Annotated in this window: 49 protein-coding genes, 2 pseudogenes and 1 other annotated feature (1 of these 52 running past the window's edge); of the genes and pseudogenes, 29 read left to right on the forward strand and 22 right to left on the reverse strand. The window is 67.2% G+C overall.

Features of this window, described 5'->3' with window-relative positions:
* Positions 1–16 precede the first annotated feature (16 nt).
* Both HGB39_RS39230 and HGB39_RS33415 read right to left on the reverse strand, forming a co-directional pair.
* Positions 17–1,032, reverse strand: a pseudogene (locus HGB39_RS39230) (IS3 family transposase).
* Positions 668–799: a sequence feature (AL1L pseudoknot), on the reverse strand. Its footprint overlaps the pseudogene before it by 132 nt.
* Before the next feature lie 198 nt (positions 1,033–1,230).
* Positions 1,231–1,953, reverse strand: coding sequence for a TetR/AcrR family transcriptional regulator (locus HGB39_RS33415; RefSeq protein WP_005566125.1), 723 nt, complete (start codon positions 1,951–1,953; stop codon positions 1,231–1,233).
* A gap of 201 nt (positions 1,954–2,154) precedes the next feature.
* On the opposite strand from HGB39_RS33415, the gene HGB39_RS33420 reads away from it, so the two are divergent.
* The 3 genes from HGB39_RS33420 to HGB39_RS33430 all read left to right on the forward strand — a co-directional run bounded on the left by HGB39_RS33420 (position 2,155) and on the right by HGB39_RS33430 (position 7,349).
* Positions 2,155–5,370, forward strand: coding sequence for a bifunctional cytochrome P450/NADPH--P450 reductase (locus tag HGB39_RS33420; protein WP_005566123.1), 3,216 nt, complete (start codon positions 2,155–2,157; stop codon positions 5,368–5,370).
* Positions 5,371–5,504: 134 nt separating this feature from the next.
* Positions 5,505–6,551, forward strand: coding sequence for a zinc-binding dehydrogenase (locus tag HGB39_RS33425; RefSeq protein WP_005566122.1), 1,047 nt, complete (start codon positions 5,505–5,507; stop codon positions 6,549–6,551).
* Positions 6,552–6,731: 180 nt separating this feature from the next.
* Entirely contained in the window at positions 6,732–7,349 is a 618-nt protein-coding gene (locus HGB39_RS33430; protein ID WP_247607577.1) for a TetR/AcrR family transcriptional regulator, read from the forward strand.
* 482 nt (positions 7,350–7,831) lie between these two features.
* Here HGB39_RS33430 and HGB39_RS33435 read toward each other — a convergent pair whose 3' ends face one another.
* Positions 7,832–8,488, reverse strand: a complete 657-nt coding sequence (locus HGB39_RS33435; protein WP_043789512.1) for a TetR/AcrR family transcriptional regulator — start codon at positions 8,486–8,488, stop codon at positions 7,832–7,834.
* 430 nt (positions 8,489–8,918) lie between these two features.
* Here HGB39_RS33435 and HGB39_RS40395 point away from each other — a divergent pair.
* Positions 8,919–9,191, forward strand: a pseudogene (locus tag HGB39_RS40395) (nucleotidyl transferase AbiEii/AbiGii toxin family protein); the annotation flags it as partial.
* A gap of 178 nt (positions 9,192–9,369) precedes the next feature.
* On the opposite strand, the gene HGB39_RS40400 reads toward HGB39_RS40395, so the two are convergent.
* The gene (locus HGB39_RS40400; protein WP_005566117.1) at positions 9,370–9,543 is read right to left on the reverse strand and encodes a histidine phosphatase family protein; all 174 of its coding nucleotides are present in this window, start codon (positions 9,541–9,543) and stop codon (positions 9,370–9,372) included.
* A gap of 585 nt (positions 9,544–10,128) precedes the next feature.
* On the opposite strand from HGB39_RS40400, the gene HGB39_RS33445 reads away from it, so the two are divergent.
* The 5 genes from HGB39_RS33445 to HGB39_RS33465 all read left to right on the forward strand — a co-directional run bounded on the left by HGB39_RS33445 (position 10,129) and on the right by HGB39_RS33465 (position 17,735).
* Positions 10,129–10,608, forward strand: a complete 480-nt coding sequence (locus HGB39_RS33445; protein ID WP_005566116.1) for a nitroreductase/quinone reductase family protein — start codon at positions 10,129–10,131, stop codon at positions 10,606–10,608.
* Between the two features lie 553 nt (positions 10,609–11,161).
* Positions 11,162–12,868 carry a PHA/PHB synthase family protein gene (locus HGB39_RS33450; RefSeq protein ID WP_005566115.1) on the forward strand — a complete coding sequence of 569 codons (1,707 nt, stop codon included), beginning with the start codon at positions 11,162–11,164 and terminating at the stop codon, positions 12,866–12,868.
* A gap of 27 nt (positions 12,869–12,895) precedes the next feature.
* The gene (locus HGB39_RS33455; RefSeq protein ID WP_005566114.1) at positions 12,896–13,345 is read left to right on the forward strand and encodes a MaoC/PaaZ C-terminal domain-containing protein; all 450 of its coding nucleotides are present in this window, start codon (positions 12,896–12,898) and stop codon (positions 13,343–13,345) included.
* On the forward strand, positions 13,342–14,163 hold the full coding sequence (locus HGB39_RS33460) for an alpha/beta fold hydrolase (RefSeq protein ID WP_005566113.1): 822 nt from the start codon (positions 13,342–13,344) through the stop codon (positions 14,161–14,163). Before HGB39_RS33455 ends, HGB39_RS33460 begins: the two co-directional genes overlap by 4 nt.
* Before the next feature lie 305 nt (positions 14,164–14,468).
* Entirely contained in the window at positions 14,469–17,735 is a 3,267-nt protein-coding gene (locus tag HGB39_RS33465) for a protein kinase domain-containing protein (protein ID WP_005566112.1), read from the forward strand.
* Between the two features lie 35 nt (positions 17,736–17,770).
* Here the strand turns inward: HGB39_RS33465 and HGB39_RS33470 are convergent, their stop codons facing one another.
* From HGB39_RS33470 to HGB39_RS33505, 8 genes are all read right to left on the reverse strand, one after another.
* Positions 17,771–18,526 (reverse strand): MBL fold metallo-hydrolase, encoded by a 756-nt coding sequence (locus HGB39_RS33470; protein WP_064080059.1) that lies wholly within the window; start codon positions 18,524–18,526, stop codon positions 17,771–17,773.
* Positions 18,527–18,844: 318 nt separating this feature from the next.
* Positions 18,845–19,372: a hypothetical protein gene (locus HGB39_RS33475; RefSeq protein WP_043789540.1), complete on the reverse strand. Its 528-nt coding sequence runs from the start codon at positions 19,370–19,372 to the stop codon at positions 18,845–18,847.
* 233 nt (positions 19,373–19,605) lie between these two features.
* On the reverse strand, positions 19,606–20,769 hold the full coding sequence (locus HGB39_RS33480) for an acyl-CoA dehydrogenase family protein (RefSeq protein WP_005567280.1): 1,164 nt from the start codon (positions 20,767–20,769) through the stop codon (positions 19,606–19,608).
* Positions 20,766–22,574: an acyclic terpene utilization AtuA family protein gene (locus HGB39_RS33485; RefSeq protein ID WP_005567278.1), complete on the reverse strand. Its 1,809-nt coding sequence runs from the start codon at positions 22,572–22,574 to the stop codon at positions 20,766–20,768. The genes HGB39_RS33480 and HGB39_RS33485 overlap by 4 nt, the downstream gene beginning before the upstream one ends.
* Entirely contained in the window at positions 22,571–22,981 is a 411-nt protein-coding gene (locus tag HGB39_RS33490) for a MaoC/PaaZ C-terminal domain-containing protein (RefSeq protein ID WP_005567276.1), read from the reverse strand. The genes HGB39_RS33485 and HGB39_RS33490 overlap by 4 nt, the downstream gene beginning before the upstream one ends.
* The gene (locus HGB39_RS33495) at positions 22,982–23,530 is read right to left on the reverse strand and encodes an FAS1-like dehydratase domain-containing protein (RefSeq protein ID WP_043790113.1); all 549 of its coding nucleotides are present in this window, start codon (positions 23,528–23,530) and stop codon (positions 22,982–22,984) included.
* The gene (locus HGB39_RS33500; RefSeq protein WP_005567272.1) at positions 23,514–24,686 is read right to left on the reverse strand and encodes a CaiB/BaiF CoA transferase family protein; all 1,173 of its coding nucleotides are present in this window, start codon (positions 24,684–24,686) and stop codon (positions 23,514–23,516) included. The genes HGB39_RS33495 and HGB39_RS33500 overlap by 17 nt, the downstream gene beginning before the upstream one ends.
* Before the next feature lie 452 nt (positions 24,687–25,138).
* The gene (locus HGB39_RS33505) at positions 25,139–25,693 is read right to left on the reverse strand and encodes a 2,4'-dihydroxyacetophenone dioxygenase family protein (RefSeq protein ID WP_005567270.1); all 555 of its coding nucleotides are present in this window, start codon (positions 25,691–25,693) and stop codon (positions 25,139–25,141) included.
* Positions 25,694–25,829: 136 nt separating this feature from the next.
* On the opposite strand from HGB39_RS33505, the gene HGB39_RS33510 reads away from it, so the two are divergent.
* A complete protein-coding gene (locus HGB39_RS33510; RefSeq protein WP_043790112.1) occupies positions 25,830–26,570 on the forward strand; it encodes an IclR family transcriptional regulator in 741 nt (246 codons plus the stop codon).
* 176 nt (positions 26,571–26,746) lie between these two features.
* Here HGB39_RS33510 and HGB39_RS33515 read toward each other — a convergent pair whose 3' ends face one another.
* Positions 26,747–27,409 carry a TetR/AcrR family transcriptional regulator gene (locus HGB39_RS33515; protein WP_005567264.1) on the reverse strand — a complete coding sequence of 221 codons (663 nt, stop codon included), beginning with the start codon at positions 27,407–27,409 and terminating at the stop codon, positions 26,747–26,749.
* A gap of 126 nt (positions 27,410–27,535) precedes the next feature.
* Positions 27,536–28,123 carry a hypothetical protein gene (locus HGB39_RS33520; RefSeq protein ID WP_005567262.1) on the reverse strand — a complete coding sequence of 196 codons (588 nt, stop codon included), beginning with the start codon at positions 28,121–28,123 and terminating at the stop codon, positions 27,536–27,538.
* Positions 28,124–28,416: 293 nt separating this feature from the next.
* On the opposite strand from HGB39_RS33520, the gene HGB39_RS33525 reads away from it, so the two are divergent.
* The 7 genes from HGB39_RS33525 to HGB39_RS33555 all read left to right on the forward strand — a co-directional run bounded on the left by HGB39_RS33525 (position 28,417) and on the right by HGB39_RS33555 (position 36,244).
* Entirely contained in the window at positions 28,417–29,550 is a 1,134-nt protein-coding gene (locus HGB39_RS33525) for a VOC family protein (RefSeq protein ID WP_005567259.1), read from the forward strand.
* The gene (locus HGB39_RS33530) at positions 29,547–30,485 is read left to right on the forward strand and encodes a fumarylacetoacetate hydrolase family protein (RefSeq protein WP_005567257.1); all 939 of its coding nucleotides are present in this window, start codon (positions 29,547–29,549) and stop codon (positions 30,483–30,485) included. Before HGB39_RS33525 ends, HGB39_RS33530 begins: the two co-directional genes overlap by 4 nt.
* Complete coding sequence (locus HGB39_RS33535; RefSeq protein WP_005567255.1) at positions 30,482–32,371, forward strand: acyl-CoA synthetase; 1,890 nt, start codon at positions 30,482–30,484, stop codon at positions 32,369–32,371. The genes HGB39_RS33530 and HGB39_RS33535 overlap by 4 nt, the downstream gene beginning before the upstream one ends.
* Positions 32,368–32,724 (forward strand): DoxX family protein, encoded by a 357-nt coding sequence (locus tag HGB39_RS33540; protein ID WP_005567253.1) that lies wholly within the window; start codon positions 32,368–32,370, stop codon positions 32,722–32,724. Before HGB39_RS33535 ends, HGB39_RS33540 begins: the two co-directional genes overlap by 4 nt.
* The gene (gene mhpA, locus HGB39_RS33545) at positions 32,721–34,262 is read left to right on the forward strand and encodes a bifunctional 3-(3-hydroxy-phenyl)propionate/3-hydroxycinnamic acid hydroxylase MhpA (RefSeq protein WP_005567252.1); all 1,542 of its coding nucleotides are present in this window, start codon (positions 32,721–32,723) and stop codon (positions 34,260–34,262) included. Before HGB39_RS33540 ends, mhpA begins: the two co-directional genes overlap by 4 nt.
* Positions 34,263–34,409: 147 nt before the next feature.
* Complete coding sequence (locus HGB39_RS33550) at positions 34,410–35,645, forward strand: fatty acid desaturase family protein (protein WP_005567251.1); 1,236 nt, start codon at positions 34,410–34,412, stop codon at positions 35,643–35,645.
* 116 nt (positions 35,646–35,761) lie between these two features.
* Complete coding sequence (locus HGB39_RS33555; protein WP_005567250.1) at positions 35,762–36,244, forward strand: carboxymuconolactone decarboxylase family protein; 483 nt, start codon at positions 35,762–35,764, stop codon at positions 36,242–36,244.
* 12 nt (positions 36,245–36,256) lie between these two features.
* Here HGB39_RS33555 and HGB39_RS33560 read toward each other — a convergent pair whose 3' ends face one another.
* The 5 genes from HGB39_RS33560 to HGB39_RS33580 all read right to left on the reverse strand — a co-directional run bounded on the left by HGB39_RS33560 (position 36,257) and on the right by HGB39_RS33580 (position 42,480).
* Positions 36,257–37,150, reverse strand: a complete 894-nt coding sequence (locus HGB39_RS33560; RefSeq protein ID WP_005257699.1) for a LysR family transcriptional regulator — start codon at positions 37,148–37,150, stop codon at positions 36,257–36,259.
* 90 nt (positions 37,151–37,240) lie between these two features.
* Positions 37,241–38,512 (reverse strand): glucarate dehydratase family protein, encoded by a 1,272-nt coding sequence (locus HGB39_RS33565; protein ID WP_005567249.1) that lies wholly within the window; start codon positions 38,510–38,512, stop codon positions 37,241–37,243.
* Positions 38,512–39,447, reverse strand: coding sequence for a 5-dehydro-4-deoxyglucarate dehydratase (locus HGB39_RS33570; RefSeq protein WP_005567248.1), 936 nt, complete (start codon positions 39,445–39,447; stop codon positions 38,512–38,514). The genes HGB39_RS33565 and HGB39_RS33570 overlap by 1 nt, the downstream gene beginning before the upstream one ends.
* A 25-nt stretch (positions 39,448–39,472) precedes the next feature.
* A complete protein-coding gene (locus HGB39_RS33575) occupies positions 39,473–41,068 on the reverse strand; it encodes an aldehyde dehydrogenase (NADP(+)) (protein ID WP_005567247.1) in 1,596 nt (531 codons plus the stop codon).
* 50 nt (positions 41,069–41,118) lie between these two features.
* Positions 41,119–42,480, reverse strand: coding sequence for an MFS transporter (locus HGB39_RS33580; RefSeq protein ID WP_005567246.1), 1,362 nt, complete (start codon positions 42,478–42,480; stop codon positions 41,119–41,121).
* A gap of 188 nt (positions 42,481–42,668) precedes the next feature.
* Here HGB39_RS33580 and HGB39_RS33585 point away from each other — a divergent pair, with 188 nt between their 5' ends.
* A complete protein-coding gene (locus HGB39_RS33585) occupies positions 42,669–43,256 on the forward strand; it encodes a GNAT family N-acetyltransferase (protein ID WP_005567245.1) in 588 nt (195 codons plus the stop codon).
* Here the strand turns inward: HGB39_RS33585 and HGB39_RS33590 are convergent.
* Positions 43,232–44,242, reverse strand: a complete 1,011-nt coding sequence (locus tag HGB39_RS33590; protein ID WP_005567244.1) for an AraC family transcriptional regulator — start codon at positions 44,240–44,242, stop codon at positions 43,232–43,234. The two genes, HGB39_RS33585 and HGB39_RS33590, sit on opposite strands and share 25 nt — an antisense overlap.
* A gap of 204 nt (positions 44,243–44,446) precedes the next feature.
* Between HGB39_RS33590 and HGB39_RS33595 the strand changes: the two genes are divergently transcribed.
* From HGB39_RS33595 to HGB39_RS33645, 11 genes are all read left to right on the forward strand, one after another.
* Positions 44,447–45,421, forward strand: coding sequence for a quinone oxidoreductase family protein (locus HGB39_RS33595; RefSeq protein WP_005567242.1), 975 nt, complete (start codon positions 44,447–44,449; stop codon positions 45,419–45,421).
* Between the two features lie 38 nt (positions 45,422–45,459).
* Positions 45,460–46,374, forward strand: a complete 915-nt coding sequence (locus HGB39_RS33600; protein WP_005567241.1) for a TauD/TfdA dioxygenase family protein — start codon at positions 45,460–45,462, stop codon at positions 46,372–46,374.
* A gap of 49 nt (positions 46,375–46,423) precedes the next feature.
* A complete protein-coding gene (locus tag HGB39_RS33605; RefSeq protein ID WP_005567239.1) occupies positions 46,424–47,476 on the forward strand; it encodes a beta-keto acid cleavage family enzyme in 1,053 nt (350 codons plus the stop codon).
* 121 nt (positions 47,477–47,597) lie between these two features.
* Positions 47,598–48,929, forward strand: a complete 1,332-nt coding sequence (locus tag HGB39_RS33610) for an MFS transporter (protein WP_005567237.1) — start codon at positions 47,598–47,600, stop codon at positions 48,927–48,929.
* Between the two features lie 27 nt (positions 48,930–48,956).
* Positions 48,957–49,565: an RBBP9/YdeN family alpha/beta hydrolase gene (locus HGB39_RS33615; RefSeq protein WP_005567235.1), complete on the forward strand. Its 609-nt coding sequence runs from the start codon at positions 48,957–48,959 to the stop codon at positions 49,563–49,565.
* Positions 49,562–50,320, forward strand: a complete 759-nt coding sequence (locus HGB39_RS33620) for a CoA transferase subunit A (protein WP_054246615.1) — start codon at positions 49,562–49,564, stop codon at positions 50,318–50,320. Before HGB39_RS33615 ends, HGB39_RS33620 begins: the two co-directional genes overlap by 4 nt.
* A gap of 1 nt (position 50,321) precedes the next feature.
* Positions 50,322–50,969, forward strand: coding sequence for a CoA transferase subunit B (locus HGB39_RS33625; RefSeq protein ID WP_005563141.1), 648 nt, complete (start codon positions 50,322–50,324; stop codon positions 50,967–50,969).
* 36 nt (positions 50,970–51,005) lie between these two features.
* Positions 51,006–52,577: a long-chain-fatty-acid--CoA ligase gene (locus HGB39_RS33630; protein ID WP_005563140.1), complete on the forward strand. Its 1,572-nt coding sequence runs from the start codon at positions 51,006–51,008 to the stop codon at positions 52,575–52,577.
* Positions 52,578–52,593: 16 nt separating this feature from the next.
* Positions 52,594–54,291 (forward strand): PHA/PHB synthase family protein, encoded by a 1,698-nt coding sequence (locus tag HGB39_RS33635; protein ID WP_064080060.1) that lies wholly within the window; start codon positions 52,594–52,596, stop codon positions 54,289–54,291.
* Between the two features lie 33 nt (positions 54,292–54,324).
* Entirely contained in the window at positions 54,325–54,771 is a 447-nt protein-coding gene (locus tag HGB39_RS33640; protein ID WP_054246618.1) for a MaoC family dehydratase, read from the forward strand.
* Positions 54,768–55,598, forward strand: a complete 831-nt coding sequence (locus tag HGB39_RS33645; protein WP_054246619.1) for an alpha/beta fold hydrolase — start codon at positions 54,768–54,770, stop codon at positions 55,596–55,598. Before HGB39_RS33640 ends, HGB39_RS33645 begins: the two co-directional genes overlap by 4 nt.
* Positions 55,599–55,619: 21 nt before the next feature.
* Here the strand turns inward: HGB39_RS33645 and HGB39_RS33650 are convergent, their stop codons facing one another.
* Positions 55,620–57,335, reverse strand: coding sequence for an alpha/beta hydrolase (locus HGB39_RS33650; protein WP_054246620.1), 1,716 nt, complete (start codon positions 57,333–57,335; stop codon positions 55,620–55,622).
* Between the two features lie 129 nt (positions 57,336–57,464).
* Positions 57,465–57,671 carry the 3' portion of an SHOCT domain-containing protein gene (locus HGB39_RS33655; RefSeq protein ID WP_054246621.1) on the reverse strand. It continues 171 nt past the right edge of the window, so only the last 207 of its 378 coding nucleotides appear in the window; its start codon lies off the right edge, out of view; its stop codon occupies positions 57,465–57,467.

A 57,671-nucleotide genomic window follows, 5' to 3' on the forward strand; every position in this document is an offset into this window, starting at 1 on the left:
GCCGTCGTCCTGGCGATCAATAACCGGCCCCGCAAGATCCACGACTGGCGAACCCCCGCCGAGGTCTTCGCCGACCAGCTACGCTCACTGCAACAGCCAGGTGTTGCGACGACCGATTGAATCCGCCTTGCGAGCCCGCATCCGAGTGATGTACTAAATCTGTTGCGGTGAAACGGAAATCGGCTCTCTTGCGGGTGGACAACGCCTGTTCGAGCGTCGCGCTGACCAGCGGCGTGGCCTTGGTGGTCATCACCCGCCGGCCCAGGATCCGGCGGGAGTAGACATCGACGCAGAACGCGGGGTAGACGAACCCGGCCAGCGTCCACGCGTAGGCGAAGTCGGCGACCCACCTCTGGTCCGGACGCTGCGCCGCGTCCCATTTCCGCTCGATCAGATCCGGGTGCCGCGGCGCCCAATCATCGCGCTGGGTAGTGATCGTGCGGCGGCGGCCGCGGACGACCCCGGCGATGCCGGCGATCCGCATCAGGCGGACCACCTGATCACGCCCGATGTCTTGACCAGCGCGTTTCATCACCCGCCAGAGTTTGCGGGCACCGTAGACACGCTTGTTGGCGACGAACGCCGTGTGGACGGCGCTCGCGGCGTAGGCGTCGGCCAGCTCGGTGTCCGAGATGCGTCCGCGCTGCTCGGCCTTGTAGTAGGTGGACGAGGCGATGCTGATGCCGTGCTCGGTGAGCACGGCGCAGATCGGGTCGACCCCGAAACGGGAACGGTGAGTGTCGATATAGTCGATGATCACCGCAGTCGGCGGTCGACCTCCGCCGCCGCGAAAAACGCGCTCGCGGTCTTCAAAAACTCGTTGACTCTGCGTAATTCGGCTACTTCTCGGCGAAGGCGGGCAACCTCGTCCGACACGTCGGGTGTTGCAGACGATGCTCCGGGAGCGGGGTGGGTCTCCTCCCGTTCGATCCAGTTCCGCAGCGTCGCCGGCGCGATATCGAGCAGCTCGCCGACATGGCGACGGGCGGCGATCTTCGGGCCTCCGTGCTCGCGGATTCGGTCCCGATACATCCGTACTGCGCGCTCCTGGGTCTAAATGTCGTACTTCTTCGGTGCAGGCATGACCAACATTCTCCTTGCTAGATCAGCGGCCTCCACGTCGTCCAGGACGGTTCAGTAATGCCACACCCGCCCCCGCGCCGAGGTCATCCCGATCAGAGTCTGAATTTTTGGGCGGCCGCGTCGACAGGGCCTGCCCGGATGTGATGGTTACCTCCCTATGCATTGCAGTCCGAGCTCGCCCGTCCACGGGGCCGCCTCGGGCGCATCGCCTCGGCCGACGCCCTTGCCGTCACCATCGGCGGTGAGCCGGCTTTCCAGGCCGGTGATGATCGTGTCGAGCACCAGGCGGAACATGCGTTCCTGATCGGGGCCTGCGTCCGGGGGCTCTTCGCTGGCGGCGGGGGCGGGGGGCTTGAGGTTCGACCACTGGCAAAGCGCGCCATTGAGCTCGGCGATGAGGACGCCGATGACGACAGCGCACACAAGAGCGGCGACCCGCCGGATCGCTGAATGCGGCACCCCTGGGGCATCCAGTGTCGCGATGAGCGCAGCCCAGAACGGGTCTTCGGGCTGGATGAAGTCCGGTTGACTGAACGAGTAGGCCATGAGGTTGGGGTGGCGGTGCGCCAGCGTCCGGAAATCTGTGGCAAGCAGGCGGATGCGCTCCTGCCAGGGAGCGTCCTCCAGCATCACGGTGCGGAACTGGGCGCCGACCAACCTCGCCACGCCGCGCAGCAGGGCGTCCTTGTTCGGCACGTGGTGGTACAGCGACATCGGGTTCGCATCCAGCGCGGTCGCGAGTTTGCGCATGGTGAGCGCCTCGACCCCGTCCGCGTCGATGAGCCGCAGGGCGGCGGCATAGATCCCGGCCTCGGTCAGAGGTACCTCTCTCCTCCTCGTTCTCCGCGGCAGTCGCTTCTCTTTTTTCATACGTCGTACGGTATCGGTTCTTTGCGGCGTGTGGACATGGACTCGACCCCCACGGTGACGGAGCAGACACTCCCTCGACCCGGATCGCGCTTGAAGTTCCATACTACGTATGGTTCTGTTCCATACGACGTACGTTTCCGTGGTGCACCGCGGCACCGACCGGCGCCCTTGCCCATCCCTCTCCACACAAAGGAGCAAGCCATGACCACGTCGAACAACCTTCGCCCCATCCGGTCCCCACGCGGGATACCCCTCCTCGGCCACACGCCGCAGATCCCCAGTACCAACCCCGTGGAGTACTTCGGCGAGCTGTCCAAGCAGTTCCCCGAGGGCATCTACGGCATGGACATCGCTGGCATCGAGCAGGTCTTCGTCTACGACCCCGACCTGGTGGCCGAGATCTCTGACGAGACGCGGTTTTTCAAGCAGATCGAGAAGACGCCGCTGCATCACGTTCGGGACTTCGCGGGGGCGGGCCTGTTCACGGCCCACCAGCACGAAGAGGAATGGGGAATGGCGCACCGTGTCCTCATGCCGGCCTTCAGCCAGCGGGCCATGAAGGCCTACTACGGGCAGATGCTGGAGATCGCCCAGAACCTGGTGGGCAAGTGGGAGCGCAGGGAGGGTCAGCCGGTCCGCATCACCGACGACTACACCCGGCTGACCCTGGACACCATTGCCCTGTCGGGGTTCGGCTACCGGTTCCAGTCCTTCGACGAGGAGGAGCTACACCCCTTCCTCAACGCACTGCTGGGCGCGCTGGTGGAGTCGCTGCGGCGCTCGCAGGAGCTGCCGATGCTGACCAAGCTGCGCAAGGCGGATGACAAGAAGTACCGCGAGAACATCCGGCTGATGCAGAATCTGGTCGAGAGCGTGATCAAGGAGCGCCGTCAGGGGAAGGGCAGTGGTGAGCAGGACCTGCTGGGTCTGATGCTCGAGGCCACCGACCCGGAGACCGGTAAGCTGCTGGCCGACGACAACGTCCGCGACCAGGTGCTGACGTTCCTGATCGCCGGTCACGAGACAACCAGTGGTCTGCTGTCGTTCGCCATGTACTCGCTGATGCGCAACCCGCACGTGCTGGCCCAGGCCTACGCCGAGGTGGACCGGCTGATGCCCGGCGACACGGTCCCGGACTACGACACGATCATGAAGCTCGATGTCATCCCGCGGATCCTGGACGAGACCCTGCGCCTGTGGGCTCCCATCCCGGCATTCGGCAAGGCGCCGATAGCGGACACCGTCATCGGCGGCCGTTACGAACTGAAGAAGGGCACGCGGGTCAACATCCTCGAAGGCCCGCTGCACACCCACCCGAAGGCGTGGGAGCGGCCGGAGGAGTTCGACATCGACCGGTGGCTGCCGGAGAACCGTGCCCAGCACCACCCGCACGCCTACAAGCCGTTCGGTAACGGTGTGCGTGCCTGCATCGGCCGGCAATTCGCGCTCACCGAGGCCCGCCTGGCCCTGGCGCTGGTGCTGCAGAAGTTCAAGTTCTCCGACACCGGCGACTACAAGATGGACGTCAACGAGGCGCTGACGCGCAAGCCGAGCGACTTCGAGCTGGTCGTGCGGACTCGACAGGAGCACGAGCGGACCGTGTTCGGCGCCGTACAGCTGCAGTCGGATGACGTCTCGGCGCCGGCGGCAGTCAGCGGTGTCGGAGTGCACCTGACCGTCGCCTACGGCTCCAGCCTGGGATCGTGCGAAGACCTGGCGCGCACCATCGCCGACCGCACCGAGCGCTCCGGGTTCGGCACCACGCTGACGAGCCTGGACGAGCTGGGTGACAACCTGCCCACCGAGGGCCTGCTCGTCGTCGTCGCCGCCAGCTACAACGGCAAGGCGCCGGACAACGCCCAGCGCTTCGACGACCTGATCGCCGCCGGACTGCCCGAGGGCTCGTTGTCGAACGTACGGTTCGCCCTGCTGGGCGCCGGCAACACCCAGTGGGTGGCGACCTACCAGGCGTTCCCCACGCGGATCGAGGAGGCGCTGCTGGCGGCCGGCGCGACCCCGGTGGTCGAGCGGGGCATCGCGGACGCCGCGGGCGACTTCGACGGCATGGCCTCCCGCTGGATGGACACCCTGTGGGCCACGCTGGCCGAGGAGTACGCCGCCGACACCTCCGACGCGAGCGGACCGCGCTACCAGGTCCAGCTGCTCACCGAGGCGGACGTACGCCCCGCCATCGTCTCCGAGCAGGCCTACCCCCTGACGGTGGTCGCCAACGAGGAACTCGTGGCCGATGCGACCGGGCTGTGGGACTTCAGCATCGAACCGCCGCGCCCGTCGGCGAAGTCCATCACCATCGAACTCCCCGAGGGCGTCACTTACGACACCGGCAACCATCTGGCCGTCTTCGCCAAGAACGAGCCGGCCCTGGTCGACCGAACCCTCGCCCGCCTCGGCGTCGACCGCGACCAGGTCCTGCGCCTGGAACAGCCCGCAGGCGGCCGGACGCACCTGCCGGTCGGTACGCCCGTCACCGCAGGCCTGCTGCTCACCGAGTTCCTGGAATTGCAGGACGTGGCCACCCGCACCCAGGTACGCATCCTGGCCGAGCACACCGATTGCCCGTGGACTCGGCCTCAGCTGGAGGCGTACGCGGCGGACGCCGAGGAAGCCGAGCAGCGCTACCAGACGGAAATCCTCGCCAAGCGGGTCTCGGTGCTGGGCCTGCTGGAGCGCTTCACTGCGGTGGAGCTGCCGCTGGGGGTGTTCCTGGAGATGATGGGGCCGATCCGTCCCCGTTTCTACTCCATCTCCTCGGCCCCGCTGGCCGACCCGCGCCACGTGCGCCTGACCGTCGGTCTCCTCGAAGGGCCCGCCCTGTCCGGTGACGGCCAGTACCGCGGTACCTGCTCCTCCTACATCGCAGGCCAGGAGCCCGGCGACGTCTTCTACGGCTACGTTCGCGTGCCCTCCCCGACCTTCGCCCCGCCGGCCGACCCCGCCACGCCGCTGCTCCTCATCGGTCCCGGCACCGGCATCGCGCCGCTGCGCGGATTCCTGGAGGAGCGCGCCCGGCAGCACGAGAACGGCACGAAGGTGGGCCTGTCGCAGGTCTTCGTCGGCTGCCGCCACCCGGAGCACGACTACTTCTATCGGGACGAGATGCAGACCTGGGAGCAGGCCGGGATCGCCCAGGTCCACAGCGCCTTCTCCGCGGTGACCGGCCACCCTGCCCGTTTCGTGCAGAACGCCATCGCCAACGCCGCCGACACGGTGTGGCAGGCGCTCCAGGACGGCGCGTACATCTACGTCTGTGGTGACGGCCGCCGCATGGCGCCCGCCGTCCGTGAGGCCCTCGCCGCGATCTATCGCCAGCGGACCGGCGGCGACGACGAAGCCGCCCAGCAGTGGCTCGTCCAGCTCGAAGCCGACGAGCGCTACCAGCAGGACGTCTTCGCCTGACCCCCCCAAGACGCCGGGAGGCTTGCGGCCCCATCCGCTGCCCCGCACGCGTCCCGGCCCTCACAAGCCCGTCAGACACCAGCACCCCTAGGCCCGAACCGCCTGGGAGTGCCGCTCACAGAAAGCAGATCATCATGGACACCATGCTCGCCGGACGCTTCCACCTGGACAGCAAGAAGTTCGTCGTGGAAGAGGTCCCCGTCCCCGTGCCCGGACCGGGCGAGATACTCATCGAAGTCAGGGCCGCCGGCGTCTGTCTCTCGGACGTGCACCTGATCGACGGCTCCCTCGTTCCGCTGTTCGCCACCTCCGACGTGGTCACCGTCGGCCACGAGGTCTCCGGGGTGATCCACACCCTCGGCCCCGACCTCGAGAGAGGCCTGACCGTCGGCACCCGCGTCACCCTGGAGGCCGGCAAGACCTGCGGCCGGTGCGCCGGCTGTGTGCGCCGCCGCCCCTGCACCCAGATGCTCACCGCCGGCATCGACTACGACGGCGGCTGGGCCCAGTACACCCTCGCCCGCGAGGACACCCTCATTCCCATCCCCGACAGCCTCCCCTTCGACCAGGCCGCGATCATCCCCGACGCGGTCTCCACTCCCTACGCCGCCGTCGTCGCCACCGCCGGCGTACGCCCCGCCCAGTCCGTCGGCATCTGGGGCGTGGGCGGAGTCGGCGCACACAACGTACGCCTCGCCCGCCTGGTCGGCGCTGCACCGATCATCGCCATCGACCTGCTGCCCAGCGCCCGGGAACGCGCCCTGGAATTCGGCGCGGACCTCGCTCTGGACCCGGCCGCCCCCGACTTCGCCGACCAGGTCCGCACGGCCACCGCCGGGCAGGGCCTCGACTTCGCCTTCGACTGCGCCGGCGTGCCCGCCGTCCGCGAGCAGGCCGCCTCCGTACTCGGCCTCAATGGCTCCCTGATCCTGGTCGGCATCACGCCCAGGCCGCTCACCATCACCGAGGGTCTGACCTTCAACTACATGATGAAGCAGGTACGCGGCCACTACGGCGGCACGCCCGAGTCAGTCACCGAGCTGGTGCAGCTGGCCTCCAGCGGTCGCCTCGACCTGGCCCCCTCCATCACCGACCACATCCCGCTGGCGGACGCCGCCGACGCCGTCCACCGGCTGGAGAACAAGATCGGCGACCCGATCCGCCTCATCCTCGTCCCCTGACACCTCTCCAGTGGGACATCAAAGCCACCCCGGGCGGGGTGAGTGGGCGCCGGTGCCGAGGGACACCGGCGCCCATGGCCTTCCGGTATCTGCTGGCCTGGCACCCGCCGACTCGTAGCCGGGTGCCAGAGCCCGGCGTCCTCCGTGGCGGCGCACGATTCGGAAGTGGAGATGGGAGTCATGCCGGTGTCCGATGTCCTGGCCGCACTCCGCGGCGCCGTGTTGCTCGCTCGAACCGCACGTATTCTCGCGACCGCTCGGCAGAAACTGGGGGACCACCCCGACACGAGTCTCGACAGCATCGCTCAGGCGGCCGGCGTCGCACGGCGCACCCGGTACGGGCACTTCTCCAGCTGGCTAGTGCTGGTCGCCGCCTTGACGCGGGAAGCAGGCCAAGCGCTTCAACAGGCGCCCGCCGCGGCCCGTATTCCAGGTGCCGACCCGCTGGAGGCGATGGCGCGGACGGCCCTGGCGGCATGGGCGGTGCGCGACGAATACCGCATGCTCATCTCCTCGAGGCGCCGGGATCGGGGAGATGAGGCCATCCGAGCCATCCTGGCACCGGCGGCCGAAGAGGCCACCGTGCGACGTGGTCAGGAGGAAGGCGTGTTCGCGGACCATGTTCCCGCCCCAGTCCTCGCCCTGGCGCTGGAAGCGCTGATGCCGGCCCTCCTCGATGAGAACGCCGCGTCCACCTGGGCGGATCCCACGGGTGAGGCTGCGGCGACCGCGCTCCTCGTCGCCGCCGGGCGTAGCACCACAGGTGGCTGCGCTCCACGTGGGGAAGGTTCTGCATGAATCAGAGGGGCATGAACGGCGTTCCGACACTCCCTGACCCGTGCATGAACGTGTCCACAGCCTCCACCCCCGATGGCTGCCGCCAGCTCGGAAGGCGGGCCTGTGTCCCACCGCGGCCCTGGAGACGCGTGGCCGAGCCTTGCGGCTACCAACTTTTGCGCAGCGACAGTTGACGCTGTGTGAGGCCGATGAAGCCCCGGGTGCGCTCGCTCCACCCACCTACTCGACCTGGACGACACCGAACGGTTCGGCCTGGCTCCGGGTACTCGGTATGAACGCCTCTCAGCATCAGGCGAGGTAGGGCAGGAGGCGCCGGACCAGGCGGTGGTCTGCCCACCGACCGCTGTGCGGTCGAGCCTGGGCGGGTAACGGACCAGGGACGTAACGTCGCCGCGTGCGTCCGCCGCTTCGCCGCCTCAGTGCGCAGGGACTGGGGCAGCGGAGAAGTGTCCGTCAGTGCCCACGACAGCCGCTCCGCTCCGTCACGGCTCCTCGCGGGTTCGTGCGATATGGCTTTCCACGCCGGCGATCGTGGCGTCCAGCGCATAGCTGAACATCGCGTCGACCACGTCCTTCCGGGGTGGGGGGGCGTCTTCCCCGTCGGGGCCGGGTCGTGCCGGCGGCAAGGTGGTCCACCGCTGGAGTGCTCCGGTCAGTTCGCTGAGCAGCAGCCCCGTGAAGACCGCGCACAGGGAGGCAGCGACGCGCGGGATCTCCGAGGCCGGCAGTTTCGCGGCGGCTAGGACGTCGGTGAGTCCCCGCCAAAAGGGGTCTTCCGGCTGGACGTAGTCGGCGCGCGCGAAGGAGTACGCCATCAGCTTGGGATGGCGGTGCGCCAAGGCGCGGAAGTCGAGCGCCAGTTGGCGCAATCGCTCCTGCCATGGAATGTCCGTCTGCTCCCCCGTGCGGAACTGCGAGCCGACGCGCGCGGCCACGCTGTGCAGCAGCGCCTCCTTGTTCGGCACGTGGTGGTACAGCGACATCGGGTTGGCATCCAACGCGGTCGCGAGTTTGCGCATGGTGAGCGCCTCGACGTCGTCGGCGTCGATGAGCTGCAGCGCCATGGCGTAGATGCCGTCCTTGGTGAGCGGTACGTCCCTCTTCCTCGTCCCCCGTGGTGCCTTCCGCCGCATTTCCATACGACGTATGGTACCACTGAGTATTTCCGTGCGCCGTATGGAAAGTCGTGGTGACGCATCGGCCGCCTTCCCGCGTACCCCCGGCCGAGACCCCTCCTCGCCCTGCGCGGCGATCAACGACTTCCTGCGGTGGCCTTTGTCCAACATGCGGCGTTGAATGTCGCCACCGGGCAAGGTCATCGGCCTGCACCAGCGTCGCCACCGACACCAGGAGTCCTGCGGTTCCTCAAAACCATCGACACCAACACCCCTGCCGAGTTGGACTCCCACCTGGCATGCGACAGTACACAACGCACGAGACCCCAGCGATCAAGAAATGCCTGGCCGGCCACCCACGCGGTTCCAGCTGCATTTCACCCCACCCTCGAGTAGCTGACTCGACCTCACGGAGCGCTGGTCCGCCGAGTCGACCAACCGCACGTTCGCCGCCTCCAAAACCGCCACCTGGTGCGACCGCGCCGCCGCCCGCGACCTCTGGGACCTCTGGGCACTGACCAACCTCGGCGCCATCAACCCCGACACCGCGGCACTGTTCCGCAAACACGGGCCGACAGGGAAGAACCCCGGGAACTACGCCTTCACCAAACCGCCCAGCGACAACGAATGGCACACACAACTCGCCGGCCAAACCCGACTCACCATCACCGCACCCGACGCCCTCCACTGCGAGGGCCCAACTACCGTCGACCCTCAGCGCGCATGATGGCGTCGGAGGAACGCGACGATCTCCGCACGGCGTGGCTATGTGGCTGCGCGCCGTGCAGGAAGAGTGGAACGCCAATGTCTTTTCGTCGCTGCATGTTTGACGCATTACGTGTGGTCGCCGCGCACCGCGCTGGAAGGTGCTGGGCAGGAGGAGTTGCGGGGGAGTTCGGGAGGTGTCAGGGGTGGGGTGTGAGGTGCGCCCATACGGTGCGCCCCTCCGCCTCCCCGAAACTGATCTCACGCAACCTCGCATCCGCCCTCACCCCAATACCGAGCACGTCGGCAAGGATCCACGCAGTCTCCGCGGCGCGAGCGAGATCGGACGTCGCAATCCGCAGCGGCCGGCCCACCTCCGCGCGGCGACGCCGCAGCTCCCGCGCAACCCGGCCGGCATCACGACGCCCCCGGCGTCAGCCGCGAGTCGAACCAGCCGCCCATCAAATCACGCACGGTGTGCTCAGCATGCGGTGCGTCACCACAAACAGCTCATGCATGAGCGGCACAATGAACCCGACACAAGCGAGTACACGGGACATGTCATCTGCCAAGGCCAGAGCGCTCCCCAGGCCCCGGTCCTCCCCCGCCCATCCACGCGATCACATCGAACACCCCGTAATACCGAGTCCTCCGGCAGGCCGGCCTCCTCCCGAATCGACGGCAATCGACGGTGCAACGCCCCTCGTCCGCCCGGAGCGCCTTCCGCACTGGGCTCACGTGCACTCGCGCGGTGCGCAGAACCTGACTGACCACCGAATCCCAGATCGCAAACATGCGCTGCCGACCAGTTCGGGCATGTGTTGCAGCGAGGTACGCGTCGCAGTACAGTCCGGGTTATCCGTATATCTGTCTAGCAACCTGTAAATACGTACATCCGGGAGCTTTGGCATATGACCGCACCTAATGAGCCCCAGCCGCGATCGCGCGGAGGTCCGACCATGAGTGAGCTGTATCTCCGCGTGATACGGCGGGTCGGTCACTACCGCTGGTTCTCCCTGTTCATGAAGCACGTCGGCTCACAGGTAGACCGGGCACTGATCCGCGCGAGCCGAGGCCGACTCTCCATGAGCGGACCGCAGCTGACGACGATGCTGCTAACGACGACAGGCAGAAGAAGCGGCAAAGATCGAACGGTTCCGCTGCACTATGTGCGCGACGGCAAGAATCTCGTCGCTGCTTGCGAGAACTTCGGGCTAGAAGCAGCCTCCAGTTGGCCGAAGAACCTGCTCGCCGACCCAAAGGCACGTATCGAAATCGGTGGCACCGCTGCAAACTATCTGTCGCGACCCGCTACAGAGGATGAGGTCGCGCGCAACATGCCGAGGCTGATCGAGATGTGGCCCGCACATGACAGCCACATGAAGCGGAATGGCGTGCGCCACGTGATTGTCTTCGAGCCGATGGATGCGGGAACTTGAGTTTCCCAGCTCAGTTACGTTGTGCTGTAACAGTAAATGGCCACATCATGCCGAAGCATTTGCATCTTTCTGTGTTCCAAATGATGACGAATATGCGTACAGGCAACCGAACGTTCGCGTATGCGGGATGTAAGCGCTGCCATCGGACAAGGTCGCGATCACCAACCTCGCCCGGCAACGCCTGGGCGCCTGATCATCCGCCCGCACACCAACGAGACCTCACCGCCGGCGACCAGCCCCAAGCACCAGCGACCAGCCCCAAGCACCACCCGAACTCCGCGACGCACTCCACGTCCTCGACCAGCGAATCGATCAAGGTCCGGCTCGCGCCGGACTCCCTCTCTCATCCTCGTCGACCGCTCCCAGGGTTCATTCGGAACGGAGGTCGACGGCGCGTCATTCTCCGCCGTTGGAGGTCGCCGAGACGTCCACCAACGGTCACACCGGACGGATGTCGATGACATTAGTCGCACGCCGGATCCAGACCGTCCGCATCACGGCCCACCCATGTCTCGTCCGCACACCGTCTGATCGAACAACAAGGGGACCTACCATGACCGACACCATCGTCGCCGCCACCGAGGCCGAGGCCGAGGAGCTGGCCGCACCGCTGGACCTGCTGCTGACCGACTCGGTGTTCGGGATCGCCCGCCGGATGCTGCCCCACCGTTCCTGGTTGCGGCTCGGCGCCAGCCTGGCCGGAGCACCGCACTTTCTTCTCGGTCGTGGCCGCGGGCTGGCGGTGGAACTGGCGGACATCACGCGCGGCACCTCCACCCGGGCACCCGCCCGGGCGGACCAACGCTTCGCCGACCCCGCCTGGTCCGGAAACCCGTTACTGCGCCGCATCATCCAGACCTACCTCGCCGTTGCCGAGACCGCGGGCAAACTGCTCGTCGACGCCGACCTCGACTGGAGGGATCGCGAGCGCCTGCAGTTCGTCCTCGACAACGTCGTCGAAGCCGCCGCGCCGAGCAACAACCCGCTGCTCAACCCGCTCGGCTACAAGGCCGTGATCGACACCGGCGGCACCAGCGTCGTGCGCGGGATGAGCAACCTGGTCCGCGACCTGGCCACCGCACCGCGGGTGCCAACCATGGTGGACCCGGACGCGTTCATCGTCGGCGGCACCGTCGCGGCGACACCCGGGTCGGTGATCTTCCAGAACCGGGTAATCGAGATCATCCAATACGCTCCGCGGACCCCGAGGGTGCGCGAGGTGCCGCTGCTGATCGTCCCCCCGGTGATCAACAAGTTCTACATCACCGACATCTCCCCGGGGCGCAGCATGGTCGAGTACTTCCTCGGCCAGGGTCAGCAGGTGTTCACCATCTCCTGGCGCAACCCGAAGGCCCGCCACCGCATCTGGGGATTGGACACCTACGGGCAGGCCATCGTCGACGCCCTGGACGCGGTCGAGAAGATCACCGGCAGTACGCGCACGCACCTGCTGGGGAGCTGCTCGGGCGGGATGTTGGCCGCGATGACCGCCGCACATCTGACCGACATCGGTCAGCGTGACCGCCTCGCGGGCCTGACGTTGGCGGTCACCGTGCTCGACCAGAGCCGGGCCGGATTCGCGGCGGCCGCTCTCGACCCGACCACCGCCAAGGCCGCCATCCAGGTCTCGGCCGCGCGCGGATACCTCGACGGCCGGTCACTGGCCGAGGTGTTCGCCTGGTTGCGCCCGACCGACCTGGTGTGGCGATACTGGGTGAACAACTACATCCAGGGCCGCACGCCGGCACCGTTCGACGTGCTGTTCTGGAATGCCGACACCACCCGCATGACGGCTACCCTCCACAAGGACATGGTGCAGATGGGGCTGAACAACGCGCTGACCACGCCGGGCGCGGTGAGCATGCTCGGCACCCCCGTCGACCTGTCCAAGGTCACCGTGGACTCGTATGTGATCGCCGGCATCGCCGACCACATCAGCCCCTGGCAGGCGTGCTACCGCAGCGCCCGCCTGCTCGGCAGCGAGAGCATCCGGTTCGTCCTCTCCACCAGCGGACACATCGCCGCGATGGTCAACCCGCCCGGCAATCCTCGTGCCTCCTACCGATTGGCGTCACCGAGCACCGCGCACCCCGCCGAGTGGCTCGAGACCGCCGAGAAGAAGCCGGACTCCTGGTGGCCCGACTATGCGGACTGGCTGGGCGAGCGCAGTGGACCGGACAAGACCGCACCGACCATGCTGGGCGCCGTGGATCTCCCGCCGCTGATGCCCGCGCCCGGCTCTTACGTCCGCGAACAATGACCCACCACCTCGCCAGCGAAGGACACCATGACCACATACCTGACGCGCCCGGCCGAGCTGCTTGATCTCGTCGGCGAGCAGCTCGGTACCACCGACTGGTGCCAGATCACCGACGAGCGGGTGAACCTGTTCGCCGACGCCACCGGCGATTACCGGTCGATCCCGTTCCCCCCGCCGCGCACCGCCGCCGCATTCGAGAATGTGGTCGCCTCCGGCTATCTCACCCTCTCACTCCTCCCGCGGCCCCTTGGCGACCTGCTCACCATCGACAGTCCACCGGAGGCCGTCGAATACGGACTCAACGAGGTTCGCTTCCCCACACCCGCCCGCGTGGGGACGAAGGTCCGCTGCACCGGCCGGAAGCTCGCCGTGCAGCGATTCGAGGCCGGGCTCGAGGCCGTTTTCGGCGTCACCTTCGAGTCCGAGGACGCAGTGCGGCCCCTTTGCGTCGCCGAACCAGTGGTCATATACCGATGAACCGCGCGCCGGACCGGTCGGTCGAGTCCCGGATGGTGCGCACCGGTGGCCAGCACCTGCGTGTACGCATCCGGCACGGCACCGGCGTGCCGCTGGTGCTGTGCAACGGGATCGGCGCCAGCCTCGAGGTACTCGACCCGCTGGTCGCACATCTCGGCGCACGCCGTACCGTGATCCGGTTCGACGCCCCAGGCACCGGGGCGTCACCGACTTCTCCTGCGCCCTATGGGATCCCGTACCTTGCATGGGTGACCGGCCGAATGCTCGACACACTCGGCTACGGCCGGGTCGACCTGCTGGGGTACTCATGGGGCGGGGGCCTGGCCCAGCAGTTCGCCTTCCAGAACCCGCGCCGGTGTCGACGATTGGTCTTGGCCGCCACCGCAACCGGCGCCCTGATGGTACCCGCCCGGCCCGCTGTCCTCGCGAAGATGCTCACCCCGCGCCGATTCGTCGACCGCGACTACCTGGCCTCCATCGCCGCGACGATCTACGGCGGCAGCGCCGACTTCGGTAACGCCGCCGTCACCCAGCTCGTCAGCCACCAACTCGCCGCCGGATCCCGCCGCGGCTACCTGCACCAGCTGCTCGCCGGGGCGGTGTGGTCGAGCCTGTTCGCCCTCCCGGCAATCCGTCAACCCACCCTCATCGTCGCCGGCACCGACGACCCGATCATCCCGATCATCAATGCGCACATCATGGCTCGGCTGCTGCCGAACGCCACCCTCGTCTCCCACCCCGGCGGCCACGTCGACCTCCTCACCAACGCCGCCACGCTCGGCCCCGTCATCGAGGATTTCCTACGGAGGGCCCCCTAGGAGTGATGTGACGCCGGCCATGAGAGGGGCGCCACCTTGGACCGACCGCGCGAAAACGTAGCGACTCGCCTGGATCCTCTCTGCGTCAGCGAACTCTGAACCGTTGGACTGAATGGCGTCGACCAGGCCACACCGATGGTCGCCAGGCGATGGCGGCGAAGTGCAGCTATTCCGTGTGCCCGGAGTGTCGGCGATATCCTTGAGAGGACGCCATCGAGAGGTGAGTCCACGGTTGCATTTGCGCTGGTCGTGCCGTCGGGACCAGTGCGCGAAACCATGAGCCGACGGGGTGAGTAGACCGTCCGATGGGTGAAGCTGATCCGCTCGACACTCAGCGGTACCCGCCGCCCCCGGCAGCCGAACTCGGTGGAGCTGGTTTCGGCGATGTCCAGGAGATCGGACGCGGCGGGTTCGGCGTGGTCTACCGCTGCACCCAGGCGGAGCTGGATCGTACGGTCGCGGTGAAGGTGCTCACCGTCGAACTCGACGAGGAGAACCGGGCCCGGTTCTTCCGGGAGCAGCGGGCGATGGGCCGGCTGACCGGGCATCCGAACATCGTCAACATTCTGCAGGTCGGCGCCACCGACAGCGGCCGTCCCTACATCGTCATGCCGTACCACCCGCAGGATTCCCTCGACGTGCGGATCCGCCGCCACGGTCCGCTGCCGGTGGGCGAGGCGCTGCGGCTGGGGGTGAAGATGGCGGGCGCGGTGGAGACGGCACACCGGCTCGGCATCCTGCATCGCGACGTCAAACCGGCGAACATCCTGCTCACCGACTACGGCGAGCCGGAACTGACCGATTTCGGTATCGCGCATGTCACCGGCGGCTTCGAGACGGCGACCGGTGCGGTGACCGGCTCCCCGGCGTATACCGCGCCGGAGGTGCTGGGCGGTGAACCACCGAGTCCGGCCGCCGACATCTACGGCCTCGGTGCGACCCTGTTCAGTGCGCTGACCGGTCATGCCGCGTTCGAACGTCGCAGCGGTGAGCAGGTGGTTGCGCAGTTTTTGCGGATCACCACGCAGGCGGTGCCGGATCTGCGTGAGCACGGGATTCCCGAGGATGTGTCCGCGGTGATCGCCCGGGCGATGTCCCGCGAGCCCGGTCAGCGGCCGGCCACCGCCGCCGACTTCGGAGACGCGTTGCGAGGGCTGCAACGCGACCACGGCTTCCGGGTCGACGAGATGGCACTTCGTGCGGATGCCGATGCGCAGGGAAACCGACGGCAACCGACCTCGCGTGGCGGGCGATTGCCGCAGCCTTCCTCCACGCTGGGCGCGACGGGACGTCTTCCCCTGGAGCTGACGAGTTTCGTCGGCCGCCGGCACGAGTTGACCGAGGCGAAGAATCTGTTGGCCGGGTCGAGGCTGGTGACGTTGACGGGGATCGGGGGTGTCGGTAAGACGCGGCTGGCGATGCGGGTGGCGTCGGCTGTGCAGCGCGAGTATGCCGACGGGGTACGACTGGTCGAGTTGGGCGAACTGCGCGACGAGTCGTCACTGGTTGAGGTGGTGGCCGCCGCCGTCGGGGTGCGGAATCACTCGGCGCGGCCGGTGCGGGAGGTCCTGATCGAGTTCCTCGCACCGCGAGAGGTCCTGTTAGTCCTCGACAATTGCGAGCACATGGTGGATGCCGTGGCGGAACTGGCCGAGACCCTGCTACGGGTGTGCCCGGGCCTGCGGATGCTGGCCACCAGCCGTGAGCCCCTGGTCATCGGCGGTGAGGCGGTGCTGCGGGTCCCCCCGCTGACCGTCCCCGATCCCGAGCGGCGGCCCTCGCTGCGGGGGTTGCCCAAATACGATGCGGTGACGTTGTTCGCCGAACGCGCCGCTGCCGCGGTTCCCGGATTCGCGCTCACCGAGGAAAACGCGGCGACCGTGGCGGGAATCTGCCACCAACTCGACGGACTGCCGCTACCGATCGAACTGGCGGCGGCCCGGTTGCGGGCGATGTCACCCGAGCAGATCCTCGGGCGCCTGACCGACCGCTACACTCTGCTGACCCGCGGCAGCCGGGGTGCGCCGACACGGCAACAGACGCTGCGGTTGTGCATCGACTGGAGTTTCGAGTTGTGCACCGCTGAAGAGCAATTGGTGTGGTGTCGCGTGGCGGTCTTCGCGGGAAGCTTCGAACTCGATGCCGCCGAGCGGGTGTGCGGCGAGGGCCTTGGCCCGGACGAGTTGCTCGACACGCTGACGTCCTTGGTGGAGAAGTCGATCCTGATCCGCGAGGAGCACGGGTCGGTAGTGCGGTTCCGGATGCTCGAAACCCTCCGCGAATACGGCTACGAGAAACTCGAGCAGACCGGTGAAGCTGTGGCGTTGCGTCGACGGCACCGGGACTGGTACGAGGCGTTGGCGCTCGCCGCGGAGGCCGAGTGGATCAGTGCCCGCCAACTCGACTGGATCGCCCGGCTGAAACGGGAACACGCGAATCTGCGGGAGGCCCTCGAATTCGGCATCGACGACGATCCCGCCGCCGGCCTGCGCACCGCCGCCGCACTGTACTGGTTCTGGAGCTCCCAAGGCCTCTACAACGAGGGCCGGCGCTGGCTCGACCAACTCCTCGACCGCCACAGCGGCGCAACACCCCTCGACCGGGTCACGGCGCTCTGCTTCGACAGCGTGATGGCCAATAGCCAGGGAGACCTCGAGAAAGGGGCGGCGCTCGTCGCAAAGGCCCGGACTCTCACCGCGCACACGAGCGAACCCGTGCTGCGGGCGTACAGCGACTGCGCCGACGGCATGCTGGCCCTCTACAGCGGCGATCTCGCCCGAGCATGCTCCCACCTCGAATCCGCTCTCGCCGAGTTCAGTAAACAGAGAGATCGCACACTCGAAACCAGCCTCCTGTACCCGTTGGGAACGGCCTACGGACTGTCCGGCCAGACGGACCGGGCGATCGAATGCCACGAACGTGCCCTCGCGATAACGGAACGATACGGCGAGAAGATGTACCGGGCGCACTCTCTGTGGGCCATGGGCATCGACGTGTGGCGACAGGGCGATACCGATCGCGCGGTCCGACTCCTCGAACAATCGCTCGAACTGACCCGGCAAGTGCACACCCCCCGCGTCGCCACAGCCTGCCTCGAGGCGCTGGCCTGGATCACCTGCCAACAGGGCGACGCACTACGGGCCGCAACGCTGATGGGAGCCGCGGACGGGCTGGCGCGATCGGTGGGCAGTGCTGTGGTCATACATACCAATTTGCTTGTCTATCATCAGGACTGCGACCAGGAGGCCCGGAAGGAACTCGGAGACAGAGTTTTTGCGTCGGCCCACAGCAAGGGCCGAAGTCTCGGTTTCGATGCAGCGATCGCCTACGCCCTCCGTGAGCAGCCGGCCGGCTCCTCCACGCCCGACACAGATTCGTCGGTGCGACTGACCAAGAGGGAACACCAAGTCGCCGGCCTGATCGCCGAAGGCCTGACCAATCAGGCCATCGCCGACCGACTGGTGATCTCACCGCGCACCGCACAAGGACATGTGGAGCACATCCTGGCCAAACTGGGTTTCACCTCCCGGACCCAGGTCGCGGCCTGGGTCGTGGAGCGGAAACGTCAGTAGAGGCGGCACGCAGATCCACGTGTGAGCCCCGATCTTCACAGGGCGAGGCCGGCACGCTCACGCGCGGTCGCGGTCGCGGCCGCTTCGGCGACGGAGCCGCGATGGATCGGACCGTGGCCGGGCAGAAGGATGTCGGCGTCGAGCTCTCCGATGATGTCCAGTGACTCGGCGGCCGTGCCGTAGTAGTGGTTGAGCCACTGCGGCAGCAGCTGGGGACCGGAGATGGGTGAGGTCGGGTGCCCGGTGATCAGGGCGTCCCCGGAGATCACCACACCGTGATCGGGAAGGTGATAAACGGTGTGTCCGGAGGTATGACCGGGCACGAGAACAGGAACGGGGGCACCCGGGCAGGGCAGGGCACCGTTTACGGGCATCGGGGTTGGGGAGTCGATTCCGTACTTGGCGGTGCCACCCAGGCGCATCAGTGTGATCGCCCAGGTCAGGACTCCGGGGCGCCAGGTGTTGCTGAGCACGTCCCAGGGGGTCGCGACCTCGTGGCATTCACGCCGGGCGTGAGCTGCCTCGGCGGGGTGTACCAGTACCGGCGCCCCGTAGGTCTCGGCGAGATACTGTGCGCTTCCGATGTGGTCGACATGTGCGTGGGTGATGAGCACGGCCTCGATGCCGTGAGGGTCCCGTCCGATAGCCCGGATCGATTCCTCGACGTCGCCACGCTGTCCCGGGTAGCCGGTGTCGATCACGGTCACTGCGTCGCCTTCGGTGAGCAGCACCCAGTTGACCATCTCGGAGTGCACGAAGAACACGCCGTCGGCGATTTCGGCGGGCTTCATCGCGTGACCACTGTCGGGATGCCGAAGGCGTTTCGCGTGTTCGCTGTGACCTGCGGGCTCAACATCTCGCTGCAGCCCAGCGCGTTGTCGACGAGCGTCCTCTGATCCGATCCTCATGTATCTCCTCCGTTTGCGTTGTCCAGCGGGAAGTGTGCGTGCGTGGTTGACGTCGGCTTCGTCTTCGATCCGGTCGATGATCTGGTCAGTGGTGAGGCGTGTGGGTTGGCGATCTGCGCTGTTCTGCGTCGTACTTCTTCGGTGCAGGCATACCAGCATTCGCCCTTTTGGGTCAGCAGCCTCCACCTCATCCAGGACGGTTCAGGTTTCGTCCGCGGATTGTCGGCGCGTGTGGTCGATAGCTCGCGTGCGCACGCGTTCAGTGCCCGCAGAATCGTTCAAGCGGGCTTCGAGGAACCTGGCAACCACGCCGCACGAATGACTGCCAGGTGGCACCATCCGCAATCCGAGAAGGTCGGTGATCCGCACGGGGAGTGTGTCTGGCGTTCCCGCTGCCATCACAACGACATCGACTCGTTCGAAGCTTGTTTGGTGCCGCATCCCTGCCAGGACCGCGGCCGTAGTCCAGCTGGCAGGGTCCGCGCGAAGGAGAACCACGACCATTCCTGGCCCGCGATACAGTGAGAGGATTTCGTCGATGGATGCGATGATCGCGCGCCCCTCAGACGCGTCGACCAGGAAGACCTTGTTCTCCGGTGCGCAAGCGGAGAACGTATGTTTCATCGATTTGAGGTGATCCCGATCCTCGTCGATCACGAGCGCCAAATGACTGCTGAAGTGGCGATGATCGGGCATCAGCACCTCACCTTGCACTAGAGAATTCGACACTGCTTCCCTCCTATGTTGCTTCCACCACGAGTCATTCGACTCGAGCAGGCTGTCCTCTTCGTCATGCTTGTGTGTGTCCGAAAGGAGCGAATGGCGGCATTCATCGCATGCGGTTTGCGGGAGTAAGTAGGTGTTCGAATGCCTTCTCGCGGTCGTACAGGGTGTCGGGTCTGCAGACAAGACAGTGCTCGATGCGTATGCCCGTGTCGTTCTCGCCCGCGACGGTCGGCCAGTCAGTATGCGCGGGGAAGCTTCAGCGCCTGCGCGGAGATGTAGTTGAGGACCATCTCCTGAGAGAACGGTGCGTTGCGGAGCAGGCGCGCCTCCCGCCACAGCCGCTCCACGTGGTATTCCTTCGCGTAGGCGTAGCCGCCGTGCGTGGACATGGCCCGGTCGCAGACGTCGAAGCCGGCCTCGGCGCCCAGATACTTGGTCGCGGCGGCCTCCTTGCCGCAGTCCTGGTGGTTGTCGTAGAGCTCGGCGGCGTGCATCGCCATCAGCCGAGCCGATTCCAGCCGGATCCAGGAATCCGCGAGCGGGTGGGCGACCGCCTGGTTCTGGCCGATGGGCCGGTCGAAGACCACACGCTCGTTGGCGTATTTCGTCGCCAGCTCCAGTGCTGCCTGCCCGATACCGACCCCTTCCAGTCCCACCACGATGCGCTCGGAGTTCAGCCCGTCGATCAGGTAGCTGAAGCCCCTACCTGCCTCACCGACGACTTCGTCGTCGCGGACCTCGAGGTTCTCGATGAAGAGTTCGTTGGAGTCGATCGCCGACCGGCCCAGCTTCTCGATCTCGCGGACCGTGATCCGGTTCCGGTCGAGGTCGGTGAAGAAGAGCGTCATCCCGTCCAGCGGTCTTTCCTCGTTGCGGGCAGACGTGCGCGCCAGCAGCAGGATCTTGTGGGCGTTCTGTGCGTTGGTGATCCAGACCTTCTGGCCGTTGACCACCCAGCCGCCGGCGACCTTCTCGGCCTTGGTTGTGATGCGCGAGGTGTCCACGCCGGCGGTGGGCTCGGTGACGCCGAACGCCATGAGAATCTCGCCCCGGGCGAGCTTGGGCAGGAACTCCTGCTTCATCTCCTCCGAGCCGTGGCGGATGATCGGTGCGGGTGGGAACAGGTAGAAGTGGACCGCCGAGGCGCCACTCGCGCCGGCACCCGATGCGGCGATCTCCTGCATCATCACGCCGCACTCGGCGAGGCCCAACCCGAGGCCGCCGTACTCCTCGGGGATGAGCGCGCCGAGCCATCCGCCCTCGGCAAACGCTGTGAGGAACTCCCACGGGTACTGGGCCAGTTTGTCTTTCGCTCGCCAGTAGTCGTAGCCGAACTTGTGAGCCAGCTCTCGGGTTGCCTTGCGGACGACGTCGACGTTGCTCTCGTCAGGATCGCTCACCAGTGCGCTCCTGACGTGTTGAACAGAGATCGCGGCACCTTGGTGTTGCGGGCGCGCAGCCACTCGCCGAGTGCCTTTGCTTGGGAGTCGAGCCGCAGTGTCGAGGTGGCACCGCTCCCGAGCATCCCCCGGACGAGGAAGTTGACCGCACCGAGCTTGGGCAGTTCATAACGCGAGATGGCCAATTCGCGTGTTTCGGGGAGAAGGCGTCGGAGTTCGTCCACGGTGAGGGTCGACTCGAGCCACTCCCATGCGTCCCGGTCGCGTACCCAGACGCCGAGATTCGCGTCGCCGCCCTTGTCGCCGGAGCGGGCGTGCACGATGTCACCGAGTGAGGCGATGACGAGTGGTTCGTCGGTCGAGGGCGTTCGCACCGACGGCGCAGGGGTGAGCTCGACCGGCGGGTTCACCTCGACGCCCACCTCGTGTGGAGTGCCGGGTGCGATGATCTCGGTGGTGCCGTCATGGTGGTGGACCATATGGTCGAGCATTCGCTGGTCGAGCAGTGCGGGCCAGTAGACACCGAACGCGGACCCCGGTTGGGGAGGGCCGAGGGTGTACAACCCTGGGTAGCTGGACAGGGCCAGCTCCACCATCCGCGACGAAAAGGTGCGCCCGGCGGCCTCCTTGGTCCCCTGCACTGCGATCCGGAGCAGCGCGGTGCCCGCATTCTGACTGTCGGGATCGTGCCGAGCCTGACCGATCCGGGTGATCGCGACCGCGTCGAGCCCGTCCGTGGCCTCGATCTCGCGGTGAACGAATCGCTCGACGAGGGCCGCCTTCGCGTCGAGGTCGGTGCCGGTGAGCGCGAGGATCATGCTGTTCTCCCAGCCCCCCACCCCGGTGATCGCGACCTTGGTCGTCGCCGGTGGCGCCGAGCCCCGCACGCCGCGGATCCGGACGCGGTCGTCGCCGAGGCCGGTGAGATCGGCGGTGTCCAACTGGGCGATCACGTCGGGGTTGAGGTAGGCGGGTTCGCCGATCTCGTAAAGCAGTTGGGCTGTGACGGTGTCACGGGTGACGGCGCCGCCGGTGCCCGGGTTCTTGGTGATCACCGAGGAGCCGTCGGCGTCGATTTCGGCGATCGGGAATCCCGGTTGCACGAGGTCGGCGATGGTGCGAAATCCGGAGAAGTTGCCGCCGGTCGCCTGGGGCCCGCATTCGATGACGTGTCCGGCCGCGACGGCGCCGGCGAGCGCGTCGTAGTCGTCGGGGGCCCAATTCCACCACCAGGCGGCGGGACCGACGACCAACGCGGCGTCGGCGACGCGGCCGGTGATGACGATGTCGGCGCCGCGGGCCAGGGCGCGGGCAATGCCGAATCCGCCGAGATACGCGTTCGCCGTCAGTGGGCGGTGCGGCCAGGACGACAGCGGCTCGCCGGTGGTCAGGTGTGGCAGCGAATGGCCGGCCTGCTGCAGCTCGCCGACGCTGCCGAAGATGTCGTCGCCTGCGATGTGAGAGACCTGCAGGTCGTAACCGCGGCCGGCGATCAGGGCTCGGGTTGCGTCGGCCAGCCCGGCGGGGTTGAGGCCACCGGCGTTCACGACGAGCCGGATCCCGTTCGCGACGAGGTGATCCAGTGCTGCGTCCAAGTGTTGCAGGAAGGTGGTCGCATAGCCCTTGGTGCTGTCCTTGGCGCGCGCCTTGCCGAGGATCAGCATCGTGACCTCCGCGAGGTAGTCACCGGTGAGGACGTCGATGCCGCCGGCTCGGGCCATGTCGGCCATCGCCGACGCGCGGTCACCGTAGAAGCCGGAGCAATTCCCGACGTGGATCGGACGTTGTCCCGCTGCTGATGTCATGTTGTTGCTCCTGTTGTCTTGTTGACCCACGCCGTCCCCTCGAAGCCCACCTCACCGGAGGGGTGCTGCTCGATGAGCTCGAGGGTCAAGTTGTCGTTTTCGGCCGCCGTCACCCGGGCGGTGTAGGTCAGGTCCGCCGGTGCGTAGACGGGCCTGCGCAGGCGGTAGGCGACCTTCGCGACGTGCCACCCGTGGCCGAGGCCCTCGGTGACGCAACGCAGGGCGAGCGCCGCCCGGAGGTGGGAGTGCAGCACGACACCGTCATGGCCCTCCGCGCGTGCATAGGACTCGTCGAAGTGGATGCGGTGCGGGTTCCAGGTGACCGCGCTGTAGCGGAACAACTGAAAGGGCGTACCCGTGTGCTCGAGCGGGGGCAGCCTGTCTCCGGTCTGGAAGCTGATGGACATTCAGGACTCCTGCAGGGGGTTGCGCAGTACCACGGTGCGCCGGTTCCGGTTGAGGACGGCACCCTCGGCGGACATGAAGGTGTTGATGGTGGTGACGAACACGCAGCTGCCGGCCCGGGTCTGTTTGGGGGTGACCGCCTCGAGGGTGGTCTCGAGCACCAGCTCCGTGCCCGCGATCACGGGGTTGACCAACTCCATTTCTTCACCGGCGCCCATCACACGCAGCCCGAGGTCGCCGTCACCGAGGGGCATGTCCCCGTCGTGCGGGGTTCCGTCGGGCTGGAGCCGGGCCTCGGGGGTGCCGAGACCCCACTCCACGATCGCGGCGAGCATGTTCGGTGGGGCCACGACATCGGCGTACCCGGCCGCGCGTGCGTGCGCCGGGTCGTAGTGTTTCGGATCGGTTGCGCCGATGGTCATCGCGTACCGGCCGATGGTCACCGCGTCGAGCGTGCCGAGGCTTCGTCGCGCGAGAACTTCTCCTGTCCGCGACCGCGTCTGGGCGTAGTACGCCGCCAGAGGAGTGCCGGATTCAAGCAGTGGGGACATGTTGGGGCTCCTCACCGGACAGTTCCGCCAAGATCTCCTCTGTCGACTGCCCCAGCAGCGGGGCGGCGCGCAGTGGTCCTACCGGCGAGTCACTGAGCCTGAGTGGACATCCCGGTACCGGCACCCGACCCCTCGCCGGGTGCTCGACGTACCGGATCATGCCGCGCTCGATCAGGTGCTCGTCCGTGTCGATCTCCCGGATCGACTTGACCGGCGCGCACGGCACACCGGCGGCCTGCAGGTCCCGCACCAGTTCGGCGCGTGTGCGGGTCTTGGTGCACGACGACACCTCGTCGTCGACCGCCTCGATGTTCGCGGCCCTGTCGCTCTCCGCGGCGAACCGGGGGTCGTCGACCAGTTCGGGCCGGCCCAGTGCGGTGGCGACGCCGCGCCAGTGCCGTTCGGAGATGCAGATGATCGCCAGCCATCCGTCGCTCGTCTCGTAGATGTTGTACGGCGCGAGCGCCATGCCCGAGTGCCGATTCCCGTTGCGCTCGGGCAGCTTTCGGTCGGGATTGTTGTGCAGGCCACCGAGGCTGGACGCCAGCATGGGGTAGATGGTGTCGTGCATCGACACCTCGACGAGCTGCCCCCGCCCCGTGCGCTCGCGCTGGAACAGGGCCGCGCTGATCGCCCCGAACAGGTGGATGCCGCCGGAGAAGTCCACGAATGCGGCGCCCGCCTTGGTCGGTGGGCCGTCGGGCATTCCGGTGGCCGCGGCACTGCCGGACATCGCCTGCACGGTGATGTCCATGGCCGACATGTGTGCGTACGGGCCCGTGGACCCGTAGCCTTTGCCGCGGGCCACGATCAGACGCGGATTGTGCTCGAGGAGTTGTTCCGGGCCGAGCTGGAGCCGCTCGATGGTGCCCGGCGCGAAGTTCTCGATGAGCACGTCGGCGGTCTCGACCAGGTCGAGCAGCGCGCGGCGACCCGTGTCGGTCTTCAGGTCGAGCACCACACTGACCTTGTTGGAGTTGAGCATCACGAACTCGTGGGACTCGACCGGCTGGTGTGAGCGGAAGCGCAATTGCTCGCCGCCGGGTGGCTCGATCTTGATGACCTCGGCGCCCAGCTGTGCGAGCAGAAGTCCGCAGTACGGACCGTTGTAGATTTGGCCCAATTCGAGGACCCGGATGCCGTCAAACGCGGACATGATTGTTTGCCTCTCCGATCAGGAGTTGTTGACCGCGGCATCGCCGCAGTGGTGGTCTCGTCGCTGCGCGCGTCGTCACCAGAGCAGCACCTCCCTGTTTCCCTGTGGCGCCCAATAACTCTGGTGCGCAGAAGTTTCCGTGATTTCTGACGATGAAATGCGCTGTTGCGGTCCTACTCGGCACTGCACACAGGCCAGACATCTGGCGGCGAGCAGCACCCGCACGGCCATGTCCGAGGCCGCTGATCCCCCGGGCGCCGGCGGCAGCCAAGGTGAGCGCGGCCGGTGTCGCGACGTGTCGCCCGACAAGATCGTGGAGCTGCTCACCTGCACGACACCGTCTTTCGGCCTTCTCGAACTGCCGTGGGGGATGGCCCGGGTGGCCCGGGTGGCTCCGCCCTGCGCGGGGTGTGATGCCGCGCGCGGGCGGCAACCGTGGAGGTAGGGAGATGTCAGGATTTGATGACGCCGGCGGAGCCGCCGTGGATGTAGCCGACCGGTCCGGTGCCCTGAGCCACCGCGACCGTCTCGGTCACGTGCTGAATGGAGGTCGCGTCATTGATCGAATGCAACGTGCCGTCCTGGTTGAATCCGATTTGCGCGCCTTCCATCCACAGCAGCACGACGGTGTCCTCGGTGTTGTCCTCGGGGCAGTAGAACGTGTGGACCGAGCCGCCGGGCTCGTAGAGGTAGGAGCCGGCGACCTGCGGCTGATCCGGGTACTCGGCGTACTTCCAGCAGCCCGAGAACGTCCACACCTCGGCGGTACCGGTGTGGTAGTGGACGGGCAGGAGGCAACCGGGCGCCATGGTGGCCATCAGCACCACCTGCCCCTTCTCGGGGTCCAGGCGCAGTGGCTGAATATGGATCCCCGGGCCCATCGCGTCCTCGAGCAGCGGGATCTCATCGATGTTGACGGTCAGGAGGTCATCCTGCGGCTGAGCGACCAACGGCAGCGGGACGCCGGTCTTGGTGCGGATCATCCCGGGCGAGACTGGTGCGGTCATGGTTCGACTCCTTCATGCGTACGGATTTACGGATGTAGAACCGGGTTTCCGGATCGTGTGTGAAGACTACTGTGACGTACGCCTCGTCGCAAGAGGTGGAGCCCGACTGTGTGAGGTGTTTGCTAGGGTCACCCGCATGCCTGCTCGCCCGCATCGCACAGTCGACCGCGTGATCGAGATCCTCGAGACCGTGTCTTTGAGCCCGCGCGGGGTGACGTTGGCCGAACTGACAACCGCCCTGGACGCGGCGAAGAGCTCCGTACAGGAGCTGACCAACGGGCTGCTTGCCCGCGGCTATCTCCTCGAGGAGGAGCGCCGGTTCCATCTCGGACCGGGGCCGTTCGTCCTCGCCGCACGCGCGAACAAGCTGGCCGCGCTCTCACTCGATCACCAATTCGTCGCCGAGCTGGGCGAGGTCCTCGGTTGCACCGTCCTCGTCGCAGTACGCGTCGGGGACGCCATCGTCTTCACCGACCTCGCGGGTGAAGAATCACCGAGCCTCACTTTCGTCGCGCGCACCCACGCCCGTCGCCCGCTGTATACGACCGCCGCCGGAAAAACCGTGCTCGCCAACGTCACTGACGAGGAGATGTACCGCCTCCTCGACCTCGCCACCCCCGAGCAGGCAGGCGAAGTCCGACAATTCCTCGCCGAACTCCCCGAGATTCGGTCCCGCCGACTCGCCTTCAACCGGGGAGTCACGCTCACGGACGCGTTTGCCGTGGCCACACCTCTGCTGGCACCCGACGGCAGTCTGATTGCGGCGATCAGCGCGGCCGTCGACGCGTCAGCAGCGGAGGGCCTCGACGATATCGGCGAAAAGCTCAAGAAGGCCGTTGCCAGCCTCGGCCCTCGACACGGGCTCAAACTGCGCTGAAAGCCTCAACAGCCAGTCGAGCATCCCGCTTTGAAACTCGGAGCAGCGGATTCGAGCGCTTGTCGCCGGCACCGTCGGTTCATGGCGCCGGATCGGCGGCGAAAACCTGTGCCGGCGTGCGCCAGTCGAGGATCTCGAGACGTGTTCGGTCCGCATATCCTGACGAAGCGGACACGCTATGTGGCGGTTGCGCCTTGGGGTTGATCGTCGGCGTCGGGTAGGGGGCGTCGGCAGATTTCGTGGGCTTCGTCGGCCGAGAGGCCGAACATGCGCAAGAGGTCCTCGGTGACGTGGTCGGTGTCCTCAGCGTCGTCACGTTCGGGGTGGTCGTGCAGCAGTTGACCCAGACACAGTGCGGCCCCCGCTGTGATTGTCAGGGCCAGTTCGGGATCGCGCACGGTGAACCGGCCCGCACGGGCAGCTGCCTCGATGTCTCGGCGAGCTCTCGGCGCCAGACCTTTGTCCGAGCTGACCAGACTCGGCCCGTCGCGGAGCAGTACTTTGCTCAGTTCGGGATTCCTGCGATGCAGGCGTCCGGTCAGACGGAAGCTCTGCGCAAAGATCTGGGCAGGGTCGTCCAGATCTGCGGTCAGTTCGTCGAGCACCGCGCCGTGGCGGTCGAGGGCCTCCTCCACTGCCGCATGGAAGAGCTCCTCCTTGGTCTGAAAGTGGTTGTAGAACGACCCCATTCCGACATCTGCGGCCTGGGTGATCTCGAGAATCGGGGCGGTCAGCTTCCCTGCCGCCATGAAGGACTGGGCTGCGCGTACGAGTGCGGCGCGGGTACGCGCCTTGCGCCGTTCCAGGCGGTTCGGTGCATCGGCGATCTGCTCGGTCATGCCTGCGTGCCCTTCTCCTGATCCGTCTGACCCTCCCCCACACTACCCGCGTGTCATCACTATTGACGAATTCCTCAAACCCGGCAGTTACTCCACTCCGCGAGCAGCCGCCACAGACGGTCCAGCCTAATGGCCGAGGATCTTGATCCCGACCACAAGAACGCCCACACCGACCAAACCTGCGACGGTGAACAGCTGTTGCCACCAACGTAATTGGGCCATTCGCACGGCGAGTAGAGCAATTACGCCAAGTTCGACGACGAGGATCCACATCGCGATCCACATCGCTGTGGATGTGCTCAGTAGTCCGAAGGCGGCTGCGACCAATGCCAGCAGGGGCAAGACCGCGGCCTCCACGATCTGGCCGGAGGCCTGGAGCATCCGCAGCGCTGCCCGTCCGCGCGGAGCACGGTGGTGCGCGCCGAGGTGTGCTACCCAGTCGGCCAGCAGGCTCGCTGCCCAGAGCCCGCCGGTTGCCACCGCGACATCCATGACCCGCGCCCATGGGCTCGTCTCGGGAGCCGTATAGCGGACGAGGACGGCGAGCGTCGCCAAACACGTCATCGCGCCGTACACACGCTCCCGCAGGAGCGCGACGACATGCGCCACGGGAATCTCTTCCCGATTCGTCTCGCTGGCCCCGCCAGTCACTTCAGTCACCACGCGAATCGGTTGGAATCTGTCTTGTCCGAGCAACCGTTGCACCGATCCCATTCCAGCCATTCGTATCCCGTCGACAAACCGTCTGCCCGTAGCGGTCGAGGGCCTCCTCCACTACCGCGTGAAAGAGCTCCTCCTCGGCCCGGAAGTGGTTCGCGCCGTGCGCGGTTCCAGGCGCTTCGGTGGCTCGGCGACCTGCTCGATCATGCCTGCGCGCTCATCTCCTGATCCGCCTGACCTCGCCCCACCCTAGCGCCCGTCATCAATATTGACGAATTCCTCAAATACTCTTGACTGACGATATGGTCGTAAGTGACGATATCGTCATAAATCGAAGGGAGTGGTCAATGAGTGTCCACCATGACCCGCATACCGGTCTGCACAGTGAGCAGGGCGCCCTGGCGGGCGAACACCGGGGGCGGGCCGCCGAGCCGATCATCAAGGTGCATGACCTCGCGTGGCTGGAGTTCGAGAAGCCCGACCTCGAGCGGGCGGAGGCGTTCGCCCATGCCTTCGGTTTTACGACGGCGCTCCGCACCGCACACGAACTGCAGTTGCGCGGTACAGACCCCGGCTCGCCCTGCGTGCTCATCCGCCGAGGCCCGCGGTCGCGGTTCGTCGGTCCAGCCTTCCGGGCAGCCGACTCGACCGACGTGCTGCGATTGGCGGACGCGGTCGGAGGTGCGGTCGTGCCCCTCCCCGAGAGCCTGGGCGGGATCACGGTCGATCTCACAGATCCCAGCGCTTTGGGAGTCCGCGTCGTGTCCGACACGTTCGAGTTGCCGGCGCTGTCCGATCAGGCCCCGCTCCCACTGAATTTCGGACACGACCGCGAGCGGGTGAACGCCCCTCAGCGGCCACCCCGCACGCCGGCCACCGTGCAACGGCTCGGTCACGTCGTGCTCCAGACGACGACGTACCTCGAAACACTCAACTGGTACCTCGAGCACCTCGGACTGATCGTCAGCGACTTCCTGTACTACCCCGGTCAACGGGCCCGGGGCCCGATCATGAGCTTCATCCGCTGCGACCGGGGCGCCACGCCCACCGACCATCACACGCTCGCGATGGTTCTCGGCCCGGCCAACCGCTATGTGCATTCGGCATATCAGGTCGCCGACCTCGACTGCCTCGCCGCTGGTGGCGAATACCTGCTCGACCGGGGCTACCGCCGGTCCTGGGGCATCGGCCGGCACATTCAGGGCAGCCAAATCTTCGACTACTGGCGAGACCCTGACGGATTCATGGTCGAGCACTTCAGCGACGGCGATCTTTTCGACAGCACACTCGACGCGGGCTGGGCACCGATGACCGCGTCCGGACTGGCCCAGTGGGGGCCGCCCGCCACCAAAGACTTCCTCGGATTGAACCCCGGTCGGGAATCACTCCAGGAATTGCGCGCCATTGTCAACGCGCTGCGCGCCGACAACGAATTCGACCTCCACCGCCTCCGCGGCCTTCTGAAAGTTGCCAGCTCATGACCATCTCCGTCCTCCGCACCGTCGACGCCTGGTGGGTCGTCACACCCACGGGTGCCGCACGGGTAGACACCGAGGCCACCACCACCGCCCAACTGCTCGCCGACCGGCCGGCCGTCGAGGCAGCGGCGTCCAGCGAGGGCACCGTGGCCGTCGAGACTCTCTCGTTGCTCTCCCCGGTCACCGCCCCCTGCCGGGTGGTCGCACAGATGACGAACTTCGCATCGCACGTCGAGGACGCCGGGATGAACCCCGACACCATTCCGTTGACCTTCTTTCGAAAGTCCTCCGGGTCGATCAGCGGCCCCAATGACGACGTGATCCGTCCTGCCCATGTCCGACTGCTGGACTACGAGGTGGAGATCGGGCTCGTCCTCGCCCGCGACATCCCGGTCGGGACGGCGATCACGGCAGACACTCTCGCCGATTACGTTGCCGGGCTGGTCGTCACCAACGACATCTCCGCGCGCGACATTCAGCTTCCGAAAACGCAGTTCTACGAAGGCAAGTCATACCCGACGTTCACCCCGGTCGGCCCCGCCCTCGTCCTGCTGGACGGCGACGAGCTGAAGCGGTTCACCGACCTGCGCCTGCGGCTCTGGGTCAACGGTGAGCCGCGCCAGAACATGACTGTTGCCGACATGATCTACCAGCCGACCGAGACTCTGCAGGCGCTGACCCGGTTCCAACGCCTCGATGCCGGGGACTTACTGCTGACCGGAACACCGGTCGGGACGGCACTGAGCGCGCCACCGAAGCCGATCGCAATCCTCTCCGCCCTGCTGCCGCCGGCAGTCAAATGGAAGCTCTTCTTCGCGGGCCAGGCCAAGAACTCGAACTACCTGCAGGACGGCGACCTCATCGAAGCCACCGTCTTCACGGACGACGGGACCATCGACTTGGGGCGCCAGCGCACGGTGGTGAGGTACGCGCGATGACCACCGACCTGCTGTGGCCGCGTTACGCGGTTCCCACAGATCTGACGACGATCGAGGCCGTGCCGCTGCGCGATCGGGGGCTTCCGGAGTCCACCTATGCGTTGCTCACCCGAGCGGCCCGCATGTGGCCGGATCGCCTCGCGCTCACCGTCCTACCGGACGGTGCACGGTGGCGGGAGCCGGTGCAGCGTAGTTTCTCCGAACTACTCGACGATGTTCATCGTTACGCGAACCTGCTCCATCGTCTGGGCGTACGGCGCCGGGACGCGGTCGCCGTGATGGCGCCCAACTGCGCCGAGTTGATCCCCGCGACTCTCGCCGCACAGCTTGCCGGCATCGCTGCTCCCATCAACGCCGCGCAGTCGCAGCAGCACATCGCTGAATTGCTGCGCCGCTCAGGTGCCCGGGTACTCGTCGCGGCAGGACCGGAACTCGCGCCCGAGACATGGGAGGCCGCGCACCGGATTGCCGTGAGCGGGACGGTGGACGCCGTGCTGGTCTTGCGGCCCACCGGCGCAGCCGGCGCTCCTGCGGACCTGCCCGAGGTCGACGGAGTGCGGATCGGCTATCTCAGTGCGCTGGCGGCCGATATCGATTCCTCCGACTTCGTCGGTGATCCCCCCCGTGGGTTCGACGTGGCCGCACTGTTTCACACCGGTGGTACCACCGGTGTTCCGAAGCTGGCCGCCCACACCCACGACAACGAGGTCGCCGATGCCTGGATGCTGGCCGCGAACTCGTCGTGGGACTCGGACTCCGTCGTTTTCGCCGCCCTGCCGCTGTTCCATGTCAATGCCTTGATGGTCACGCTGCTGGCGCCGCTGTTCAAGGGCCAGGGTGTGGTGTGGGCCGGCCCGCTCGGCTATCGCGACCCGGACTTGTCCAGCGAATTCTGGAAGATCGTCGAGCACTACCGCATCGCGTCGATGAGCGCGGTGCCCACCGTATACGCGGCCCTCGCGCAGCGCCCGGTCGATGCCGACATCAGTAGTCTGCGATTCGCCATGGTGGGAGCATCGCCTCTACCGACCGCGCTCATCGAAAAGTTCCAGGACCACACGAGTGTGCCCCTCCTCGAAGGCTACGGACTGACGGAGGCAACCTGCGCGACTGCACGCAGCTTCACCGACGCGCCACGTCCTGGCTCGGTCGGGGTACGGATGCCCTATCAGCAGGTCAAAGTGGTACGCGTCCGCGAAGACGGCACCTGGGAAGACCTGCCCACCGGAGCGACCGGAGTGCTGGCGATCAGCGGTCCGACGGTGTTCGCCGGTTATGTTTCCGGCCACGACGAACACGGACCCGTTCTCGACGGCATGGGCAAACTGGTCGACGGCTGGCTCGACACCGGCGACCTGGCGCGCGTCGACAGCGACGGCTTCATCTACCTGGTCGGACGCGCGAAGGACGTTATCATCCGGGGCGGGCACAACATCGATCCAGCGGTCATCGAAGACGCTCTTCTGACCCATCCGCAGGTCACCGCAGTCAGCGCGGTGGGACGCCCCGATGCCCATGCCGGCGAAGTGCCCGTTGCCTACGTCACCGTTGTCGCTGACGCCGGTATCACCGCTCACGAGCTACAAGCCTGGGCGGGCGAGCGCGTCCCCGAACGGGCCGCGGCACCCAAGGCGGTCACCATCCTCCCCGCGTTGCCCGTCACGGCGGTAGGCAAGCTCTACAAGCTCGCACTGCGCGCCGACGCGACACGGCGCGAACTCGAGCATGCCCTCGCCGCCGTCGCAGGCATCGACAGCATCCATGCGTCCGTCGAGGACGGTTCGATTCTCGCCACTGTCGAGATCGATGGATCTGTCGGCGAACCGACGGTCAAGGCGATCCTGGACCGATACGCGATCAATTGGAAGGTCACGGTGCGCACATGACCACCGCATCACTAGTTCTGGCACTCTGCCTCGCAGTCTTCTACCTCCTGCTCGGCGTCGGCAAGATAGCGGCGACCTCGCCGATGCGGGAACGAGCAGCCCACGTCGGTATGCCCGTCAGCACGTATCGGGGTATCGGTGCGCTCGAGGTCGCCGGTGCCGTCGGTCTCGTGATCGGCGGACTCGTGCCGGCGCTCGGCGCCGCAGCCGGCATCGGGCTGCTGCTCCTGATGGTGGGCGCCGTCGTGACGCACGTACGGAACGGTGACGGATTGCGAGAGATGGCGCCCGCCATCGTCGTCGGCGTAGCTATCGTGGCCTACCTCGTAGTCTTGTTCGGATCGATCCGATGAGCGAACGGGTCGTCCCGGTCGTCATCGTCGGTGCCGGGCCCACCGGACTGACCGCCGCCACGCTGCTGGCCCAGTACGGTGTCGAGTGCCTGATACTCGAGCGCTGGGAGGGCGTCTATGCGCAGCCGCGGGCGGTCCACCTCGACGGTGAGATCCACCGGATCGTGGCGCACCTCGGGATCGCCGAAGAGTTCGCGACGATCTCCCGGCCGTGCCTCGGGTTGCGGCTTCTCGACCGGAACATGCGCGTTCTCACCGAGTTTCACCGAGACCCTGGCCCGGGCGTACACGGCTACCCCGAGGCCAACATGTTCGACCAGCCGCAGTTCGAGGAGATCCTGCGCGCCAACCTGAAACGGCACAACCGGGTCTCTCTCCGCGGCAACGTAGCGGTCACCGGGCTGGCCGACCACACGACGGGCAGCGTTCGCGTCGACTTCACCGACCGAAGCACCGGTATGCAGGAATCGGTGCAGGCCAGATATGTCCTCGGCTGCGACGGCGCCAACAGTCTGGTCAGAGACCAGATTCAGGCAACGATGCGGGACCTGAAGTTCGACCAACGCTGGCTGGTTGTCGACGTCGCGACCACCGCCGACCTCGGCGAGTGGGAGGGCGCCCACCAGGTGTGCGACCCCCTGCGCGCGGCAACATACATGCGGATCGGAAACACTCGCTACCGCTGGGAGTTCCGGCTCGAGCCCGGCGAGACCGCCGACGACTATCGCGACATGGCTCGACTGCAACCCCTCATCTCGCCGTGGACACGGAAAACACCGGTCGACGACCTGACGCTTGTCCGCGTGGCCGAGTACACCTTTCGAGCCCAGATCGCGGACCGATGGCGCGACCGGCGCGTGTTCCTTCTCGGCGACGCCGCCCATCTCACACCGCCGTTCATCGGACAGGGGATGGGGGCTGGGATCCGCGACGCGATGAACCTCGCATGGAAACTTGCCGGCGTCCTCATCGGGGATCTACCCGAAAGCGCACTCGACACCTACGAGATCGAACGCAAACCCCACGCGCTCGCACTGATCCGGCGCGCCAAGCTCGTCGGGATGGCCATGACCGAAGGCGGCGAACTCGGTAACCTCATCCGTCGCATCGTCGTACCGCTGCTGCACCGTATCCCGGGCCTCGGCGACAAGATCATGGACGGCGAGACCCCGGCCCTTCACCGCTCCACGCTGATAGAACGACCTCGACTACGCAGAAGCCGAGCGGGCCGCCTGATCCCGAATCCGGACCTCGGCCAGGGTCGCCGATTCGCCGAGGTCGTCGCAGGCCGGTTCGCGGTTGTCACCTCCCTCTCCCCGACCCCGACACAACGCACCGACATCGAACAACGCGGCGGCACAGTCCTGCTGGCTCGACCCGGCACCGATCTGCACCACTGGCTACACCGCGCCCGCGCCCGCGCCGCCGTCATCCGGCCCGACGGCACCGTCCTGAGTAGCGGCAACGACCTGTCTGCCGTCTGCACCACCCTCCCCCGCTTCCACACCGACCACGTGCCAACGTTCCTCACCCAGTGACCCACCCCCGCGGGCGCGAGCACGCGATATTCGCTCGTCCCGAGCACCATTCGACATCGAAAATCGCTGCGTACCAGTCGAAGTGATTCGCGTCATAAAATACTTGCCCGTAACCTACGGGATCGTAACTTACGGTACCGTAGGTGCATGGCGATATCGGACATCAAGGAGTACGCGCACCTGACGGACGCCGACGTCGAGGCCATCGGCCGCGACCTGGATGCGATCCGTCGGGACATCGAGGAATCCCGCGGGGCACGCGACGCCCGGTACCTCCGCAACACCATCCGGCTGCAACGCGGACTGGAACTCGGCGGCCGGGCGGTGCTCTTCGGCTCCCGCAAGCGTTCGCTGTGGGTGCTGGGCACCGGGATGCTCTCGTTGTCGAAGATCATCGAGAACATGGAGCTCGGGCACAACGTGATGCACGGGCAGTGGGACTGGATGAACGACCCCGAAGTGCACTCCGTGAACTGGGAATGGGACAACGCCGATCCGTCGGCGCACTGGAAGATCACCCACAACTACGCACACCACAAATACACCAACGTCCTCGGCATGGACGACGACGTGGGATTCGGCCTGCTCCGCGTCACCCGTGACCAGCGCTGGAAGCCGTTCTACCTCGGCAACCTCGCCTACAACGCGATCCTCGCGGCGCTGTTCCAGTACGGCCTCGCCATCCAACTGCTCGAGCTCGGCAAAGTGACCCGGGGCCGGGACGACCGTGAACTCACCAGGAAGCGCGGCAAGGAAGTGCTCGCCAAGCTCGGCAGGCAGACCCTCAAGGACTATCTCGTGTACCCGGCGCTGACCGGCAAGGCATGGAAGTCCACGGCCAAGGCGAATGCGACCGCCAACCTCGTCCGCAACCTGTGGACCAACGCCGTGATCTTCTGCGGTCACTTCCCGGACGGCGCCGAGAAATTCACCAAGACGGACGTCGACAACGAGACGCACGCCCAGTGGTACCTGCGGCAGATGCTCGGCTCCGCGAACATCTCGGGCGGCCCCGTCATGGACTTCATGACCGGCAACTTGAGCTATCAGATCGAGCACCACGTCTTCCCGGACCTGCCGTCCAACCGCTACCACGAGATCTCGATCCGCGTGAAGCAGCTGTGCGAGAAGTACGACCTGCCGTACACGACCGGCCCGCTCGCAGTGCAGTACTGGAAGTCGTGGCGCACCATCGCGAAGCTCTCGCTTCCCGACAAGTACCTCACGGACACCCGCGACGCAGCACCCGAAACCGCGTCCGAAGCCGGGTTCGGCGGTCCCCCCGCCACCGATCCACTCACCGGCCGCCGGATCGGCCTGGCGACGACGATCGAGAAGAAGCGCAAACGCGGTGTCGTCCGCCGAATCCTCGGAATGCGCTGACCAACTCCGGGGGCAATGTGCTGCATCCCGACTCATCGAACACCTGCCACTGAGTACTGACATAGAACACGTGTCAGATCTATCCCCCGCGACACCTCCCGCTGTAGCATTCGGGGATGAGTCGAGTAGGTAGCTACAGTGACGATGACGTGGCCGGTTGGCTGTCGATCTCACCCGAGCTGGGTGGTGCACTCGGGGCATTCACGGACGCCGTGTACAACCGGAACCGGTTACCGTTACGGGTCCGGGAGATCGCGCGAATGGCCGTCGCGGAGGCGAACGAGTGTGCCGTGTGCCTCGGCACCCGCGACAGGAGTGGCGCCGATGCGGGGATCGACGAGCACTTCTACGATCACGTTCTCGAGTGGGAGTCGTGGCCGGGGTACAGCGCCGAGGAGCGGACGGCGGCCGAGTTCGCCCACCGGTTCGCCACCGATCACACCGCGCTCCGCGACGACGAGGACTTCTGGGCGCGGTGTCACGAGCATTTCTCCGACGAGATCCTGACCGACCTGGCGCTGTCGTGCGCGTTGTGGCTGGGGACGGGCCGGGTGCTGCGGGTGCTCGACATCGGTCAGACGTGCAAGCTCACGCTCTGAGCGCTCCGATTCTCATTCCCACTCCCGTTGTGGGAGGACGTCCTCCATGAACCTGCGCAGCGCGGGGTTCCGGTTGTCCGAACGCCAGGCGGCGTTCATCTGGACGGGCCGGTCGCGGACGGCGGAGACGGGGCGGAACACGACCCCTTCCGGGTGCATCGTCTGCGCGGATTCGGGGACGAGGGCCATGCCCAGCCCGGACCGGACGAGCACCAGCATGGTGTGCACCTGCGTGACGTACTGGACGTAGCGCGGGGAGGCACCGACGATCGTGAACGTGCTGATGAGCAGTTCGTGGAAGTACCGGGCATCGACGGGCGAATACATGACGACGGGCTGATCGTCGAAATCCTCCACCGCCAGCTGCTCGGCGTCGGCGAGGGGGTGACCGGCCGGCAGCGCGGCGACGAGCCGCTCGTGATGGATGGGGCGCGTGTCGATGCCGGGGCGGGTGAGGATGGGGCGGATCAGCCCGAGGTCCAGTTCACCACTGATCAACGATTCGATCTGCACGGAGGTGACCATCTCCCGCAGAACGACTTTCACATCCGGCAGTCGGTCGCGGGCCGCCTCGAGCAACCTCGGCAGCACCGCGTGCGCGGACGCGCCGGTGAACCCGACGACGACGGTGCCGAGGTCGCCGGCCGGCACGCGCCGCACCGTCAGGGCGGCACTCTCCGACAGACTCAGGATGCGCCGGGCGTCGGGCAGGAACGCCGTACCGGCGGCGGTGAGGGTGACGGATCGGCTGGTGCGGTCGATCAACTGCACGCCGAGTTCGCTTTCGAGCTGCTGGATCTGACGGCTCAGCGGCGGCTGCGTCATGTGCAGGCGCTCCGCGGCGCGACCGAAATGCAGTTCCTCCGCGACGGCGATGAAACACGACAGCCGCGCGAGGGAGAACATTCGATCCACTCCTTTGCCTCGGGGTGGACTCAATGTATCCCACCCGGAAGGCGCCGACCGAGACCGCGGTCGGCGCCTTTCGTGAGACAGCTACCAGCGAGGACAGGTGTTCTCGAACGTCGGGTCCACCGACTTCATGTACCCGGTGTCGTCGCGGTCCCGCACCCCGCAGTCCAGGTACTGCTGGTGCAGGGCGGCGAGGGCGTCCTCGTCGATCTCGACACCGAGCCCCGGCGTCGTCGGCACCGGGACCGCGCCGTCGACGAACTTCAGCACACCGGGCTTGACGACGTCCTCGGTCTTCCACGGCCAGTGCGTGTCACACGCGTACGTGAGGTTCGGTGTGGCGCCGGCGAGATGCACCATCGCGGCCAGGCTGATGCCCAGGTGCGAGTTGGAGTGCATCGACAGGCCCAGGCCGAAGTTGTCGCAGATACCGGCGAGCAGCCGCGACCGCTGCAGGCCACCCCAGTAGTGGTGATCCGACAGCACCACCTGGACGGAATCCTTCCGCACGGCAGGCTCGAGCTGATCGAACGCGACGACGCACATGTTCGTGGCCAGCGGCATCTTCGCCTCACGTGCGACCTCGGCCATGCCGTCGAGGCCCGGCGTCGGGTCCTCGAGGTATTCGACGATGCCGTCGAGTTCCGACGCAACCCTGATCGCCGTGTCGACGGTCCACGCGGCGTTCGGGTCGAGACGCAGCGGCAGGTCGGGGAACGCGGCGCGCAGCGCCTTGATGCCGGCGATCTCCTCGTCCGGCGAGAACACGCCGCCCTTGACCTTGATGGCCTCGAAGCCGTACTCGCCGATCATCTTCTGCGCCTGACGGACCAGACCGTCGGGGTCGATCGCCTCGCCCCATTCGTCGGGTTGGGCGCCGGGGTGCCCGGCCCACTTGTAGAACAGGTAGGCGCTGAACGGGACGGCATCGCGTACCTTGCCGCCGAGCAGATCGGAGACCGGCCGGCCGAGGGCCTTGCCCTGCACGTCGAGGCACGCCACCTCGAACGGGGAGAACACGCGGTCGGTGGTACTGGCCGTGGTGATCATGCCCGCGACCCCGTCACCGCCCGTGACGGTCAGGGTGGCAATCTTCTCGTCGATCGCCGCGCGGATCGCGTTGAGCGCGAACACGTCCAGACCGACGATCGCTTCGGCGGCCGCCTCGAGCCGGATGAGGTGGGCGGTGTCGGCGTACGTTTCACCGAGGCCGACGAGCCCGCCGTCCGTGTCGAGCTGAATGATCGCACGCAGCGCATAGGGCTGGTGCACTCCGACGGTGTTGAGGAGCGGCGGGTCGACGAACGCGACGGGCGTGATCCGTGCGCCGGTGATCCGGATGGGTGCGGCAGTCATCAGACCGCCGCCTGCACGGCGAGTGCGTCGGCGAGAACGGCGCGCCCGGCTGCGGTGATCTGCGCGAGTTCCCGCAGGTGGGCCTCGCTCGTCGGGACGAGCGGCGGCCGCACCGACCCGGCGTCGATACCTTCCATCGCGACCCCCGACTTGATCAGCGACACCGCGTATCCGGGCACCTGGTCACGCAAGCGCACCAAGGGGTGGAAGAAGTCGCGGAGCAGCGCGTCGGTGAGTTCCTCGTTGCCGGATTCGAGCGCCTCGTAGAACCCGAGAGCGAGTTCGGGCGCGAACGCGAACGTCGCGGACGAGTACAGCGTGACACCGATCGCGCGGTACGCCTGCTGGGTGACCTCGGCGGTGGGCATGCCGTTGAAGAACAGGAACGGCTTGCCGGACGGGGCGAGCGCGTCCTTCACCGCACGGACGATGCGGCCCACCTTGTCGAGATCACCGGTGCCGTCCTTGAACCCGACCACGGTCGGGAACTGCGCCACCTCCACGGCGGCCGCCTCGTCGAACCGGGCGTTGCCGCGGTTGTAGACGACGAGCGGGAGGTCGGTGGTGTCGGCGACCGCGCGGGTGTACTCCACCAGCCCGGCCTGCGGCATCGTCACCAGGTACGGCGGGAGCAGCAGGATGCCGTCGGCTCCGTTGGCCTTCGCGCTGGCGGCGAACTCCTTGGCCTGCTGCACCGAGCCGCCGGCCCCGGCGAACACGGGGACGCGTCCGGCGACGACCTCGGTGGCCTTGGCGACGATCTTGCCGAACTCCTCCAGCCCGAGGGCGTGGAATTCGCCGGTGCCGCAGGCGATGAAGACACCTCCGGGGCCCGCGTCGACACCCTTGGCGACGTGCTCGGCGAGCCGGTCGTAGTCGACGTCGCCGGATGCGGTGAATGGTGTGACGGGGAAGAACAGGACGCCGTCGAGCATGGGGAACTCCTTCACGAAGGGAAAATCAGGCTTGGGTGAGTCGGCCGTCGATGCGACGCCACAACTGGTCGGGGTTGCCGTCGGCGATGGCGGCGGGGAGCAGCGAGCTCGGAACATCCTGGTAGGCAACGGGACGCAGGAACCGTTCGATCGCCAGCGAGCCGACGGACGTGGTGCGCGAGTCGGATGTCGCGGGGTGTGGGCCACCGTGCACCATCGCGTGGCCGACCTCGACCCCGGTGGGCCAGCCGTTGAACAGGATCCGGCCGGCCTTGAGCTCGAGGACGGGCAGCAGGCGTCCGGCCTCGTCGAGATCGGTGTCGTCGACGTGGACGGTCGCGGTCAGCTGGCCTTCCAGCTTCGCCGCCACGGCACGCACCTGCTCGGCGTCGCGGCACTTGACGATCAGGCTGGACGAGCCGAATACCTCCTGCTGCAACACCTCCGAGCTCAGGAAGGTGTCGGCGCCGGTGCTGAACAGCGCGGCACGGCACGAATTGGGTGCATCCGATTCGGTGCCGCGGGCCTCCACGGTGGCCTCGCCGGTGAGCGCTGCGACGCCGTCCGCGTAGCAGCCGGCGATGTTCGGGGTGAGCATCGGGGTGGGGGTGCTCCCGGCGACGGCGGCGCTCGCGGACTCGACGAACGAGGTGAGGCCGGGGCCGTCGACGGCGATGACGAGTCCGGGGTTGGTGCAGAACTGTCCGGATCCGAGCGTCAGGGATGCGACGAACGCCCGACCGAGGTCGGCGCCGCGGGTGGCGAGTGCGTTCTCGAGCACGAACACCGGGTTGATCGAACTCATCTCCGCGTACACCGGGATGGGTTCCGGACGTGCGGCGGCAGCGGCGACCAGAGCGGTTCCACCGGAACGTGATCCGGTGAATCCGACGGCCTTGATGCGCGGGTCGGTGACGAGTGCGGTGCCGAGCCCGCGGCCCGAGCCGAACAGCAGGGAGAACGTGCCCGCGGGCATGCCGGTGCTCGCGACGGCGTCGGCGATGGCACGGCCGACGAGTTCGGAGGTGCCGGGGTGCGCGTCGTGAGCCTTCACGACGACGGGGCAGCCCGCCGCCAGCGCGGACGCGGTGTCGCCGCCGGCGACGGAGAAGGCGAGGGGGAAGTTGCTCGCGCCGAACACCGCGACGGGTCCGAGCGGCACCTTCCGCTGCCGGATGTCGGCACGGGGCAGGGGCGTCCGGTCGGGCATCGCGGGATCGATGCGGGCGCCGTTCCAGCCGCCGTCACGCAGGACGCCGGCGAACAGCCGCAGCTGTCCGGACGTGCGGCCCACCTCACCGGTGATGCGGCCCTGGGGAAGTCCGGATTCGGCGCACGCCCGGGCGATGAGCGTCTCGCCGAGGGCCTCGATGTTGTCGGCGATCGCCTCGAGGAACTGGGCGCGCTTCTCGCTGCTCGTGGCGCGGAACGGCGCGAACGCGTCGGCGGCGGCGGCGCAGGCGGCGTCGACGTCCCGTTCGTCACCGTGCGCGAAGCCGGGTTCCAGCCGGCCGTCGGTGGTGGGGTCGATGCCGTGGATCGTCGTGCCGGAACCCTGAACGGGCTTCCCTGCGATGATCATCTGTCCGGTCACGTCGGTCCGGTTCACCGTTGCTGTCATGATTCAAGTCCTCGAGTTCTCGTCTGCGTTTCGTATGTGCCGGGGAGAGGTCACTTGGCTGCCACGGTGGGCTCGTCGGAGCCCACCTCTGCCAGGTCGGCGACGTCGTCGATGTCTTCCTTGTCTCGCCGGAAGTAGGTCACCGCCGCGGCGGCGGCCAGGGCGAAGAGCGACAACACGACCAGGCCCATCGTCACCGTGCCGGTCTGCTCCTTGATCACTCCGAAGCCGAACGGGGCGACGAAGCCACCCAGGTTGCCCAGCGAGTTGATGATCGCGATCGCCGGCGCCAGCACCATCGGGTGGAGCGTGCGCTGCGGAATCGACCAGAAGAGCGGGCTCGCGCTCTTGAATCCCATCGTCGCGACGCACAGCAGCGGAAGCGCCAGCCAGGGCGTGACGAACGCGGCGGCCATCGTGCCGATACCGCCGATGAGCAGCGCGGCGACGAGGTAGGGCTTGTGCCGTCCGGTGCGGTCGGCGGAGCGGTTGGAGAAGTACATCGCGAAGATCGCGCAGATCCACGGCAGCGAGGAGAGCAGTCCGACGGTGACGTCGGTGGTGCCCGGGATGCGGCGGATGATCGACGGCAACCAGAACGTGTTGGCGTAGATCGCCATGGTGATCGCGAAGAAGATGCCGCAGCACACCAGGATCCGCGGCTGCAGGAGCAGCTTCCAGCGCGAGCCCGACTCGCCACGCTTCGCGGACGCCTCACTGCGCAGCACGTCTTCCTCGGCGATGACAGCCTGCAGGTCGTGCTTTTCCGCGCCGGTGAGCCACTTCGCGTCGTCGATCTTCGAGTCGAGCAGGCGGTAGGCGAAGCAACCGACGACCACCGACAGCAGTCCCTCCAGCGCGAACATCCACTGCCAGCCGTGATGCCCGCCGAGTCCGTCGAGGGACAGCAGCGGTCCGGACAGCGGTCCCGAGATGGCGGCCGCGATGGAGGACCCGGCGATGAACAGTGCCGTGGCGCGGCTGCGGTGGTTGTTCGGCAGCCAGCGGGTGAAGTAGAAGATGATGGCCGGGAAGAAGCCGGCCTCCGCGACACCGAGGAGGAACCGCAGGGCGTAGAACATCTCCGGGCCGTTGACGAACGCCATCGCCGCGGACACCAGGCCCCACGAGATCATGATGCGGGTGAGCCACACCTTGGCGCCGAACTTCTCCATGAGCACGTTCGACGGGAGTTCGAAGATCGCGTAGGCGATGAAGAAGACACCCGCACCGAATCCGTACGCCGCAGCGCCGATGCCCACGTCCGCCTCGAGATGCGTCTGCGCGTAACCGATGTTGGATCTGTTGAGCTGGTTGCAGATGAGCATGACGATGAACAGCGGGACGACGCGACGGAAGATCTTGGAGACCGCGCTGTCGACTGCCGGGGAAACGGCGAGGGGGAGGGTCATCGGTGACTCCTCTCTGTGCTGGCGCTGGTGGTGCGGGGAACGTTGGAGGACTCCGATCACGCCCGGCTACCAGGCGTGACCTGAGTCATAGGAATCACGCTAGAGGCATGTTCGATACATGTCCAAGTCAAAGATTCTCGTTATCGATGCCGAAGTTGAATCGACGTGGTTCCTGCTAGTTTCCTACCGTGAGCGCCGACGCAGTCACCTTCGAGTTCGTCCGCACGACCCGCGAATTCTTCCCTCAACTGCAACGATGGCTCCGCGAACCACACGTCGCGCGGTTCTGGAACCACGACACCGCAGACGCCGACATCGAGCGCGACTTCGGCGGCAGCATCGACGGCACCGAGCCCTGCGAGGACTTCCTCGTCCGGCGAGACGGCCTGCCGTTCGGGTTCATCCAGCGGTACCGGATCGCCGACTATCCCGAGGACCTCGCGCTCCTCGCCGCCCTCGTCGAGATCCCACCGGGAAGCATCTCCATCGACTACTACGTCGGCGGCCCGCAGCACACCGGCCAGGGGCTGGGAACCGCGATGATCAGCGCGTTCGTCACCAAGTGCCGGGCCGACCTACCCGACGCCACCGCGATCGTCGTCCCCGTCGTCGTCCCCAACCGGGCGTCGTGGCGCGCGCTCGAGAAAGCCGGCTTCCGCCGCGTCGGCGAGGGCTACCTCCCACCCGACAACCCGATCGACGACGGCGCCCACTACATCAGCAGGCTCGACCTGGACGAGGGCCGGCCGATTCACCCGGTGTCGCCCGCACGCTGAGCGCGCCAGCGACTCGGGCTGCACCCGAACCGCCCACTGAACCAGCGGGAGAAGTTGCTCGGCGCCGAGAACGCCAGCACGTCCGCGATCTCGGTGAGACTCAGGCGGGGATTCGCGACCATCCGTTCGGCGAGTTCGACGCGGGTCGCGTCGAGGACGGTCGAGAACGTCTCCCCGCTCTCAGCGAGGCGGCGATGCACCGTTCGCCGGTCGACCCCCAGACTGCGAGCCACTTGCTCGACGGAACAGCGGCCCGTCGGCAACAGTAGTTCGATCAGCTCGCGGACCCGGCTCACGATCGTCACGTCGTCCGACGGCTCCCACGAGTCGAGGAGTTGCTGGGTGTAGCGACGGAGCAGTGGATCGGACATCTTGTTCGGCTCAGCCAGGTCGCCGGCGTCGATGACGATGCCCGCGAACTCGTGGTCGAAGTTCACCACCGGCCCGAACAGACGCCGGTGGGTAGCCGTGTCCGCGGGAGCCGGATGAGGGAAGCAGACGGCGAGCGGTTTCCAGCCGCCCCCGAGGAAGCCGCGCAGCAGCCGGTGCAGCACTCCGACCGCCAGTTCCACCGACTGCCGCGTCTCGGTTGCCTCTCCCACGTCCAGTTCGACGCGCAAGGTCGCGAGACCGTTCGACTCGGACATCCGCGTCTGCAACGCCTCGTTGTACGTGTGCGTGTACCGCGTGAGCACGCGCAGGGCGCTGCGGACGTCGGGTTCCTCGCGCACGACGAGGCTGAGAGGGCCGAGGTTGGAGAACTGCCGGCGCTCGGCGAGGCGCACCCCGAAGTCTTCGTGCCCGGACGCCTCCACCGACTGCTCGAGGAGGTGCGCGATCGCCGCGGCCGGGATCCATCGGTCCTGCAGTGCGAGGCCGGACGGATCGAGGCCGGCGGACCTCATCAACGGCACCGGATCGACACCGAGCGACCGGCACAGCTCGAGGTATCCGTTCAGCGACGCGTAGCGCGCAAGGGGTTTCATGCCACCTCCAATGCCCTGTCCCAAAATGATAGGCCGTCTGTCCCGTCAGGATAAGCAATCGACCGGATGCGCCCGTACTGTTAGGTGCATCACAGAAGCGGTCGGAGAGGTGATCCGCCACACCGGGTCACCCCCGCCCCGCCCGACCGCGACCGGTCCGGCGGCGGCACCGCACCGATCATCACATCGAAGAGGAGAAATACTGTGGCACAGGCTGTTCGGTTCTACGAGCACGGCGCTCCGGAAGTCATGAAGTGGGAGAACGTCGAGGTCGGGGAGCCCGGTCCCCACGGGGTCCGGATCCGGCACGAGGCCGTCGGACTGAACTTCGCCGACACCTACTTCCGCACCGGCCTGTACCCGGCCGAGTTGCCCGCGGGCATGGGAGTGGAGGCGGCCGGTGTCGTCGAGGAAGTCGGCTCCGGCGTGACCCACGTGCAGGTCGGTGACCGCGTCACCTACACGGGCAGCCCCCTCGGCGCCTACAGCACCGAACGCGTGATGCCGGCCGCACCGCTGATCCCGCTGCCCGAAGCGATCCGCTTCGACACCGCGGCCGCGATGACGATGCGCGGTCTGACCACGGCCTACCTGCTGCGGCGCATCCACCCGCTGAAGGCGGGCGACACCGTGCTCCTGCACGCGGCGGCCGGCGGCGTCGGCCTGATCTTCGCGCAGTGGGCAAAGTTGCTGGGCATCAACGTGATCGGCACCGTGTCCACCGACGAGAAGGCCGCGATCGCCCGCGCCCACGGGTGTGAGCACGTGATCGTCTACACCCGGGAGAACGTCACCGAGCGGGTTCGGGAAATCACCGACGGTGCCGGCGTCCCCGTCGTGTACGACAGCATCGGCGAGTCCACCTTCCAGATCTCGCTCGACTGCCTCGCCCGGCGCGGACTGCTGGTGTGCTTCGGAACCGCCTCCGGACCGATTCCTCCGATCAACGCGATGCAGTTGGCCGTCAAGGGTTCGCTGTTCGTCACCCGACCCGCGCTCGCCGACTACATCGCCGACCCGGCGGAGCGCGCCGAACTCGCTGGTGAACTCTTCCGGCACGTCGAGGCCGGCCGGATCCGGATCGAGATCAACCAGAGCTACGGGCTCGAGGACGCCGTCCAGGCGCACCACGATCTCGAATCCGGCCGCAGCATCGGCTCCTCCGTGTTCCGACTCTGACAGCGCGCCACCACATTCACCCCGACGGAGACACCACCATGACCGACACCGCGCAACTGACCTACTCGCCCGAACCGCACACGATCCTCTCCCCTTCCGGATCCTTCCGATTCGCACCGCTCACCTGCTCGATCGGCGCCGAACTGTTCGACGTGAACCTCGGTGACGCCGCCCGCGACGACGCCCTGTTCGCCGAACTGCGGGAACTGCTGCTCGAGTACAAGGTTTTGTTCCTCCGCGACCAGGACATGTCCCGCGCCGAGCACGTGGCGCTGGCCGAACGGTTCGGCCCGCTCGAGGACCACCCCGCCGTGGGGAGCGACCCCGACCACCCGGGGCTGGTGCAAATCTACAAGGACCTCGACAGCCCGGCCGAGCACTACGAGAACGCCTTTCACTGCGACGCCACCTGGCGGGAGAACCCGCCCATGGGCTGCGTGCTCCGCTGCGTGGAGACGCCCCCGATCGGCGGAGACACCATCTGGGTGAACATGGCCCTGGCGTACGAGAAGCTTCCCGAGCAGGTCAAGAAGCAGATCGACGGACTCCGCGCCCGGCACAGCATCGAGGCGTCGTTCGGTGCCGCGCAGCCGCCGGAACAGCGGCAGGCGCTGCACGAGAGGTTCCCCGACGCCGAGCACCCCGTGGTGCGCACGCACCCCGAGACCGGCGAAAAGATCCTGTTCGTCAACGCTTTCGCGACCCACTTCGTCAACTACCACACCCCCGAGCACATCCGGTACGGCATCGACTACGCGCCCGGCAGCAGCAACCTGCTCAACTACCTGATCAGCCAGGCGTCGATTCCCGAGTACCAGGTGCGGTGGCGCTGGACGAAGAACAGCGTCGCGATCTGGGACAACCGTTCCACCCAGCACTACGCGGTCCAGGACTACTGGCCCGCCGTCCGCAAGATGGAGCGCGCCGGCATCATCGGCGACCGGCCCTTCTGAATTACTCACTGCCCCTTTTCATCAGATCCGATTTCGAACGGAGAACACCATGCACTTCCACGACGACGCCCTCTTCCCCGAGGCCCAGGAGAAGCTGGTCATCACCTGTGCCCCGTACGGTCCCGAGTGGGAGCCGGACGACTTCCGCGAAGACCTGCCGCTGACGATGGACGAGCACGTCCAGAAGGCAGTGGACTGCTACGAGGCCGGCGCCACCGTCCTGCACATCCACGTCCGTGAGCTCGACGGCAAGGGCTCCAAGCGGCTCTCGAAGTTCAACGAGTTGCTCGCCGGACTGCGCCAGGCGGTGCCGGACATGATCCTGCAGGTCGGCGGATCGATCTCCTTCGCACCCGAAGGCGAAGGGGCGGATGCGAAGTGGCTCTCGGACGACACCCGGCACATGCTGGCCGACCTCGATCCCGCACCCGACCAGGTGACGATCGCGATCAACACCTCGCAGATGAACATCATGGAACTCATGACCGCCGACGACATCGCCGGCACCTCGATGGAGCGGCCCGAGCTCGCCGAGGCGTACCGGGAGATGACGGTCCCGGCAGGCCCGGCGTGGGTCGAGGAGCATCTGCGTCGCCTGCAGGCGGCCGGAATTCAGCCGCACTTCCAGCTGTCGAGCATCCCCCAGCTCGAGACCGTCGAGCGGCTCATCCGGCGCGGGATCTACACCGGTCCGCTCAACCTGACCTGGGTCGGCATCGGCGGCGGCTTCGACGGCCCCAACCCGTACAACATCATGAACTTCATCCAGCGAGTCCCGGACGGCGCCTGCCTGACCCTCGAGACCCTGATGCGCAGCGTGCTGCCGGTCAACGCGATGGCGATCGCGATGGGCCTGCACCCCCGTTGCGGTAACGAAGACACCATCTGGGGACGCAAGGGTGAGAAGATGACCTCCGTCCAGCAGGTCGAGCAGTTGGTCCGCGTCGCAGGTGAATTGGGTCGCGAGGTGGCCACCGGCAAGGAGGCCCGCGACATCTACCGGATCGGCCAGACCTACGCCGATGCCGACGAGACCCTCGCCAAGCTCGGCTACGCGCCCAACCGCCGTCCCGGACAGGTCGGCTTCACCCACCACGCCTGATTTTCGGCGCCGGGGGATTTTGCATCACGCCGGGGAGAGAGCCGGACAGACCGCCGCTCACACGAGCACGGCCGGCTCTCTCCCCACCCCTTTATCACTCCTGACGGCCATAGGAGGCCTCATGGGACTGCCTGCCACCACCGCCCTGAACACCACCACCCCGAATACCGCCACCGGGAGCACCGCTCCGGCCTCTCGGTCCCGGTTCTATCCGTGGATCGTCTTCGCACTCACCTTCGGTCTGCTGCTGTCGGACTACATGTCCCGGCAGGTACTCAGTGCCGTCTTCCCGCTCCTCAAAACCGAATGGACGCTGACAGATTCCCAGCTGGCGTCGCTCAGCAGCGTCGTCGCGCTGATGGTCGGACTGCTGACCCTCCCGCTGTCGCTGCTCGCCGACCGGTGGGGTCGCGTGAAGAGCCTCGTCCTGATGGCCGTGCTCTGGAGCATCGCCACCCTGCTCTGTGCCGTGGCGAGCAGCTACGAGCAGATGCTCGGGGCCCGCTTCCTGGTCGGCGTGGGTGAAGCCGCCTACGGCAGCGTCGGCATCGCGGTGGTTCTCAGCGTGTTCGCCCCGCGAGTGCACTCCACGCTCAGCGGCGCCTTCATGGGCGGCGGATCGTTCGGGTCCGTGATCGGCGTCGCCCTCGGCGGCGTGATCGCCGTCAACCTCGGCTGGCGCTGGTCGTTCGCCGCGATGGCCGTCTTCGGGCTCATGCTCGTCGCCCTGTTCCGGGCTCTGGTCTCCGAACGCAAACTTGCTCAGCATGCGGCCGACGACGACCCGGCCGACGCACCCGGCCCCGCCGGATTCCGGGCGCCGATCTCGAGCCTGTTCACCACCCCCGCCGTCGTGTTCGCCTACATTGGTGGTGGTCTCCAGATGTTCACCGCAGGTGTGCTTCTGGCGTGGCTGCCGAGCTTCTTCAACCGGTCTTACGGTCTCGCCCTCGACAAGGCCGGTGCGATGGCCTCGATCTTCGTCCTCCTCGTCGGCAGCGGCATGGTGGTGTGCGGCATCATCACAGACCGCGTGAGCCGCAACGATCCCGCTCGGAAATGGACCACCGCGGTGGTCTTCGGAGTGATCTCCCTCGTCTTCCTCGGCGCCGGGTTCCAGTTGCCGACCGGCGCGCCCCAACTGGTCCTGATCGGTATCGGAGCCTTCTTCTCTGCCGGCTCGTCCGGCCCCATCGCCGCGATGGTCGCGAACCTCACCCACTCGTCGGTGCGCGCCTCGGCCTTCGGCACGCTCACCCTGGCGAACAACCTCCTCGGACTGGCACTGGGACCCTTCGTCGTCGGGGTGCTGGCCGACCGCTTCGGCCTGGTCACTGCCTTGCAGATCGCTCCCCTGATCTACATCGTCGCGATCGTCGCCCTCGTCCTCGGCAAGCGCGCCTACCCGGCCGGACGCCGCAAGCTCGCCGCCCTCACCGCCGCACCCGCCTGATCCACCTCCGAAGAACTGGAGTCGACCGTGACCACCTCCACCTCCACCGCACCGACCGTGGTGATCGTGCCCGGACTGCGCGACCACGTCGCCGACCACTGGCAGACGTTGCTCGCCGAGAGACTCGGCACCGTGCGGACGGTGCCGCCGCTCGAACGGGACAAGCTCAGCCTCGCGGCCCGGGTCGCCGCACTCGACGCCGTCGTCGCGGACATCGACGGCCCGGTCGTGCTGGTCGCTCACAGTGCGGGAGTGGCGATCACCGTTCACTGGGCCCAGCAGTCCACCCGCCCGGTCCAGGGCGCCCTGCTGGCCACCCCACCGGACCTCGAGGAACCACTACCCGCGGGGTATCCCACCCCCGGGGAACTCGAGCAGGGTGGCTGGGATCCCGTCCCCCGCCGCCGGCTGCCGTTCCCCAGCATCGTCGCCGCCAGCACGAATGATCCGATGGCCCGATTCCGCCGGGTCGCCGGGATGGCCGAGTCGTGGGGCAGCAAGCTCGTCGACCTGGGTGCCGTCGGACACCTCAATCCCGCCGCCGGTTACGGGTACTGGCCGTACGCCGAGGAACTGCTCCGGGAACTGATCGAGAGCACGGTCGTTCCCGGGCTGGCGAACGCTGGTGGACGATGACGCGCAAGGTCTTCGGTTCGGCAGCCGAAGCGGTCGCGGACATCCCGTCCGGTGCGTCGCTGGCGGTCGGCGGGTTCGGGTTGTGCGGAATCCCGGACGAGCTGATCGCCGCGATCGCCGCCGGTGACGCCACCGATCTGGAGGTGTTTTCCAACAACTGCGGCGTCGACGGTCACGGACTCGGCATCCTGCTCTCCCGCAGTCGGATTCGCCGCGTCACCGCGTCGTATGTCGGGGAGAACAAGGAATTCGCGCGCCAGTACCTGTCGGGTGAACTCGAGGTCGAACTGACGCCGCAGGGCACCCTGGCCGAGAAGCTGCGTGCCGGCGGTGCGGGGATCCCCGCGTTCTTCACCCCCGCCGGGGTCGGAACGCCCGTGTCCGACGGCGGGCTGCCGTGGCGGTACGCCGCCGACGGATCGGTGGCCGTCGCGTCTCCGCCGAAGGAGGTCCGCGAGTTCGCAGGCCGCCAGTACGTGCTCGAGGAGTCGATCACCGCCGACTTCGCACTCGTCCACGCCCGCATCGGCGACGCCGAAGGCAACCTCGTCTTCGCCAAGGCCGCAGGCAACTTCAACCCGCTCGCCGCGATGGCCGGCCGCATCTGTATCGCACAGGTCGAGCAGCTCGTCGAGCCCGGGGTCCTCGACCCGGCGCGGGTACACCTGCCGGGGATCTTCGTCGACCGGATCGTCCACACCGGGGCTCAGGACAAGCAGATCGAGAAGCGCACCGTCGCCGCGAGGAAGGACTGACATGACGACCATCGTCGAGACGATCGGCTGGACCCGCGAGGACATGGCAGCCCGTGCCGCCCGGGAACTGTCGCCGGGTGAGTACGTCAACCTCGGTATCGGGCTGCCCACACTGATCCCGAACTTCCTGCCCGCGGGGTTCGACGTGACGCTGCACAGCGAGAACGGCATCCTCGGCACCGGCCCGTATCCGGACGAGGACGCGGTGGATGCGGATCTGATCAACGCCGGCAAGGAAACGGTCACCGTCAACGCGGGCGCGTCGTTCTTCGATTCGGCGCTCAGCTTCGGGATGATCCGCGGCGCCCACATCGACACCGCCGTCCTCGGAGGAATGCAGGTCTCCGCGGCCGGCGACCTCGCGAACTGGATGGTTCCGGGAAAGATGGTCAAGGGCATGGGCGGTGCGATGGACCTCGTGCACGGCGCCCGCAAAGTCATCGTGGTCATGGAGCACTGCGACAAGTCCGGTGCCCCGAAGATCGTCGAACGCTGCACCCTGCCTCTCACCGGACGCACTGTCGTGCATCGGATCATCACCAACCTGGCCGTCGTCGACGTCACCGGCACCGGCCTGGTGTTGCGCGAGTGCGCGCCCGGGGTCACCGAAGACCTGGTGCGCGCCGCCACCGCAGCGGCGCTGTCGTAGCGCTCCTCCCACCCTCCCACCACGAGAAAGTCTCCCGTGCTCAACCTTTCCGTCCTTCTCCAAGACTCCGCCCGCCGATTCCCCGACCGTGACGCCTTGATTCTCGGCGACGCACGGATGACCTACGCCGACCTCGACACCCGGTCGAACCAGGTCGCGAATCTGCTGATGTCGTGCGGCATCGAACCCGGTGACAAGGTCGCGCTCTCCTGCCCCAACATCCCCCAGTTCCCCGTCGTCTACTACGGCATCCTCAAGGCCGGCGCCGTGGTCGTACCGCTCAACGTTCTCCTCAAGGACCGCGAGATCGCTTACCACCTCGCCGATTCCGACGCCAAGGCGTACTTGTGCTACGACGGCACCCCCGACCTGCCGATGGGCGAGTACGGGCGCTCCGCGTTCACGCAGAGTCCCGACTGCCGCACCATGTTCCGCATCACCGCCGACCCGGACGCTCCCGCCACGATCGACGGCATCGGAACACTCGCGGACGCCGTCGCGGATCGCGACACCGAGGTCGAGACCGAGGTCCGCGAACCCGGGGACACCGCCGTCATCCTCTACACGAGCGGGACCACCGGAAAACCCAAGGGCGCCGAGCTCACCCACGCCAACATGGTGCTCAACGCGCTGACCGCCAATCGTCTCTTCGACAGCACACCGGCCACCCACGACCGGTACCTGGTGACCCTGCCACTGTTCCACTCGTTCGGCCAGACCGTCACCCTCAACGCCGGAATCTCGGTCGGGGCGACCCTCGTGCTGCTGCCCCGGTTCGAGGCCACCGCCGCACTCGATCTCATCGAACGGGAGAACATCACCGTATTCGCGGGGGTGCCCACCATGTACTGGGGTCTGCTCGGCGCCCTCGACGAACACCCCGCCGACATCGACCGCATCGCCGGCAACATGCGACTCGCGATCTCCGGCGGCGCCGCGCTGCCGGTGGAGATCCTCACCCGGTTCGCCGACCGCTTCGGTGTCCAGATTCTCGAGGGATACGGACTGTCCGAGACGTCGCCGCTCGCGACGTTCAGCGATCCCGGCGGCGATCCACGGCCCGGCTCGATCGGTGTCCCCGTGTGGGGAATCGAGGCCCGGCTCGTCGACAAGGACTGGAACACCGTCACCGGCGCCGGTGACATCGGCGAGATCGCGTTGCGCGGCCACAACATAATGAAGGGCTACTACAACCGCCCGGACGCCACGGCAGAAGTGCTGCGGGACGGCTGGTTCCGAACCGGCGACCTCGCCCGCGTCGACGACGACGGCTTCTACTACATCGTCGACCGGGCCAAGGACCTGATCGTGCGCGGCGGCTTCAACGTGTACCCCCGTGAGATCGAAGAAGTCCTCCTCGGCCACGATGCCATTTCTCTCGCCGCCGTCGTCGGCGTCCCCGACGACAGCCACGGCGAGGAGATCAAGGCGTACGTCATCCTCGAGCCCGGCGCACAGGTCACCGCGGACGATGTGATCGCCTGGGCCAAGCAGCAGATGGCGAGCTACAAGTACCCCCGCACCGTCGAATTCGTCACCACCCTTCCCATGACCGCCACCGGCAAGATCCTCAAACGCGAACTCGGCCGCGCCGCGGCCGCACTCTGATACCGAAAGCACAAGCGTGAGCGACACTCCCCTCCCCACCATCCCCGACGAGCTCACCGCTCCCCTCGACCTTCTCCTCACCAGCGGAACCCGCGGCGTGGCCGCCCGCATGCTCCCCGACAGCTCGTGGACCCGTCTCGGGGTCGGCCTCGCCGGCCGGCCGGGTACCGTTGCCCGGCGCGGCGGCGCCCTCGTCCGCGAACTCGGCGCCATCGCCGTCGGCGCCTCGGATCGAACTCCCGCGAAGTCGGATAAACGCTTCGGCGACGCCGCGTGGCAGCAGAATCCGGCCCTGCGCCGGGCGATGCAGGCGTATCTCGCGACGTCGCACACCGCTGCGGCCCTGCTCGACGACGCCGAACTCGACTGGCGTGACCACGAACGGATGCGGTTCGTCCTCGACAACCTCGTCGAAGGCCTGTCCCCCACCAACAATCCACTCCTCAGCCCGCTGGGCTGGAAGGCAATGGTGGACACGGGCGGCCTCAGTGCGGCACGCGGAGTCCGCGCGCTCGTCCGCGACATGCTGTCCAAACCTCGCGTGCCTGCCATGGTCGAACCCGACGCGTTCGCCGTCGGGGAGGACGTGGCTGCGACGAAGGGTGCCGTGGTCCTGCAGACCCGCACGTTCGAACTGATCCACTACACGCCGCAGACCGAACAAGTCCACGCCACACCACTGTTGATCGTCCCGCCCGTCATCAACAAGTACTACATCCTCGACATCGCGCCGGGCCGCAGTCTGATCGAGTACCTCCTGCAGCAGGGTCAGCAGGTCTTCGCGATCTCCTGGCGCAACCCCCACGCCCGGCACCGGGACTGGGATGCCGACACCTACGGCGCGGAGATCGTGGAGGCGCTCGATGCGGTGCAGTGCATTGCCGGAACCGACAGCGCCCACGTCCTGGGCACCTGCTCGGGTGGGATTCTCGCGGCGATGGTCGCGGCACATCTCGCCGAGATCGGCGAGGGCGACCGCATCGCCGGCCTCACCCTGGCCGTCACCGTTCTCGACCAGACCCAGGCCGGCACCGCGGCTGCCGTCATGAGCGAGCGCGCCGCTGCGGCCGCGATCCGAGCCTCGGCCGCCAAGGGCTATCTCGACGGCCGCACCCTCGCCGAGATGTTCGCCTGGCTGCGTCCGACCGACCTGGTCTGGCGGTACTGGGTGAACAACTACGTGCAGGGCCGGGCTCCCGCCGCCTTCGACGTGCTGTTCTGGAACTCCGACACCACCCGCATGGCGGCGGCACTGCACCGCGATCTCGTCCTGCTCGGACTGCGCAACGCGCTGACGACGCCGGGCGCGGCGACCATGCTCGGCACACCCGTCGACCTGGCCACCGTGACCGCCGACGCGTACGTCGTCGGCGGCTCCGCCGACCACCTCTGCCCGTGGCAGTCCACCTACCGGAGCGCTCGCCTCCTCGGCAGCAAGGACTCCCGATTCGTGCTCTCGTCGAACGGTCACATCGCCTCGCTCGTGAACCCCCCGGGCAATCCGCGAGCGTCCTTCCGATTCGGGCAGCCCGACCCGGAGACTCCGGACGAGTGGCTGGCCGCAGCGGAGACCGCACCGGACTCGTGGTGGCCCGACTACGCCCGGTGGCTCGCCGAGCGCAGCGGACCCGACATCGACGCCCCCGGCGGCCTCGGCGCCCGGCAGTTCCCCCCGCTCGGGCCCGCCCCGGGCACCTACGTCCACCACAGCTGACCCACTCGACACCACAGAGGGACATTCCTACCCATGCATCTCACACAGCCCACCGAACTCCTCGGGCTCGTCGGACAGACCATCGGAACCACCGGCACGCTCAAAATTGCGCAGGATCAGGTGAATCTGTTCGCCGACGCGACCGGGGACCACCAGTGGATCCACACGGATCCCGAGCGCGCGGCCCGTGGCCCCTTCGGCGGCACCATCGCGCACGGCTATCTCACGCTGTCGCTGGCCCCGAGCATCCTCGCCGAAGTTCTCACCGTCGACGGCGTGCACGCCGCCCTCAATTACGGCCTGAACAAGGTGCGGTTCCCGGCGCCCGTTCCCGTCGGTTCCGCGCTGCGTGTCACCGTGTCCGTGATCGCCGCTCAACGGAAACCGGCCGGCATCGAGGCAGTCTTCGGATTGACCTACGAGATCGACGGCGGAACGCGTCCGGTGTGCATCGCGGACGTCGTGGTGCTCTACACGTGAGCGTGACCGAATTGTTCGGTGGGCGCGACCGGTTCGACGACAGGGTCGTTCCGGTCGGCGGTAGGCGGATCCGGGTGCGGATCCGCCGCGGGACCGGTGTGCCCCTGGTCCTGTGCAACGGCATCGGAGCCGGCCTGGAAGTGCTGGACCCGCTTGTCGCCGCAATGGATCCGACAGCGACGGTCATCAGTTTCGACGTGCCCGGCACCGGGGGTTCGCCGGCATCCCCGGTCCCGTACGGGATTCCCGCCCTCGCGTGCGGCCTGAGCCGCCTCCTCACCGAGATCGGGGTCGATGTCGTCGACATCCTCGGCTTGTCCTGGGGCGGAGCGCTGGCCCAGCAGTTCGCCCTCCAGAACCCTCGGCGCTGCCGGCGCGTCGTCCTCGTCGCCACCGGGACCGGGGCCCTGATGATTCCGGGCCACCCGCGTGTGCTCGCGAAGATGCTGACTCCGAGGCGGTTCACCGACACCGGCTATGCGGCTGCCATCGCCGGCGACCTGTACGGTGGCACGGCGCGCCTCGGCGGTGAAGCCGTCGCGCGAGTCTTCAGAAAACAGACGCACACGGGCTCCCGCATCGGTTATCTCCATCAACTCCTCGCGGGAGCGATGTGGACGAGCCTGCCGGTACTTCCGCTCATCCGGCAGCCCACACTGATCGTCGCGGGCACCGACGACCCGATCATTCCCATCGCCAACGCCCACATCATGAACGCGCTTTTGCCACACGCGACCCTGCACCTGCACCTCGGCGGTCACCTCGACATCGTGACCAACGCAGCCGATCTCGCGCCCGCTGTCAGCTCCTTCCTCGCGGCGCCGTAGCCGTCGGCGCACGCGAGGAGGTCAGCCGTCCTCCCCCATCTCGGCGAGCGTCGTCCGCAGGCGATCGTTGTCTGCCGGGGTCCAGCCGTCGGGCGACAGGATTGCGCTCCACGCGTCGGCGATGTCGACGACGTACGTGTGTCCGTGCCCGTCGGGAACACCCGTCGACACCGCCATGTCGGCCGCCACCTGAAGAAAAGTCACGAACGGGAACCACTGCGTGCTGTCGAGGACGTCGTAGCCACGGTCCTCCTTCAGCCAGTCGGGCTCGCTCAGCAGGAGTTCCGGTGACCACCAGACAATCGGGTCCGATGGGTGTTGGAGATAGACCATCCGTGGCCGTCCCCACGGGGCGTCGGGGCGTGGCAGGTCCTCCGGTGCGCGTGCTCCGAAGCGGACGGTCCCGCCCTGCTCGTAGATCGGCAGCCATTCGGGCGAACCCGGATCGCGGTTTGTAGTGACGTCGGTCCATATCTCGTTCGCGTTCGGCGGCCCCGTGAACAGCACACCGTCGGTACGGGCCTCGACATCGTCGACACTGCCGAATGCACTTTCGCCCCCGAAGGATCCGAGACTCTCTCCCATGACGACGAGTTTCGGACGAGTTTCCGGTGGCAATACCTTCCACTTGTCGTACACCGCGTCGAACAACGCCTCCCCGGCCTGATGGGCACGCTCCTTGTCCACCAGGAAGGACAGCCAACTCGGCAGATAGGAGTACTGCAATCCGACCATCGCCGTGTCGCCGTTGTACATGTACTCCAGCGATGAGGCGAGACTCTCGTTGATCCACCCGGTACCGGTGGTAGTGGCCACGCCGACCACCGCACGATCGAACCCGCCGGCGCGTTCGAGTTCGTCCGCTGCCAGCTGGGCGTTCCCGCTGATCGAATCGCCGCCGCTGGCCAGCCCGGCGTAAGTCCGGATCGGCTCCACCGCGGGCCGCCCACCATTGAACGCGGACAATTCTTCGACGGTCGGGCCACGCGACATGAAGGAACGGCCCTGCCGCCCCAGCGAATCCCACGTCACGAGCGAGTCCGGTCCGCCCGAACGCAGCGACGACGTCGGTGGCTCGTCACCGGCCTTGGTCTCCTGGTTGACGGCGGCGAACGAATTGTTCAGCCCCGACATGATCACGCGCACCGCGGCGCCGTTGACGAGTGCGAACAGCAGCGCCACCACCAGTACGCCGATGACCGTCGCCGAGATCCGCCGCGGCACCACCCGGCTGATCTTGCGTTCGACCCACCACACCGCCCGCAGCAGCACCCGGGCCAGCGCCACCAACCCGACGTAGATCAGCACCGCGACGACCACCATGACGAGATAGCCGAACCACGGGAACGGTGCGGCGCTCATGATCGCCCGCAACTGCGACTGCCAATCCCAGAACCACACCAGTATCGCCGCGGTTCCGACGATTCCGATCACCGACGCGACCCGGCGCACCACCGTCTTCACACGGGTGGGCGCCTCCCGCTGCACGAGGTAGCGGACCAACTTGGAACCGAGGAATCCGATGGCGTAGCCGAACGCCGCCGATACGCCGGTGACCAATCCCTGGAAGAACGGACCGCGCGGCAGGAGTGTCGGCGTCAACGACAGCCACACGAACAGGACCGCGACCACCAGCCCCCCGAAGGCATAGCGATCCGGAAGCCAGCGGCGATACCCGGGTGGCCGGACGGGACCGGCTTCGCGCTCGGGTGCACCATCGATCACATCGTTCGGCACCTGGCAAGCGTAGCCGTCACCGAGTCGCTATCGACAGCAATCCGCAATCACATCACGTCCGGTGAACACCGAAGCCCACCTGGGATGTTCGCATTCGGACGAGTCTGCCCGGCCGACCGCCGGCGGACGCTACGCCAGTGTCTTCGTCTTGATCGCCTGGAACTCGGCGTCGGTGATCGCGCCGGAATCGAGCAGCGCCTTGGCATCCGTGATCTGCTGAGCCGGAGACTGTCCGGCGACGTCCCGGATATAGGTGTCCTGCGCTTGCCTGTGTTGCTCGGCGGCGGCCATCGACCTCTTCGCCATGCCGTCGCCCCGGGCGATCACGTACACCAG

The organism is Rhodococcus opacus, from assembly GCF_012396235.1.
Taxonomy (GTDB): Bacteria; Actinomycetota; Actinomycetes; order Mycobacteriales; family Mycobacteriaceae; genus Rhodococcus_F; species Rhodococcus_F opacus.

What these genes read in the sequence shown, in the direction of transcription:
- HGB39_RS33415 (WP_005566125.1), bottom strand. Translation starts at nt 1,953, where the DNA reads ATGAAAAAAGAGAAGCGACTGCCGCGGAGAACGAGGAGGAGAGAGGTA.
- HGB39_RS33420 (WP_005566123.1), top strand. Translation starts at nt 2,155, where the DNA reads ATGACCACGTCGAACAACCTTCGCCCCATCCGGTCCCCACGCGGGATA.
- HGB39_RS33425 (WP_005566122.1), top strand. Translation starts at nt 5,505, where the DNA reads ATGGACACCATGCTCGCCGGACGCTTCCACCTGGACAGCAAGAAGTTC.
- HGB39_RS33430 (WP_247607577.1), top strand. Translation starts at nt 6,732, where the DNA reads ATGCCGGTGTCCGATGTCCTGGCCGCACTCCGCGGCGCCGTGTTGCTC.
- HGB39_RS33435 (WP_043789512.1), bottom strand. Translation starts at nt 8,488, where the DNA reads ATGGAAATGCGGCGGAAGGCACCACGGGGGACGAGGAAGAGGGACGTA.
- HGB39_RS33445 (WP_005566116.1), top strand. Translation starts at nt 10,129, where the DNA reads ATGAGTGAGCTGTATCTCCGCGTGATACGGCGGGTCGGTCACTACCGC.
- HGB39_RS33450 (WP_005566115.1), top strand. Translation starts at nt 11,162, where the DNA reads ATGACCGACACCATCGTCGCCGCCACCGAGGCCGAGGCCGAGGAGCTG.
- HGB39_RS33455 (WP_005566114.1), top strand. Translation starts at nt 12,896, where the DNA reads ATGACCACATACCTGACGCGCCCGGCCGAGCTGCTTGATCTCGTCGGC.
- HGB39_RS33460 (WP_005566113.1), top strand. Translation starts at nt 13,342, where the DNA reads ATGAACCGCGCGCCGGACCGGTCGGTCGAGTCCCGGATGGTGCGCACC.
- HGB39_RS33465 (WP_005566112.1), top strand. Translation starts at nt 14,469, where the DNA reads ATGGGTGAAGCTGATCCGCTCGACACTCAGCGGTACCCGCCGCCCCCG.
- HGB39_RS33470 (WP_064080059.1), bottom strand. Translation starts at nt 18,526, where the DNA reads ATGAAGCCCGCCGAAATCGCCGACGGCGTGTTCTTCGTGCACTCCGAG.
- HGB39_RS33485 (WP_005567278.1), bottom strand. Translation starts at nt 22,574, where the DNA reads ATGACATCAGCAGCGGGACAACGTCCGATCCACGTCGGGAATTGCTCC.
- HGB39_RS33490 (WP_005567276.1), bottom strand. Translation starts at nt 22,981, where the DNA reads ATGTCCATCAGCTTCCAGACCGGAGACAGGCTGCCCCCGCTCGAGCAC.
- HGB39_RS33495 (WP_043790113.1), bottom strand. Translation starts at nt 23,530, where the DNA reads ATGTCCCCACTGCTTGAATCCGGCACTCCTCTGGCGGCGTACTACGCC.
- HGB39_RS33500 (WP_005567272.1), bottom strand. Translation starts at nt 24,686, where the DNA reads ATGTCCGCGTTTGACGGCATCCGGGTCCTCGAATTGGGCCAAATCTAC.
- HGB39_RS33505 (WP_005567270.1), bottom strand. Translation starts at nt 25,693, where the DNA reads ATGACCGCACCAGTCTCGCCCGGGATGATCCGCACCAAGACCGGCGTC.
- HGB39_RS33510 (WP_043790112.1), top strand. Translation starts at nt 25,830, where the DNA reads ATGCCTGCTCGCCCGCATCGCACAGTCGACCGCGTGATCGAGATCCTC.
- HGB39_RS33515 (WP_005567264.1), bottom strand. Translation starts at nt 27,409, where the DNA reads ATGACCGAGCAGATCGCCGATGCACCGAACCGCCTGGAACGGCGCAAG.
- HGB39_RS33520 (WP_005567262.1), bottom strand. Translation starts at nt 28,123, where the DNA reads ATGGGATCGGTGCAACGGTTGCTCGGACAAGACAGATTCCAACCGATT.
- HGB39_RS33525 (WP_005567259.1), top strand. Translation starts at nt 28,417, where the DNA reads ATGAGTGTCCACCATGACCCGCATACCGGTCTGCACAGTGAGCAGGGC.
- HGB39_RS33530 (WP_005567257.1), top strand. Translation starts at nt 29,547, where the DNA reads ATGACCATCTCCGTCCTCCGCACCGTCGACGCCTGGTGGGTCGTCACA.
- HGB39_RS33535 (WP_005567255.1), top strand. Translation starts at nt 30,482, where the DNA reads ATGACCACCGACCTGCTGTGGCCGCGTTACGCGGTTCCCACAGATCTG.
- HGB39_RS33540 (WP_005567253.1), top strand. Translation starts at nt 32,368, where the DNA reads ATGACCACCGCATCACTAGTTCTGGCACTCTGCCTCGCAGTCTTCTAC.
- mhpA (WP_005567252.1), top strand. Translation starts at nt 32,721, where the DNA reads ATGAGCGAACGGGTCGTCCCGGTCGTCATCGTCGGTGCCGGGCCCACC.
- HGB39_RS33550 (WP_005567251.1), top strand. Translation starts at nt 34,410, where the DNA reads ATGGCGATATCGGACATCAAGGAGTACGCGCACCTGACGGACGCCGAC.
- HGB39_RS33555 (WP_005567250.1), top strand. Translation starts at nt 35,762, where the DNA reads ATGAGTCGAGTAGGTAGCTACAGTGACGATGACGTGGCCGGTTGGCTG.
- HGB39_RS33560 (WP_005257699.1), bottom strand. Translation starts at nt 37,150, where the DNA reads ATGTTCTCCCTCGCGCGGCTGTCGTGTTTCATCGCCGTCGCGGAGGAA.
- HGB39_RS33565 (WP_005567249.1), bottom strand. Translation starts at nt 38,512, where the DNA reads ATGACTGCCGCACCCATCCGGATCACCGGCGCACGGATCACGCCCGTC.
- HGB39_RS33570 (WP_005567248.1), bottom strand. Translation starts at nt 39,447, where the DNA reads ATGCTCGACGGCGTCCTGTTCTTCCCCGTCACACCATTCACCGCATCC.
- HGB39_RS33575 (WP_005567247.1), bottom strand. Translation starts at nt 41,068, where the DNA reads ATGACAGCAACGGTGAACCGGACCGACGTGACCGGACAGATGATCATC.
- HGB39_RS33580 (WP_005567246.1), bottom strand. Translation starts at nt 42,480, where the DNA reads ATGACCCTCCCCCTCGCCGTTTCCCCGGCAGTCGACAGCGCGGTCTCC.
- HGB39_RS33590 (WP_005567244.1), bottom strand. Translation starts at nt 44,242, where the DNA reads ATGAAACCCCTTGCGCGCTACGCGTCGCTGAACGGATACCTCGAGCTG.
- HGB39_RS33600 (WP_005567241.1), top strand. Translation starts at nt 45,460, where the DNA reads ATGACCGACACCGCGCAACTGACCTACTCGCCCGAACCGCACACGATC.
- HGB39_RS33605 (WP_005567239.1), top strand. Translation starts at nt 46,424, where the DNA reads ATGCACTTCCACGACGACGCCCTCTTCCCCGAGGCCCAGGAGAAGCTG.
- HGB39_RS33610 (WP_005567237.1), top strand. Translation starts at nt 47,598, where the DNA reads ATGGGACTGCCTGCCACCACCGCCCTGAACACCACCACCCCGAATACC.
- HGB39_RS33620 (WP_054246615.1), top strand. Translation starts at nt 49,562, where the DNA reads ATGACGCGCAAGGTCTTCGGTTCGGCAGCCGAAGCGGTCGCGGACATC.
- HGB39_RS33625 (WP_005563141.1), top strand. Translation starts at nt 50,322, where the DNA reads ATGACGACCATCGTCGAGACGATCGGCTGGACCCGCGAGGACATGGCA.
- HGB39_RS33640 (WP_054246618.1), top strand. Translation starts at nt 54,325, where the DNA reads ATGCATCTCACACAGCCCACCGAACTCCTCGGGCTCGTCGGACAGACC.